The organism is Streptomyces sp. RB17 (assembly GCF_009604455.1).
Lineage (GTDB): Bacteria > Actinomycetota > Actinomycetes > Streptomycetales > Streptomycetaceae > Streptomyces.
The window spans coordinates 1-57416 of sequence record NZ_WEGL01000002.1 but is presented as its reverse complement, the minus strand read 5'-3'; the positions used below and the strand labels follow the sequence as shown (position 1 = coordinate 57416).

The following is a 57416-nucleotide window of genomic DNA, read 5'->3' as shown; positions in this document are numbered from 1 at the left end:
CAGGGTGCGCGGGCGGCCCCGCTCGGTGGCCCGCCAGGTGGCCTCGGCGGCCAGCAGCAGGAGCAGCACGAACGGGGCGTCCTCGGTGACCGAACGGCCGAGGCCCACCGTCACCGGGGTCAGCGTCAGGAACACGGCGGCCAGCAGCCCGGCGGGCACCCCGGCCCAGCGGCGCACCAGCAGATGCAGCAGCAGGACGCAGCCCACCATCTCCAGGGCCTGGGGCAGCACCAGCGCCCATGGGTGGAAGCCGAACACCAGCGCGGCGAGCGCCTGCGGCCACAGGAAGCCGGGCAGCTTGTCCAGCGTGATGGAGCCGGCCGGGTCGAAGGAGCCGTAGAGGAAACCGGCCGGACTGTCCGTCATGCTGCGCACCGCGCTCGCGTAGAAGGCGTGGTAGGTGCTGTGCTCCAGGCCCCACAGGCACAGCACGGCGGCGAGCGCGGCGATGACGGCGAGCACCGGCCGCTCGTAGCGGTCGGCGCGGGCCGCCGCGAGCGGGGTGCCCGGGGGCGGGACGGCCGGGGGCGGGACGGCCGGGGGCGGGACGGCCGGGGGCGGGACGGCCGGGGGCGGAGCGGTTGCGGTCGGCGGCTGGCCGGGGCGCAGCAGCGGCCGGCCGGCGGGGATCGGCATGGGACTTCCAGGCACCCGTTCGGGACTCTCGGGTCCGGGACACCGGGTCTGTCGCGGACCGTGCGAGTATCGGCCGCCCGAACGGGTGGCGGCGGATGCCGGGGCCGTGTCTCACCGAGGTCTCACCGCGGGCTCACCAGCTCCTTCACCTCCTCTTTCGCCCGCTGCTCTCAGCGGCGTCCCGCGTGCTGGGCCGCGAGCCGCACCGGCGCGTTCGCGGCGCCGTACCCCTGGTAGGCGGGGTCGCGCTGGACGAGTTCGAAGAAGACCCGGCCGACGGTTTCGGTGTAGCAGTGCCGGAAGGAGCCGCCCGCGTCCCGGTCGTAGAGGATGCCGAGGTCCCGGTAGGTCTCCAGCTCGTCGTCGGCGAGCTCGTACCGGGCGGCGAGGTCGTCGTAATAGTTGGCCGGCACCCGCAGCAGCCGGCCGCCCGCGGCGTGGAAGGCGCGGGCCGCGGCCACCACGTCGTCGGTGGCCAGCGCGATGTGCGCCGCGTGCACGGTGTCGTCGGTGGGTGCCGCGCCGACGCCGAGGGCGATGCGGACGCTGCCGTCGGCGTTGGCGACGGCGCGGCTGCGCATCAGGCCGTAGGGGTCGGCGAGGTCGACGCTCTCCTGGGCGGTGAGGCCGAGGACGCTGCGGTGGAAGAGCGTGGCCTCGTCGAAGTGGTGCCAGGGCTGGGTGAGGGCGAGGTGGTCGATGCGGGTGGCGGAGGGCGCCGGGGTGATGTCCGGCAGGCCGGCGAAGTCGGCCCGCCAGTCGGGGAGTTCGGGATCGCCGGTGGCGCAGAAGAACAGTTCGGTGCCGTCGGGGGCGGCGACGGCGTCCAGCGGGGCGTCCCCGGGGGTACGGCGGCGGGGCAGCACGGGGGCGAGCAGCGTTTCGGCGCGGCGGGCGGCAGCGGCGGGGTCCGGGGACTCCAGGCCGATCGCGGCCAGCCGGGTGCCGCCGCGGCGGGCGGTGGCGGCGGAGTTGACCAGGACGCGGGCCTCACCCCGCTGCCACAGGTCGACGGGCTTGCCACGGTGCCGGGCGGCGCGGGTGAAGCCGAGCGCGCTCAGGAGCGCGGTGACGGGTTCGGCGTCCGGGGTGAGAAGTTCGGCGAAGGCCACCCCGGTGGGCACGACGGGCGGCGGCAGTTCGGCCACGCCCGCGACCTCCTGCAGGAGCAGCAGGGACCGGTGGGCGTCGACGGCGGTGGGGCCGGCGTCGGCCTGCCGGAAGACGTCGTTGAAGACCTCCAGGGACAGCGGCCCGCGGTAGCCGGCGGCGAGGACGCGCCGCAGCAGCCCGGCGACGTCGAAGCCGCCCTGGCCGGGGAAGCAGCGGTAGTGGCGGCTCCACTGCAGGACGTCCATCGCGAGCAGCGGGGCATCGGCCAGTTGCAGGAAGAAGATCTTCTCGCCGGGGATGTCCGCGATCCCTTCGAGATCCTTCGGTTCGGAGCCGCGGGAGAGGATGTGGAAACTGTCCAGACACACGCCGAGCGCCGGGTGCCCGGCGGCCTCGACGATCCGCCACGCGTGGTCATAGGTGTTCACATGCCGCCCCCAGGCGAGCGCCTCGTACGCCACTCGGATCCCGAACTCCTCGGCGAGCCCGGCCAGTCGAGCGAGCTGACCGGCCGCTCGCGCGTCGTCGTCCACGGCGTCCGGCGACACGCTTGAGCACACGAGGACGGTGTCGGCGCCGAGCCGGTTCATCAGCTCGAACTTGTGCCGGGCGCGCCGCAGATTGCGCTCGAAGACCTCGTCGGGCACGCCCTCGATGTCCCGCATCGGCTGGTACAGATCGATGCTCAGCCCGAGGTCGGCACAGCGGGCCCGGATCTCCTCGGGAGCGAGCGGGCAGGCGAGGAGATCGTTCTCGAAGATCTCCACCCCGCCGAACCCGGCACGCGCGACGGCGGCGAGCTTCTCGGTGAGGGTGCCGCTCAGGGAGACGGTGGCGATGGAGGTGTGCATACCTGTGCTCCTTGAGACTGCCGTGCTGCGGCGCCCCGTCAGGGGCGCGGGGCTGTTTCCGATATGCGGCCGCCGCCGCGTGGGCGCGACCGGCCACACACCACCCGCACCCGTCATCCGACAGGACTCCCCGAGCTCTCGACGCCCACCAACTCCTCGAAGTCAGCCAGCATCCGCCTGCTGTCCGGCTCTCTCCCCGTGAACAACCGAAACGCATCCGCAGCCTGGAACACGGCCATTCCGCCTCCAGCGAGAACGGCGCACCCACGCGCGTGAGCCACCCGCAGCAGCTCCGTCCGAAGCGGCCGATAGACGACCTCCGCCACCCACAGCCCGGGATGCAGCAGCTCCGCAGGCAACGGCAGCCCCGGATGCGCGGCCATACCGGTGGGCGTGGCATGGACAAGACCCCCCGCGCCGTCGGCCTCGGCAAGCAGTTCCGGCAACTGATCGGCCGTCGCCGCCACAGCCCGGCCGGGGCCGAAGTGCCGTACCAGCGAGTCGGCCAGCGCAGCGCCCCGCTGGGGCAGCGCATCGACGACGGTGACCCGTCCGGCACCGAGGGTGAGCACCGCGTGGGCGACGGCCGCGCCCGCGCCGCCCGCGCCGAGCTGGACGACCCGCTCGAGCGGGGCGTCCGGCAGGCCGCGCGCGAAGGAGGCGGCGAAACCGGTCACGTCGGTGTTGTGGCCCACGGCCCGGCCGTCGTCGAAGACCACGGTGTTGACCGCGCCGAGCGCCTCGGCCCGCGGATCGAGCGCGTCGAGGTGGTCGATGACCAGCTGTTTGCAGGGGTGGGTGATGTTCAGCCCGTCGTAGCCGAGATCGCGGGCGGCGCGGACCAGGTCGCCGACCGCCTCCGGCGCCCGCCCGAGGACGTCGATGTCGAGGAGCCGGTACAGGTGGCGCAGGCCCTGCCGGTCCGCCTCCCGCTGGTGCAGGGCGGGGCTGAGCGAGGGGCCGATCCCGGCCCCGATCAGCCCGACGAGATACGAGTCCTTGGCCACGTGGCCCTCCCGAGACGGCGCTAATGTACGAACCAGTACGTTAGCTATATCAGCCGCCCCGACTGTGCGGAAGACCCCGGCCCCAGCCGGCGCCCCTGCTTCTACAATCACCGGCACGCACAGCGAGCGTGCCGCCCAGGCGTCCACCGGCCCGAAGGAATGCGATGACCAGCGTCGAAGAACCGGTACGACCCGGGGGACGGGTGCGCGACGCGGCCCGCACCAAGGCCGAGATCCTCGACGTGGCCACGCAGGAGTTCGCCCGGGCCGGCTACGACGGGGCCCGGGTGGACGACATCGCGGCCCGCACCCGCACCACCAAGCGGATGATCTACTACTACTTCGGCGGCAAGGAACAGCTGTTCACAGCCGTGCTGGAGCGGGCGTACGGGGTGATCCGCGAGGCCGAGCAGCAGCTGGACGTCGATCACCTGGACCCGGTCGCCGCGATCCGCCGCCTGGCCGAGCTGACCTTCGACCACCATGAGCGGCACCCGGACTTCATCCGCCTGGTCAGCATCGAGAACATCCACGGCGCCGAGCACATCGCGGCCTCCGAGAAGCTGGGGAGGATCGGCTCCCCGGCGCTGGACGTGATCCGCCGGATCCTCACCGCGGGACAGGAGTCGGGGCTGTTCACGGCCGACGTCGACGCGGTCGACCTGCACGCGATGATCAGCGCGTTCTGCTTCTTCCGGGTCGCCAACCGGCACACCTTCGGCGCCCTGTTCGGCCGGGACCTGGTGGACCCCGCCCAGCGGGAGCACTACCGGACCATGCTCGGCGACATGGTGATCGCCTACCTGACGGCGGAGCGCGCGGCCGGCTGACCCGAGCCGGGCCCGCGCCCGGCGGATCGCCGCACGGACTCTTGACAGCGGGGAAACACCGGCGCAACATCCCACCCACCACGACTAACTATCCAGTGGGTTAATTAGCAGCCGAGATCCGGCCCTCGCCCGCTCCCTCCCCTCGTCGCTCACTCCGCCCTTCCGTAGGGTGGAGACCCCCGAAGGAGCTCGCCGTGTCCGTCCCCACCCCTGCCCCCGCGCCCGCCGCCGACGCCCCTCCCGGCCAGCCCTGGAAGGCGGCGACGGCCGCCTGGATCGGCAGTGCCCTGGAGTACTACGACTTCTTCGTCTACGGCAGCGCCGCCGCACTGATCTTCCCGAAGGTCTTCTTCGACTCCTCCGACCCGGCGACGGCGACCCTGCTGTCGCTCGCCACCTTCGGCGTCGCCTACGCCGCGCGGCCGCTCGGCGCCCTGGTCCTCGGGCACGTCGGCGACCGGCTCGGCCGCAAGAAGATCATGGTCTTCACGCTGGTCCTCATGGGCCTTTCGACGTTCCTGATCGGCTGTCTGCCCACCCGCGCCCAGGCGGGCACGCTCGCCCCCGTACTGCTCGTGCTCTGCCGCGTGCTGCAGGGCATATCCGCGGCCGGCGAACAAGCGAGCGCGAGTTCGATGAGCCTGGAGCACGCCCCGCCCGACCGGCGCGGGTTCTTCACCAGCTTCACGCTCAGTGGCACTCAGGGCGGCCAGCTCATCGCCACGCTGGTCTTCATCCCCGTCTCCCAGCTTCCCGAGGACCAGCTGCTGTCGTGGGGCTGGCGGGTGCCGTTCTGGCTGAGCGTGGTGGTCGCCGTGACCGGTTACGTCATCCGGCGCCGGGTGCGCGAGACCCCGGCCTTCGCCCGGCAGGTGGCGACCGAGGGCGTGGTCCGGCTGCCGCTCGCGGTGCTGCTGCGCGAGCACTGGGCGGACGTGCTCCGGGTGATCGCGGGCGCGCTCATCGCGTCCGTCAGCACGATCTTCACGGTGTGGGCGCTGTCCTACGCCACCAGCGACGCCGTCGGCATGTCCCGTACGTTCATGCTGTGGGTGGGCGCGCTGGCGAACCTCGCCGCGCTGGCCGCGATCCCGCTGTGGGCCACGCTCTCGGACCGGATCGGGCGCCGGCCGGTGTTCCTGATCGGGGCGGTGGGCAGCGCGGCCGCGATGGCCGGCTTTCTGTGGGCGGTCTCCACGGGCTCGCGCCCGCTGACCCTGGTCCTCGGGATCGTGGCCTTCGGTCTCGTCTACAGCGCCGCGAACGGTGTGTGGCCCGCCTTCTACGGCGAGATGTTCGCGACCCGGGTGCGGCTGTCCGGCATGGCCATCGGCACGCAGATCGGCTTCGCGGTCGCCGGGTTCGCGGTCACCTTCGCCGCCGAGATCGCCGGCCCGGGCGGCGACGACTGGTCGGCGGTGGCCCTGTTCACGGCCGCCCTGTGCGTCCCGCCGACCCTGGCCGCCCTCACCGCCCGCGAGACGCACAAGGTCCCGACGGAACTGCTCGGCGAACGGTCGGGCGGCCCGGCGGAGCCGGTGGAACGGGTCACGGCGGCCTAGGCCCTGTCGTCAAACTCCCTCCTGCCCTGCGACGCCATGCACGCACTCTCGCCGCAGGGCCCGCCCTTCGGGCGGACGGCTGGAGTTTGACGACAGGGCCCAGGAGCGCCGAGATCCGGAGCCGGTACCGAAGACACCACGGCCGCGCGGGTGAAGACGCCCGCGCGGTCCGCCCGTCCGCACGACACCGGCTACCGCATTCCGCCTACGGCTTCGGGTGACGCGGCTCGTACAGGGCGAGTTCGCCGCCGCCCGGCAGGCGCAGGGCGGTCACCCGCCCCCAGCGGGCCTCCTCCACCGGACGAGTGAACTCCACTCCCCGCTCGGCGAGTTGGCGTTGCGTCGCGTCGAGGTCGTCGCACATCAACATCAGCTCGTGCGCGGGCTCGTCCTCGGTGGGGTGGCAGGCCACCTCGGTGGGCGGCGCCTGGAAGATCAGCCATCCGTGGCCCGCGTCGACGTGCGTCCACCCGAGGGTGTCGCGCAGGAAGGCTCGGTCGGCCTCCACGTCCCGGCTGTAGAGCACCACATGTGCACCATTGATCACGCGCGGAGGCTAGTGCGGCGCGCGGACCGGGACAAGCACCGGCCGCTCGACCCGCCGCGTCCACCGCAACGCCGTACCCACCACCGACGCCACCTCCACCGCACCCACCACCCGACCGCACCGACCGCGCGCGGCACGCCACGGCGGTGCCGCCCTCCGCCTGCGCCCGCCCCGGTCGTGCTCAGCCGCCCGCGGCCACCGCCGAGTCGAGGAAGGGCCCCAGTTCCCGTACCGCCGTGGTCAGGGGTCCTGCGTCCTGTTCGGCGCGGGCCATCAGGATCGCGCCCTCCAGGGTGCTGATCATCAGCGTGGCCAGGGATGCGGCGCGCCTCGCCGGGACTCCCATGCCGGTCAGGGCCTCGGCGAGCGGAGTCCGCCACGTCGTGAACGCGGCGGCCACGGCCTCACGGGTCGAGCCGCCGGCCGCGGCGCACTCGACGGTGGCGGCGGCGACCGGGCAGCCCGACGCGAAGCCGTGCGCCGCGTACTCGTCGGTCCACTGCGCGACCATCGCCGCGAACAGACCGCTCGGCGTCGGCTCCTCCAGCCCCGCGAGAAAGCGCGCGATCCGCCCGCCCGCATAGCGTCCGGCCCAGCCGACCGCCTCGCTGACCAACTGCTCTTTCCCGCCCGGGAAGTAGTGCTGGAGCGAGCCGCGCGGTGCGCCGGCGTGCGCGGCGACCTCCCGCATGCCGGTCGCGGCCACACCGTCACGCCGGATGAGCTGGGCCGCGCTGAAGACCATCCGCTCCCGCGGCCCGTGTCGCCCCTCGCTCATCGCCGACCTCCCGATCCTCGCCACCCAACTCTATGACCGGTGTCATAACGGCCGCTACTATGACAGCGGTCATAGTCCGCTGCCGGAGCGAAGGACGGTCCCCGTGAACGTCGGTTTCATCGGTCTCGGAGTGATGGGCCGGCCCATGGCACAGCGCCTGGTGTCCGCCGGCACTCCCCTGGTGGTCTGGAACCGGACCCCGGAACGCGCCGCACCTCTGCGCGCGGCCGGGGCCACGGTCGCCGCGGACGCCGACGAGGTGTTCGCACGGGCGGACGTCGTGCTGCTGATGCTCGCCGACGAGGCCGCCGTCGACACCGTCCTCGGCCGGGGCACACCCGCTCTGGCGGCGCGGGTCGCCGGCCGCATCGTCGTCCACATGGGCACCACCTCCCCCGAGTACTCCCACGCCCTGGAGACCGACGTCCGCGCCGCCGGCGGCCGGTACGTCGAGGCGCCCGTGTCGGGATCACGGGTGCCGGCGGAGGAGGGGCAGCTGGTGGCGATGCTCGCCGGGGAGGCGGACGCGGTGGACACCGTACGGCCGCTGCTCGCGCCGATGTGCCGGGAGACGTTCGTGTGCGGTCCGGCGCCCGGCGCGCTGCTGATGAAGCTGTCCGTGAACCTCTTCCTGATCACCCAGGTGACCGGGCTGACCGAGGCGTTCCACTTCGCCGAGCGGCAGGGCCTGGACCGGCGGCTGTTCCTGGACGTCCTCGACGCGGGCCCCATGGCCAGCGGCGTCTCCCGGGTGAAGGCGCCGAAGCTGTTCGACCGGGACTTCGCGGTGCAGGCGGCCGCGCTGGACGTCCTGAAGAACAACCGGCTCATCGCCGAGGCGGCCCGCAAGGCACACCTGGCCTCACCGCTCCTCGACGTGTGCCACACCCTGTTCGAGGAGACGGTGGCCCAGGGGCACGGCGACGAGGACATGGTCGCCGTACTGCGAGCGATCGAGACACGGACCGCCGGGGCGGCGTAGCCCGGAGCCGGTGACGGTCAGCGCCGCAGCCGGGAACCCGGGGCAGATCAGCGCTTCGGGATGCCGTAGACCCGGTCGACGTGCAGGCGCACCACCAGGCGGCGGTCGCGGACCATCGCCGCCCGGTAGTCGTCCCAGTCCGGATGCTCGCCCTGGACGTCCCGGTACAGGCGGATCAGCTCCTCGACGGCGTCGTCGTGCGGGTCCTGCGCGACCGGGGAGAGTTCGGCCGTGCCCTCGGCGACGGTGTACGCCCAGCGGTCGGCGCTGGTGACGTGGTAGGAGGCGCGGTGGTCACGGCGCAGGTTCCGGGTCTTGGCGCGGTCGTCGGTGACGGAGATCCGGATGACGCGCTCGCCGGGGTAGTAGGCGTGGTTGACGTTGGACAGCTGGGGGCGGCCGTCGCTCTTGAGGGTGACCAAGACGCCGGCGTTGCCTTCGGAGAGCAGGTCGAGCAGTGCGTCCTGCGTGGGGGCCGAGGTGGAGTCTTCGCTCATGACACGGTCAACTCACCGGAGCGGGCCCTCATTCCCGCACCGGGCTTGTTTGGTAGACAGTGTCTACGCTCGCCTGGTAGACACTGTCCATGACTGAGTCCGACATCGGGTTGCGGGACCGTCTGGTCGACACCGGCGTGGAATTGCTGGCCGCCGAGGGGCTGCAGGCGCTGACCCTGCGGGAGATCGCCCGGCGCGCCGGCGTCTCACACGGGGCGCCGCGCCGCTACTTCCCCACCCACGTGGAGCTGCTGTCGGCCATCGCGCGCCGGGGCTTCGCCGACCTGGCCGAGCGGGTGCGGGCGACACTCGCGCCCGGCTCAGCCGGCCCGCGCGCGCAGGTGGCGGCGCTGGCGCGGACGTACCTGGAGTTCGCGAGCGCCAACCCCGGCATGTACGAGCTGATGTTCCGTCATGATCTGCTGGAGAGCGGTCATCTCGGATTGCGGGAGACGAGTCTCCCGTTGTTCCGTGTGCTCGCGGGGCTCGTCGGCGAGGTCCGGCCCGGGGCCGACGCCCGGCGGGTCGCGGGCGCTTTGTGGGCCAATCTGCACGGGATCGCGCAGCTGTGGCGCTGGTGCAGCCTTCAACTCGCCGTCGGCGACGACGACTTCGGGCCCCTGCTCGATGCGGTGCTGCTGGCCCATCTGGGCCCGGAGGGCGCCCGGTGAACCGGCGGTGGACGCTCGCGAGCAGTGTGGCGGGCGCGGTGGTCGTCGCGCTGGACGGTACGGTCCTCACGGTCGCGCAGCCCCGTCTGCAAGCGGAGTTGGGGGCGTCGTTCGCCGAGGTGCAGTGGACCAGTACCGCGTACCTCGTCGCCGTGGCCAGTCTGCTGGTGTTCGCGGGGCGGCTCGGTGACCGGTACGGACAGCAGCGGGTGTTCGCGCTCGGCATGCTGGGGTTCGGGGCGGCGTCGGCGGCGATCGGTTGCGCGCCAGGCGTGGGGTGGGTGATCGGGCTGCGGGCGGTGCAGGGGGTGTGCGGAGCGCTGTTGCAGCCGGCCACCCTGGGCATGCTGCGGGCCGCGTACCCGCCGGACCGGCTCGCGCAGCCCCTCGCCGCAAGGACCGCCGCGATCGGGCTGGCGGCGGCAGCGGGGCCGCTGACGGGCGGGGTGCTGGTGACCGGTCTGGGCTGGCGGGCGGTGTTCTTCGTCAATGTGCTGCCCGCGCTCGTGTTCGGCCTCCCGGCGCTGCTGCGGCCGCAGCGGCCCGCCGCGGGCTGCCGGACTGCGCTGGACGTGCCGGGTGCCGTGCTGCTCGCGGCGGCGCTCTCCTGCCTGGTGCACTCGCTGACCGCGCGGCCCGCCTCCGTGACGGGACTCGCCGTCGCCGCGGTCGCCGCCGCCGTCCTCGTACGGCACGAGCGGCGTACGGCGAGCCCGCTGCTGCCGCCCGCGGTCATCGGCTCGCGCGCGGTCGGGGCGGCGCTCGGCGTGCTGGTGATCGTGTCCGCGGCCCTGTTCGGCAGCCTCTTCGTGGCCACCTACGTGCTGCAACGCCGCCTGGGCCTCGACCCGTTGGCCAGCGCCCTGCGCAGTCTGCCGCTCGCGGTGCTGATGGTGACGTCCGCCGCGCTGTGCCCGGCACTGCTGCGCCGGTTCGGGACGCGCGGTACGACGGCGGGGGCCGCTGCGCTTCTCGCGCTCGGTGTCCTCACGCTGTCCGGGGCCGGCTCCACGCCCTCGCTCGGCTGTGCGTTCGCCCTGCTGGGCGCGGGCTTCGGGACGGTGATGGTGGCCGCCACCCAGGCGGTCGTACGGCGGGCGGAGGTGGCGGTGGCCGGAGTGGCGGGCGGGCTGCAGCAGACGGCCCTGAACGTCGGCCCGGCCGTGGGGGTGGCGACGGCGACCGCGCTCATGGGCGCCGGGACCGCGACCGCCCTGCTCACCCTGGCGGCCCTCGCGGCGCTCGGCGTGCCCCTGGCCCGTGCGCTGCCGAGGGCCGACAGCGGCGGCAACGGCGCACGGCCCGGGCCCGGGACCGGAGGCGAGGGCATGCCGGCCGGCACCGGTGGCGATCACGCACCGGCGGGGAGGGAAGGCGATCACACACCGGCCGGATCCAGGGGCCGTCACGCACCGGCCGGACCCGGAGGCCATCACTCACCGGCCGGGCCCGGAGGCGCTCGTGGACTGTCCGGGGCCGACGGCAGTCGTCGGTTGCCCGCGGCCGACGGCGGTCGTCGGTTGCCCGCGGCCGACGGCAGTCGTCGGTTGCCCGGGGCCGACGGCGTCGCGTCGATCACAAACAGCGCTGATGAACGGGTCCATGGTGGTGTTCCTGGGCGACGATGAACACCGGGTGCGTCCGGCGGGCAGCCGGGGGCATCGCGTACAGGGCGACCGGAGGAGAGCGATGGCACGGCTGCGGCAGGAAGTCGACCCGGGCGAGGCGGGGCTGGACGTCAAGGCGCTGGACCGCCTGGACCGGCATGTCGCGCACCACGTCGACGAGGGGCGGCTGCCCGGCTTTCTGGTGGCACTGTCTCGCGGCGGCCGGGTCGCCCACCTCACCGCGTACGGCCGGCGCGATGTCGCGGCCGGACTGCCGGTCGAGACGGACACGCTGTGGCGGATCTACTCCATGACCAAGCCGGTCACCGCGGTCGCCGTACTGCTGCTGGTGGAGGAGGGCAGGCTGTCCCTGGACGACCCGCTCGAACGCCATCTGCCGGTATTCGCCAACCCCCGTGTGTACGACGGCGGTACGGGTCAGGATCTGCGCACCCGCCCGGCCGCCGGCCCGATCCTGATCCGGCATCTGCTCACCCACACCGCCGGCCTGACCTTCGGTTTCTACCACAAGCACCCCGTCGACGCCCTCTACCGGGCGTCCGGCCTGGAGTACTCGGTGCCGCCGGGCGCCGATCTGGCGGAGACCGTCGAGGTGTACGCGCGTATGCCGTTGCAGTTCGACCCGGGCACCCAGTGGAACTACTCGGTGGCTTCGAACGTGCTGGGCCGGGTCGTCGAGGTGGTGTCCGGCCGGCCGCTGGACACGTTCGTCGCCGAACGCATCCTGCGTCCGCTCGGCATGACCGACACCGGCTTCCACATCCAGCCCGAACAGGCGGACCGACTGGCCGAGTTGTACGGGGAGACGGACGAGGGCGGGATCGCGCCGGTGGCGGGGCTGCCGGTGCGCGGCCGGCCGAGGTTCCTGTCCGGCAGCGGCGGCCTGGTCTCCTCGGCGTACGACTTCCACCGGTTCATGGAGATGCTGCGCCGGGGCGGCGAACTGGACGGCGTACGGCTGCTGTCCGCGGACACCGTCGGCCTGATGACCCACAACCAGCTGCCCGGCGACGCGACACTGCGCTCCTTCGGCGCCCCCGTCCACCAGGAGCCCGGCAACGACGGGCTCGGCTTCGGCTTCAACGTGTCGGTGGTGACCGACCCGTCCCGCACCCTGGCCCCCTCCAGCCTCGGCACGTACGGCTGGACCGGCGTGGCCACGACCGCGTTCTGGGTCGATCCGGCCTATGAGCTGACGGTCCAGTTCATGACGCAGGTCCGCCCCAAGACGCTGAAGATCTTTCCGGAGCTGCGGCGGCTGGTGCACGAGGCGCTGACGGGCTGACCATCTCGGCGCCCGCCGCCCGTGGGGGAGGCGGCGGACGCCGGGACGGCCGGCTTCAGGAGCCGTGGGCGACGGCGTCCAGATGCGGCAGGATGTGGTCCATCCGCTCCCGCTTGGTGCGCAGATACGTGATGTTGCTCTCGCACGGCTCGATCAGCAGCGGCACCTGCTCGGCGACCTGGATGCCGTGCCGCACCAGCGCCTCCCGCTTGCGCGGGTTGTTGGACATCAGGCGCACCGAGCGCACCCCGAGGTCGTGCAGGATCTCCGCCGCGACGCGGTAGTCGCGGGCGTCGACCGGCAACCCGAGCGCGAGGTTCGCCTCCACCGTGTCCAGGCCCTCCGCCTGCAGGGCCATCGCACGCAGCTTGGCGAGCAGTCCGATGCCGCGGCCCTCGTGGCCCCTCAAGTAGACGACGATCCCGCTGCCTTCGGCCACAACGGCACGCAGCGCGGACGCCAGTTGGTCGCCGCACTCGCAGTGCCGGGAGCCGAACGCGTCCCCGGTCAGGCATTCGGAGTGCAGCCGGGTCAGCACGTTCTCGGTACCGATCTCGCCGTACACCAGGGCCACTTGTTCGTCACCGCGGTCGTGGTCCTGGTAGCCGATCGCCTGGAATTTCCCGTACACGGTGGGCAGCGGTGCATTCACGACGCGTTCCGCGCCCGAACGCCGCGGGGACTTCTTGCCGAGTACGCCCATGTTGACGCCGGTGTTTTCTGTCATGATCTGATTCCTAAACAGAGACGAAAGGCCGTGAAACGATGAGTGGTTCGGGCGCGCGTGCGGCGGCAGGTGGAGAGACGAACAGCGTGGCGTACGGCGTGCTGCCGGCGGACACCACCGAAGCGGTACGGACGCGGGGGGCGGACGTTTCAGCACAGGTCGCCGTCCTTCCCGTAGGCAGTTTCGAACAGCACGGTCCGTTCCTTCCGCTGGCGACCGACACGCTCGTCGCGTGTGCCGTGGCCCGGGAGATCGCCGCCGCGTACCCGGTGCACCTCCTTCCTCCGGTGACGGTCTCCTGCTCGCACGAGCACGCGGACTGGCCGGGGACCGTCAGCATCTCCGCCGTGACCCTTCATGCGGTGGTCTCGGACATCGCGGCGTCGCTGCGCCGCTCGGGCGTCGCCGCGCTCGTCGTGGTGAACGGGCACGGCGGCAACTACGTTCTGGGCAACGTCGTCCAGGAGGCCTCCGCGCGCGGCGAGCGGATGGCGCTGTTCCCGGCCGCCGAGGACTGGGAGACGGCGCGGGAGCGGGCGGGGGTGGACACCTCGCTGCTCACCGACATGCACGCGGGAGAAATCGAGACCTCGATTCTGCTGCACGCTCATCCCGAATTCGTCCGCCCTGGTTACGAGTCCGCCGATTTCACCGCTGACGACCGTCGTCATCTGCTCACCGTGGGAATGTCCGCCTATACCGAATCGGGCGTCATCGGCCGTCCTTCCCTGGGCTCGGCGGAAAAGGGAAAGGAACTGCTGGCGAGCCTGACGGAATCCTTCGAGCCGTATTTCGCGCTGCTCATGTCCGAGGCGGGGCGGGAGTAGTCCCCCGCGGGCGCGGTGTGCTGTGCGGGCGCGGGGGCGTGCGCGGGCTGGGTGCCCTTCTTGCCGTGCTCGGGTGCGGGGTTCGGCCCAGGTGCGGTGTTCGGCCCGGGTGCGGAGTTCGGCCTGTGTGCGGGGTCGTGGGCGGGCGCGGGCTCCTGGGCGGGCGCGGGGTCGCGCCCGGGCCGCGGACCGTCCGTCACGGAGGCCGGGGCCCGGTCCGTCGTGGTAGGCGCGGGCCGGTCCTTCGTGGCGGCGGCGGGAGCGGGATCCGTCGTGGCAAGGGCCGGGGCGGAGTCCGTCGTGGCGGGACCCGGGGCCGGGTCCGTCGTGGCCTCGGCGGCGCGCAGGCCGCCGTACCAGCGCACGGCGAGGACGAGGGCGCCGGGCAGGCTCGCCACGAAGCTCAGCACGCCGTACACGACGGCGACGGCCACTCCGGTGCCGGCGCCGAGCCCCGCGGCGCCGAACGCCCAGGCGGTGACGCCCTCGCGAGGCCCGAAGCCGCCGACGTTCAGCGGCAGCCCCATGGCGACCAGGGCGAGAACCGCGAGCGGGACCAGTTCCGCGACGGAGGCGGCGGAGCCGGCGATCCGGGCCGCCACGACGAACATCGCCACGTGGCCGGCGAGGACGACGGCCGAGGACAGCGCGATGCCCGGCCCGCCCCGACGGGAGAACAGGCCCTGGCGCGCCTCGCCGAGGGCGGTGCGCAGACCTCCGGTCCGGCGGGAGGGCGCACGGTTCATGCGCACGGCGAGACCGACGGCGAGCACGCCGGCCACCGCAAGGGCGACCAGCGGGGCGAAGTCGCGGGCCTCGGCGCGGACCGGGGACGGCAGCGTCGGCAGCACCGCCGCGGCGAACACGGCCAGCGCGATCTGCCCGGCGACGCGTTCCAGTACGACGGCCTTCACCCCGCGCCGCAGGTCACCCGCGCTCTGTCCGTGCCGGACCGCCCGGTGCACATCGCCCAGGATCCCGCCGGGCAGCGCGGCGTTCAGGAACAGCGCCCGGTAGTAGTCGGCGACGGCGCGGCCCAGCGGCAGCCGGATGCGCAGGCCTCGGGCCACCAACTGCCAGCGCCAGGCACTGAGCACGGTGGTGACCACGCCGATGCCGAGCGCGGCCAGCACGGTCGCGGTGTCGATCCGCCGCAACCCGTCGACGAGCACGCCCGTACCCAGCCGCCACAGCAACGCGCCGAGGATGACCGCACCGGCGACGGTCCCGAAGTGCGTACGCAGGGCGCGGAAGCGGGGGCGCCGGGGGGCGGAGGGCCGCGCGGGCCCGGGCGCGGCCCGGGTGGGCGCAGGCGCGCGGAAGGAGTGTTCCAGAATCTGGGTGCCGGTCTCGCGGGTGCTCGCCTCGGCCGTGCCCACACCCCGCACGCGCGCGTGAATCGTGCCGGCGCCGTACACGCACAGGTCAGCCGGGCCGGACTCCGTCGCGACCGGCCGCGGGCTCATGACGCGCCGCCCGTCGGCCTGGGCAGGGCCAGCAGGTCGCTGTGGTGGACCACGACCCGCAACTCACCTGCCGCGCAGGCGTCGAGCCGGTCCCGCAGATACCGCTCGGCGCGGTCGCGCAGTTCGGGCCGCTGTTCGACGGCCGCGCCGACCCAGCCGCGCAGCCACTGCTCGGTCAGCGCCGACTCCTCGGGACCGAGCCGCCAGGGGCTCGGATGCACGCGTACGGCGGCCCCACGCGCGGCGAACGCCTCGCAGGCCACGGTGACCGCGTCCGGGCCGAGCAGCCCGCCGCGCCGCTGATGGGCGTTGAACGCCTCGGCGATCTCCGCGTCCAGCGGGTCGGCCGGGGTGAGGTCGACGCGCCCGGCGACCGACAGGGTGAGCAGCGCGGGGCAGCCGGCGCCGGCGCAGGCGTCGACGAGGGTGCCGACCTCGTCGCGGGTGAGGACATCGAGTAGCGCGGAGGCGGTGACCAGCGAGGCCCCGGCCAGCGCGTCCGGTGTCAGCCGGGCGACGTCGCCGCGCCGGGTCTCGACGGTGACGGTGCTGCCGTCGGCGGCGGAGCGCGGGGAACCCACGGCGGCGAAGTGCAGCAGATAGGGGTCGCGGTCGTGCAGGACCCAGTGCTGGGGGCCGTCCAGGCGGGGCGCGAGCCAGCGGCCCATCGAGCCGGTGCCGCAGCCCAGGTCGTGCACGGCGAACGCGCCGGAGTGGCCGGGCAGGTTCGCCAGCCGGATCCGCAAGGGGTGCAGCAGTCCCTGCGCGCGGGCGGCCGCGTCGGCCGGTTCCCGCAACCTGAGCCATTCGGGCGCGTACCGGGGCGGTTCCTCGGCCGCCTCGCCGTCCCGCAGCCGTACGGTGGCCCGCTCACCGGGACGGCCGACGGGCCCGGCCCCGGCGACGACCGATTCGCCCGCGCCACACAGCCCGTCCCCGGCACCGCCGGCCCCCTCGACACCGCCCGCCCGCGTCCCCGGGGCCGACGTGCTCCCCCCGGCCCCGTCCTCCGCGCCTCGACCGAGAGCCTCCGTCGTCCCCTCGGACGCGCAGTCCTTCACGGCCCCGGCCGCTGCGCCTCGCCCCACGGCCCCCGCACCGCCCGCCACCGTCCCACCGGCCGACGGAGTCCCCCCGGCCTCGACCTCCGCGCCTCGGCCGAGAGCCTCCGCACCGCCCCCCGCCCGCGCGGCACCGGCGCTGTCCTGCCCCGCACCGCACGCCTCCGGGCTCACCGCGCCGCCCGGGGCACCGGTCTTCGCACGGCCGGGCTCGCGTGCCGGCTCCCGCTCGCCGTCGGACTTTCGCACCGGTCCCGCTCCCCTCGGTCCGGTCTGGGCCGGGATCGATGTGATGCCGTTCGTCGTGGTGTCCGGCGCGGTCATGCCGCCCTCCTCGGGGCTTGGGGGAGCCGGGAGAGGACTCCGGCCAGGCTGCGGGCGGTGGCGGCCCAGCCGGCGAGCGCGGCGCGGCGGCCGCGGGCGGCGGCCTTGAGCCGGCGCCGTACGTCGGGTTCGCCGAACCAGCCGCGCAGTTCGGCGGCGAGTGCGGCGGGGTCCTCCGGCGGGACGAGGATGCCGGGCACGCCGCCGTCGGGGGCGCGGCCGACCGCCTCCGGCACTCCGCCGACGTCGGTGGCGAGGACCGGGATGCCGCGGGCCAGGGCCTCGGTGACCGCCATGCCGTAGGTCTCGGCGTAGGAGGTGAGGACCATCAGGTCGGCGGCGGCGTAGGTGGCGTCGAGGTCCGCGCCGGAGCGTGGGCCGGTGAGGTGCAGCCGGTCGGCGAGGCCGTACCGGGCGATCAGCTCCCGCAAGTGGGCCACGTACGCGGGGTCGTGGCCGAGTCCGCCGACCAGCTCGCAGGTCCACGGCAGGTCCCGTACCGTCGCGAGTGCCTCCACCAGCCGGTGCTGGCCCTTGCGCGGGGTGACGGCGGCCACGCACAGCAGGCGGGAGACGCCGTCGGTGCCGGGCGCGAGGGGCGCGATGTCGGCGCCGGGCGCGGCCACATGCACCCGTTCGGGCGCGAGTCCGTGATGGGAGACGAGCCGGCGCACCGCCCAGTCGCTGGTCGCGACGACGGCGGGCGCGGCACGCAGCACGGCACGTTCGCGGGCATCGAGGTCGGCGGCGACGGCCGGGGCGAGGCCCGTCTCGTCGGCGAGCGGAAGATGGACGAGGACGGCCAGGCGCAGGCGGTCGGCGTGCGGGGTGACGAGGTCCGGGACGCCGCAGGCGACGAGCCCGTCCAGCAGGACCACCGCGTCGTCCGGGAAGTCCCTCAGGGTGCGGGCCAGGTGGTCGCGGGCGGCCCGGTCGGGGCGCGGCCACGTGCCGGGCGCGGCGTGCCGGGTGACCTGCCAGCCGAAGCCGGGCAGGTCCAGGCAGACCCGGCGGTCGTAGGCGTTGCCGCCGCTGGGCGCGGCCGGGTCGTCTACGCCGCCCGGCACGACGAAGTTCACCGTGCGAAGGGACATGGGGATGATTCCGGCCTTCTCGGCGGTGGTGGGCTGTGCCGGGACGTACGCCAGCCGGGCCCGCTCCGTGGTCGCCCCGGTCACAGGCCACGCTCGTAACTCGCCCAGGCGATGTGCGACTCGTGGAGGGTGACGGAGATGCCGGCGAGACCCTTGGCGCCCTCTCCGAGGGCGCCCTTGTGGACGCGTTCGGCGAGCCGGTCGGCGATCACCTTGGCGAGGAACTCGGTGGAGGTGTTGACGCCGGCGAACTCGGGTTCGTCGTCGAGGTTGCGGTAGTTCAGCTCGGCGGTGATGAGGCGCAGTTCCTGTGTGGCCAGGCCGATGTCGACCACGATGTTGTCCGCGTCCAGCTGTTCGCGGCGGAAGGTGGCGTCCACCAGGAACGTTGCGCCGTGCAGTCGCTGCGCGGGCCCGAACACCTCGCCGCGGAAGCTGTGGGCGATCATGATGTGATCGCGGACGGTGATGCTGAACAACGGACGACCCTCCAGGTACGACGCGTCTGGTCCCCCTGTCCTTACCCGTCGGGGGATGCCGTCTAGTACGGCTCTTCGGTTCCCCGCGTTCAGCCCTCTCTCACTCTTTTCTCAGGTCAGGCCCGTCTCGGCGTACCGGATCCGGTGGCACAGGGCGGGGATCTCGCCCGAGGCGATCCTCGGCATGACGTCCGGCAGTTGCTCGAAAGCGCTCTCCCCGGTGATGAGCGCGTCCAGGGCCGGGTCCGCGAGCAGGTCGAGGGCGAGCGCCATCCGATCGGCGTACGTACGCCCGGCGCGGGCGGCCGGGGAGACGGTGCCGACCTGGCTGCTGCGCACGGTGAGCCGCCGGGAGTGGAAGGCCTCGCCGAGCGGCAGGGTGATGCGCCGGTCGCCGTACCAGCTCAGTTCCACCACCGTACCCTCGGCGGCGAGGAGTTGCAGCGCGCGGGTGAGGCCGGCCTCGGTGGCGCTGGCGTGCACGACGAGGTCGCAGTCGCCGAGGGCGCCGTCGGGCGTGGCGAAGTCCACGCCGAGCGCCTCGGCGGTCTTGGCGCGGGCCGGGTCGGCGTCCACGAGCTGCAGCCGGACACCCGGGAAGCGGGCCAGCAGGGCGGCCACCGAGCAGCCGACCATGCCGCCGCCGACCACGGCGACCCGGTCGCCGATCAGCGGCGCCGCGTCCCACAGGGCGTTCACGGCGGTCTCCACGGTCCCGGCGAGCACGGCCCGCGCGGGGGGCACCTCCTCCGGTACGACGGTGACGGCGTTCACTGGAACGACGTAACGGCTCTGGTGCGGATACAGGCAGAAGACCGTACGCCCGATCAGTGCATCCGGCCCCTCCTCCACCTGGCCGACGCTGAGGTAGCCGTACTTCACCGGGCCCGGGAAGTCGCCCTCCTGGAACGGCGCCCGCATCACGGCGTGTTGGCTCTCCGGCACCCCCCCACGGAACACGAGCGTCTCCGTGCCACGGCTCACCCCGGAGTACAGGGCGCGCACCAGGACCTCGTCCGCGGCGGGCTCCGCGAGGGTGGTGTCGCGCAACTCGCCGTGGCCCGGTGAGCGCAGCCAGAACGCGCGGGCCGAGCGGTTCATCGGCATCCTCCTGAACAGTAGGGAAGTTGTTCACGTACCGAGAAGTGCACAGGCCGCGCACAGTACGCGGCGTTGATCGACTCTGTCACTCGGCCGGAGGGTGTGCGGTGGCCCTGAACAACACGTATGACGGCAGGCCTCAGCAGGAGACCGCTGTGGGAGCGGGTATACAGCTCCTGCTGCTGGCCCTGCTCGGAACGGCGATAGGCATGGGGCCGGCCGGCTGGCTGACGGGGCTGGCGTTCGCGTTCGCCACCTGGGCGGTCCTGGCCCGGGCCCTGCACCGCGCCAGCCTGCGCACCTTCGGCCCCGCCAACCGGGTGACCCTCGGCCGGGCGACCCTGGTGGGCGGAGTGACCGCCCTGGTCGCGGACTCCTTCGAGAGCGCGCCGCCGGTGACCCTGCTCGTCGCCCTGACGGCCGTGGCCCTGCTCCTGGACGGAGTGGACGGCAAGGTGGCCCGCCGCACCGGTACGTCGACCGCGCTCGGCGCGCGCTTCGACATGGAGGTAGACGCGTTCCTGATCCTGGTCCTGAGCGTGTACGTGTCCACCCAGCTGGGCCCGTGGGTGCTGCTGATCGGCGGCATGCGCTACGCCTTCGTCGCCGCGGCCCGCATCGCCCCCTGGCTGAACGCCCCCCTGCCGCCGTCGTTCGCCCGCAAGACCGTCGCCGCGATCCAGGGCATAGCCCTGCTCCTGGCCGGCGCCGAGCTCCTCCCCCACCTGGCGAACCTCACGGTCGTCCTCGTCGCCCTGGGCTCCCTGCTGTGGTCCTTCGGCCGGGACGTACGGTGGCTGTGGCGCACCTCCCGGATCTCGGTGGAGGCGGCGGCCGGGGCGGAGCTGCTGGAGCTGGCGACGCGCTGAGCGGACACCCAGGGCAGCGGGAAGGGCCCGGACCGGCTTGCCGGTGCGGGCCCTTCCCCATGGCTGCGGCTGGTGACGACCGTGTGGCTACCGCTGGTTACGACCGTGCGGCCCGGCTCCGTACGATCGCGAACGCGGCGGCGGCGAGGCCGAGGACACCGACGACCAGCCCGGCGATGCCGAGCCCACGGGCCGTGGAGTCGCTCGCGTCGGCCGCCCTGGCTGCCGTGGCGGTGGCGGTCTTGGCGGGCGCGGACGCGGCGGACGCGTCTCCGGCCGTCAGCTTCAGCACCGGGGCCGGGTTCTCCGGCTCGTCGCCGCCGGTCGGCTCCTCGATCCAGCGCGCGACCTTGCCGTCGGAGTAGCTCTGCAGGGTCTTGAACACCAACTGCCCGGTGTCATCCGGCAGTTGCCCGAAGGCCACGTTGAAGTCCTCGTACTGCCCGGCACCGATCTTCCCGCCCGTGAAGGTGATCTCGGAGGCGGCCTCGGTGATGGTGCCGTCGTCGGTCTTGACCGGCGTCTTGAGTTTGGTGGTGGTGACCTTGGCGGTCCACCCGTCCTGCGGGTGCACGAGCACGCCGAGGACGGGGTGGTCGGTGGGCAGGAACACCTGCACCTTCGTGGTGGAGGCCGTGTCCTCCTCGTTGGGCACGCGGAAGGTCAGCACACCGTCGGTGGCGCCCTTGGCGTAGCTCTCGGGATGGACGGTGACGTGCGCGGAGGCGGCACCGGCGGCGAGCAGGACGGTGGCGGCGGCGAGAGCGGTGACGGCGCCGGCGCGGCGTGCGGTGAGACGTGATGCAGACATGACGGACATGGGTGAGTCGATCTCCGTACGGTGACGAGTCGTTCAGGGTCAGAGCGAGTACGGGATCGGGGCCGGGGGTCCGCGTCTGCTGACCGCGTGCCGCAGCAGGGTCAGGCGGGGTGGCGCGGGGTCGGGAGGGACGCACGGGGCGGCCCCGGCGGGGACGGGCAGGGGCGTGTCGCGCCACCAGGCGATGAGGCCGGGGACGAGTGCGGCGGCCCGGCGCAGCAACGACCAGAGCGCGGCCTCGCCCCGCCGCAGCCACCAGGAGGCGGCCAGGGCGGCGAGGAGGTGGGCGGCGGCGGCGTGAGCGGTGAGGTGGGGGTGAGCGGCGGCGTGCGATGCCGTGTGGGGGTGCGTCGCGGCCATGGCGTGACCTGGCATGGACGCCATGCGCGGGGCGTCGGCGCGCCCGGCGGTCCCGTGACCGGCGTCGAAACCGAGGTGCAGTCCGGCCTGGGCGAGCAGCATGGCCGCGCCGATGCCGGGCAGCGACCGCTCCCGGCCGCCGAGGACCCAGCCGAGCCCGAACACGACGAGAAAACCCCCCGCGTCGGCCCACAGCGGTGGCATGTCCCCCATGGCCAGCCCGTGCCCGGCGGCTGCGAGCAGCACGCACACCGCGGCGAACACCGCGGCACGCAGACCTCTCACCGCGGGGGACGCGCACATGGAGAGCGATCCTGCCACGTCCGGGTGATACGTGCGGCACCGATCTCCGGTTCACCGGTACCGCGGGCAGCATGCCCGGCTCCTTCGATTCCGGTGTCCGGGCAGAGTTCCCATCACGCCGTGAAACGGACCGGGTGAGTGTCGAGGCGCCGGTGGGCACGGGCTCCCCTTCCGTGCCCACCGGCCGGCCGGGCCCGGCTCAGGCGGCCCGGCGTGCCTGGCCTCGGTGGACGCGGACGATGTCCGCGTACCGGTGTCCGCTGCCCTTGATCGTGCGCACCTGGGTGCGGTAGTCGACGTGGACCAGGCCGAAGCGCTTGTCGTAGCCGTAGGCCCACTCGAAGTTGTCCAGCAGGGACCAGGCGAAGTAGCCGGCGAGCGGGGCACCCTTGCGGGCGGCGGAGGCGCAGGCGGCCAGGTGCTGCTCCAGGTACGCCTGGCGCTCGGGATCGTCCACGCTGCCGTCGGGGCGGACCACGTCCGGGAAGGCGGAACCGTTCTCGGTGACGTAGATCTTCCGGGCGCCGTACTCCTCGGTGAGTCGCAGCAGCAGCGTCTGGATGCCGCTCGCGTCGATCTCCCAGTCCATGCCGGTGCGCGGTACGGCCTCGCGGCGCACAGCGCGGACGTACGGTGCCGGGGCGTCGGGGGCGTCGGCGACGTACGCCGGGAAGTAGTAGTTCAGGCCCAGCCAGTCCAGCGGGGTGGCGATCGCCGACAAGTCGCCTGCCTGGAGCGGGAGTTCGACGCCGTAGGTCTCGATCATGTCGGCCGGGAAGCCGCGGCCGTGCACCGGGTCGAGCCACCAGCGGTTGACATGGCCGTCGTGGCGGTGGGCGGCCGCGGCGTCCTCGGGGCGGTCGGTGGCCGCGTGCACGGTGGAGAGGTTGTTGACGATGCCGACCTGGGCGCCTGGCGCGGCGGCGCGGATCGCCTGGGTGGCGAGGCCGTGGCCCAGCAGCAGATGGACGGATGCGCGTACGGCGGCGGTCAGGTCCGTCCAGCCCGGGGCCATCGTGCCCTCCAGGTGGCCGATCCAGGCCGAGCAGCTGGGCTCGTTCAGGGTGGCCCAGAGCTTGACGCGGTCGCCGAGTCGGGCGGCGACCGCAGACGCGTACTCGGCGAGGGCGAACGCGGTGTCCCGTTCGGGCCAGCCGCCGCGGTCCTGGAGCACCTGCGGCAGGTCCCAGTGGTAGAGGGTGACGGACGGGGTGATGCCGGCCTCCAGCAGGGCGTCCACCAACTCGTCGTAGAACGCCAGCCCCTTGGGGTTCGACGGGCCCGTGCCGCCGGGCAGGACGCGTGGCCAGGCGACCGACAACCGATAGGCGTTGACGCCGAGTTGCTGCATCAGGGCGATGTCCTCGCGCCAGCGGTGGTAGTGGTCGCAGGCGACGTCGCCGGTGTCGCCGTTCGCGACCTTCCCCGGGGTGTGCGAGAAGGTGTCCCAGATCGAGGGCGTACGGCCGTCCTCGGCGACGGCTCCCTCGATCTGGTACGCCGCGGTGGCCGTGCCCCACAGGAAGTCGTGCGGGAGTGCGGCGAGGTCGATGCGTTCGGACACGGAAGTCCCTTCGGGATCAGGGGTGTTGGTCACTCGGGTCACTTGACGGCGCCTGCCGTCAGACCGGCGACGAGGTAGCGCTGCAGGAGGAGGAAGCCGGCCACCACGGGCACGCTGACGACCAGCGAGGCGGCCATGATCTGGTTCCAGTAGACGTCGTTGAGGGTGGAGTAGCCCTGGAGGCCGACGGCGAGGGTGCGGGTGGTGTCGTTGGTCATGACGGACGCGAAGAGCACCTCGCCCCAGGCGGTCATGAAGGCGTAGACGGCGACCGCGACGATGCCGGGGATCGCGGCCGGTACGACGATCCTGAGCAGCGCGCCGAGCGGGCCGCAGCCGTCGACCAGCGCCGCCTCGTCCAGGTCGCGCGGCACCGAGTCGAAGTAGCCGATCAGCATCCAGATGGAGAAGGGCAGGGAGAAGGTCAGGTACGTGAGGATCAGGCCGCCGCGGGAGCCGAAGAGGGCGATGCCGGTGGCGTTGCCGATGTTGACGTAGATCAGGAAGAGCGGGAGGAGGAAGAGGATGCCCGGGAACATCTGGGTCGACAGGACCGTCACGGTGAAGACGCGCTTGCCGCGGAAGTCGTAGCGGCTGACGGCGTAGGCCGCGAACACGGCGATGACGACCGAGCAGACGGTCGCCGCGCCCGCCACGATCAGCGAGTTCATGAAGTACTTCGCGAGCGGGACCGTCGACCAGATGTCGATGTACGGGCGGATGGTCAGCCCGCTCGGCAGCCAGCGGAACTTGCCCGTGACGTCCGCGAGCGGCTTCAGCGAGCTGGAGACCATCACGTACACCGGGATCAGCACGAAACCGGTGAGCAGGGTGAGGAAGATCCGCCGGGACCAGAGGAACGAACGCGGGGGCGCCATGGGCGAGTTGCTCGCCGGTGGGGCGAGGGGCGGGCTAGACATCGGCGGCCCTCCGTCCGCGTGAGGTGAACAGCAGGTACCCGCCCGTCACGACGAGCAGGAAGAGCAGCAGCAGGACGGACATGGCGGAACCGGTGCCGAAGTTCCAGGTGACGAAGGACGCCTGGTAGATGTGGACCGAGATGAGGTCGGCGGCCTGGGGGGCGGACTTGCCGAACAGCACGTAGGGCGTGTTGAAGTCGTTGAACGTCCAGAGGAAGAGGACCAGGACGAGTACCTGGTTGACCGGGCGCAGCGAGGGCAGGGTGATGCGGCGGATCTGCTGCCACATGCCGGCGCCGTCCAGCGCGGCGGCCTCGTACAGCTCGCGGGGGATGTTCTGCAGGCCGGCCATCACGATGAGGAAGGCGAACGGCCAGCCCTTCCACACCGACACGGTGAGCAGGGCGTAGAAGCTGTTGTCGCCGATGAGCCAGAAGGAGGGCTTGGCCGTGAGGTGCAGCTGGTCGTGCAGGACGTGGTTCACCAGGCCGTTGTCGTGCTGGAACATGAACACCCAGGTGATGACGGCCGCGTAGACGGGCAGCGCGTACGGCACCAGGAACAGGGCGCGCAGCAGGCCGCGGCCGCGGAAGGTGTCCTGCATGAAGACGGCGGCGGCGGTACCGATCAGCCAGCACAGGGCGACCGACAGCAGGGTGAAGCCGACGGTGACGAAGAAGGAGTGCAGCAGGGCGTCGCCGACAGGGGCGTCGAAGTTCACCGACACCTTGTAGTTGCCGAGGCCGGACCAGGGGGCGCTGCCCCAGTCGCGGATGTAGAACTGGGTGAGTTCCTTGAAGCTCATCACGATGCCGATGACCATCGGCACCAGATGGACGAGGAGTTCGAGCAGCAGGGCGGGCAGGAGCAGCAGATACGGCAGGGAGAGGCGGCGCAGCCGCCCGGCGCGGCGGCGGGGTTCGCGCGCCGCCGCACCGGGGGATGTCTGCCGCACCGGCTCCTTGAAGGCGGTGGTCGTCATCGTCTCGCTCACGCCGCCGGCATCTGCTGCTGGGCCTTCTGCAGCGCGGCCTTGACCGAGTCGGTGGTCACCGCGCGGCCGGCGGCGGCGTCGGCGAACAGGTCCTTGACGGCCGTACCGACCGTCGTCTCGAACTGCGACTCGGACGCGACCTGCGGCAGAGCGGCCGCGCTGGTGGCGAGGGTGTTCTTCAGCACGGCGGTGGCGGGGCTGCTGAACGCGGCGTCGCCCTGTGCGGACTTCACCGGCGGGATGGAGCTGTAGGCCTTGTTGAGGATCTTCTGCTCCCCGTCGGAGGTCATGAACTTCACGAACTGCGTGGCGCCGTCGAGGTTGTGGGTGTTCTTGAAGACGGCGAGGTTGATGCCGGCGACCATGGAGTTGACCTGGGTGCCGGTGCCGGGGGTGCCGGAGATCACCGGGACGGGCGCGATGCCATAGGCGTCCTCGCTCATGCCCTGGGACTTGAGGTTGGCGGCGGCGGACTGCCACAGCAGCATCGCCTGCTTGCCCTTGGCGAAGTCGCTGACGGACTGGTTCTGCGCGTACTCGGCGTCGCCGGTGGGTATGACCTTGTCCTTGGCCATCAGGTCGACGTAACTCTTCACCGCGTCCACCACCTTGGGGTTGGTGAAGTCCGGCTTGCCGTCGGCGGTGAAGAAGTCGGCGCCGTGCTGCTTGGCGAAGACGAAGACGTGGTGGATGTTCTCCGACAGGTTCGAGCCCTCGGCGCCGAGCGCGGACTTGCCCTTGGCCTGGATCTTCTTGCCGTCGGCTACCAACTCGTCCCAGGTGGCGGGTGGTTGCTGGATCCCGGCGTCGGCGAAGATCTGCTTGTTGTAGTAGAGGGCGTACGCCATCGAGTACAGCGGCACCGCGGCCGGGTCCTTGCCCGCCGCGCCGGTGGAGCCGAGCGCGGAGTCGACGAACCGGTCCTTGCCGCCGATCTTGGCGAAGTTCTTGGTGTCCCAGGGCACCAGCGCGCCGGTCGCCTGCAGCGAGGCGCTCCAGGTGTTGCCGATGTTCAGCACGTCGGGGCCCTGGCCCGAGGTGGTCGCGGTGAGGATCCGGTTGAGCAGGTCGGACCAGGGCACGACCTCCAGCTTCACCTTGATCCCGGTCTGCTTCTGGAACTTGTCGAGTTCGGGCTGGAGGACCTGCTTGTCGACGGCGATGCTGGCGCCCTGGTTGGAGGCCCAGTACGTCAGCGTCTTCGGCGAGTCGCCGGACCCGCCGCCGCTGGACGATCCGCCTCCGCAGGCCGTGGCCGCGAGGACGAGAGACAGGGTGACGGCGCCTGTGGCCGCGGCTCGGATGCTGCGCATGGCTCCTGGTGTCCCTTTCCGGGAGTCGAGAACCCGAGGCTGCTCACGGAAGCCGACGCCCGTGCCGACCCGCGCGGACCCGTTCGGCTCCCGAAGCCCCTCATGGCTTAATTTAGGACGTGAGTTAAACCTCAAGAGAAACGCTCGTCAAGGGATCCGGCAACGGCAAACTGCCGAACAGGCCGGAAAAGCGCGCAGAAACGCCGGGAAACAGGGAGGCCAGGTGGCAGCGGTGGGCGGCCGTACGGTGCGTGACCTGCGGCGGGAGAGCCGGAGCGCCGTTCTGCAACGGTTGTATGTCGACGGGCCGATGAGCCGGCACGCGCTCGGCCCGGCGACCGGCCTGAGTTCGGGCTCCGTCAGCAACGTGGTGACCGGACTGCTCGCCGACGGTCTGGTGGAGGAGGCGGGCACGGTCGGCGCGGACGCGGGCCGGCCGAGCCGGCTGCTGCGGATACGGCCGGACAGCGGACGGCTGATCGGAGTGGACGTCGGCGAGACCCGGGTCCGGGTGGAGCTGCTCGACCTCGGTCTCGCGGAACTCGCGTGCGTGGAGCGTCCGTTGGGGCCGCGCGGGTACGACATCGGGGCCGTGGTCGGCCATGTCGCCGACGGAGTCGCGGAGGTCGTCCGGGCGGCCGGGCTCCCTGTTCCGAAGCTGCTCGGCGTCGGCGTCGGCGTGCCCGGCATCGTCGAGGACGCCGGGCGAAAGGGCGCGGTCGTGCACGGCCAGACGGTCGGCTGGGACGCCGTACCGCTGGAACGGCTGCTGCGCGCCTCCGTCCAACTCCCGCCGCACCTCCCGTACTTCATCGAGAACGGAGCGAAGGCGCTGGGGCAGGCGGAGATGTGGTTCGGGGGCGGGCGCGGGGCCCGAAACGCCGTGGTGGTGCTGCTCGGTTCGGGCGTCGGCGCCTGCGTGGTCACCGAGGAGGCGGCGAGGGGGCGGGCGGTGGAGTGGGGGCATCTGACGGTACGGGTCGCGGGGCGCCGCTGCCGGTGCGGGGCGTTCGGCTGCCTGGAGGCGTACGCGGGGGCGGCGGCGCTGGTCGCGCGCTGGCGGGAGGCGGGCGGGCGGCCGTCGGACGGGGCCGGTGAGGAGCGCGCGCTGACCGAGCTGCTGGCCGCAGCTCGCCCCGGCGGCGGCCGGGAACCCGACCCGGTGGCCGCGGCCGTGCTCGCCGAGACCGCCGAGTACCTCGGCGCCGGCCTGTCCGACCTGATCAACCTCTTCCAGCCCGAGCGGGTGCTGATCGGCGGCTGGGCCGGCCTCCAACTCGGCGACGCCTTCCTGGACCAGGTCCGCACCCACGCCCTGACCCGGGCCCTGCGCCACCCCGCGGCCCGGGTCCGCATCGAACTGGGCCGGCTGGGCCCCGACGCGGTCACCATCGGCGCGGCGGTCCTCCCCCTCGCCGCCTTCTTCGCCACCGGCGGCCACCGCCCCCGCCCGGCGCCGGAGGGGGCGAAGGCACCGACGTGGCGGGCGGGGGTGGAGGGGCGGTTGGTGTGAGGAGCGGGGCTGGGGGTGGCGGGGGCCGACTTGCGGTTCGCCGTGCGCGGGGCGTGGGGCCCACGTGCTCTCCCCTTGCGCGGGGCATGGGGGCCACGTACTCATCCCCTTGCGCGGGGAATGGGGCACACGTACTCATCCCCTTGCGCGGGACATGGGGCCGACTTGCCATCCGCCCGCACGGTAGGCAGAGCCCACTTGCCCACGCCCGCACGACGCGCGGAGCCCACCGGCCAACTGCCCGCACGGCACGGACCCCTTTGCCAACCGCCCACACCGCACGCAGGGCCCACTCGCCAACCGTCCCCACGGGACGTGTTTCCCAAGTGGCCCGCACCGCCCACCGCCGAGGCTGGTGGTGCCGGCCGCGACCAGCTGTCGGACCCGGGATCGGTGGGGGTACCGGGGTACGGCCGACGCCGGCACCCCCTCCCGCTTCCGAGCGCTGTGGGAGCCGGCATGGGGCCCGCACCCCCCGCCCGCTCGGCCGGGTGGTGCGGGCCCCGCCCCGCCCCGTTACCGGACCGGTGCCGGTCGGGGTGCGGGGGCGTAGCCGGCGGGCCGGGTCGTGAAGGTGCCGCGGCCCTGGGTGCGGCTGCGCAACCGGGTGGCGTAGCCGAACAGTTCGGCCAGTGGCACGGTCGCGGTCAGCACGGCCGCGCCGCCCCGGGTCTCGGAGCCGCCGACCCGGCCACGCCGGGCCGCCAGGTCACCGAGGACAGAGCCGACGGCGTCCTCCGGCACGGTCACCGTGACCTCGGCGACCGGTTCCAGCAGGGCCGTCGCGCAGGCGCGCAGGGCCTGACGGAGTCCGAGCCGGCCGGCGGTGCGGAAGGCCGTGTCGGAGGAGTCCTTCACATGGGTGGAGCCGTCGGTGAGCGTGACCCGGAGCCCGGTCACCGGGTGCCCCTCCAGCGGGCCCTCGGCGAGCGCGTCCCGGCATCCGGCCTCCACCGCGCGCACGTACTCCTGCGGCACCGCTCCGCCGGCCACCGTGGAACGGAACTCGAAGCCGGTGGCTCCGGCTTCGGGGCCGAGCGGTTCCACGTCGAGGACGACATGGGCGAACTGCCCGGCGCCGCCGTCCTGTTTGACGTGCCGGAACACGAACCCGGTCACTCCCTCGACGACGGTCTCGCGGTAGGCGACCCGGGGCCGGCCCACGCTCACCTCCGGCCCCCCGTCGCGGCGGATCTTCTCCACGGCGACCTCCAGGTGGAGTTCGCCCATGCCGGACAGCACGGTCTGCCCGGTCTCGGCATCCGTGCGCACCACCAGCGAGGGGTCCTCCTCGGCCAGCCGCGCGAGGGCCGTCGAGAGCCGGCCGGTGTCCGTGCTCCGGCGCGCCTCCACGGCCACCGACACCACGGGCTCCGGGGCCACCGGAGGTTCCAGGAGCAGCGGCGCGCCGGGGTCGCACAGCGTGGCGCCGGCCCGCGCCGACTTCACCCCGGCGAGCGCGACGATGTCACCGGCCACCGCCCGGTCGAGCCGGTCGTGCCGGTCCGCCATGACCCGCAGGATGCGCGCCACGCGCTCGGTGCGACCGGTGCCCGGGTCCCACACGGTGTCTCCCTTCTCGATCGTGCCCGCGTACACGCGCACGTAGGCCAGCCGCCCGGTGGCGCTCGCGTGCACCTTGAACACCAGCCCCGCGAACGGGGCTTCGGGGTCGGCGGCCCGTTCCTGCTCGGTGCCCTCGTGGACACCACGCACGGCGCGGACGTCCAGCGGCGAGGGCAGATAGGCCACGACCGCGTCCAGCAGCGGTTCGATGCCGCGGTTGCGGTAGGCGGAGCCGCACAGGACGACCACGCCGTCCCCGGTGCGGGTCAGCTCGCGCAGGGTGGCGGCGAGGGTGCCGGCGGAGACCGTCCCGCGGTCGCAGAACTCCTCCAGGGCGGCCGGATGCAGCTCCGCCACGGTCTCCTCCAGCGCCCGGCGCCGCCGTACCGCCTCCTCGCCCAGCGCCTCGGGCACGGGCCCCTCCACGGCCGTACCCGCGCCGTCGGCCCAGACCAGCGAGCGCATCCGTACGAGGTCCACCACACCCGTGAACCCGTCCTCCGCGCCGACGGGAAGCTGGACCACCAGCGGAACGGGGTGCAGCCGCTGCCGGACGGACTCGACGGCCCGGTCCAGGTCGGCGCCCGCCCGGTCCATCTTGTTGACGAACGCGATTCTGGGCACACCGTGCCGGTCCGCCTGCCGCCACACCGACTCGCTCTGCGGCTCGACCCCGGCGACGGCGTCGAACACGGCGACCGCCCCGTCCAGGACGCGCAGCGATCGCTCGACCTCGTCGGCGAAGTCGACGTGGCCGGGGGTGTCGATGAGGTTGATGCGGTGCCCGTCCCAGTCGCAGCTGACCGCGGCGGCGAAGATGGTGATGCCGCGGTCGCGCTCCCGCGGGTCGAAGTCGGTGACGGTGGTGCCGTCGTGCACCTCGCCCCGCTTGTGGGTGGTGCCCGTCGCGTACAGGATCCGCTCGGTGACGGTGGTCTTGCCCGCGTCGACGTGGGCGAGGATGCCGAGGTTGCGGATCGCGGCGAGGGTGGTGGTGTTCGTGCGCACGGCCCAGGGCCTTTCTGGGGATCGGACCTGGCTTTGAGGTCCGGATCGGGGAAGAGGGCAGCGCGATTTCCCGTGCGTCCGAGGTCAGCGGGGCGTCACGGGCATCCGGTGCCGGCCGCGCAGCGGGCACCGGCACCACCGGGACACGAGGATCACCTCGTACCGGGAACGGGGAGCGACGACAGCGGTGCGTGCGCGCACGGCCGGGCTCCCCTCTGTGTCGGACGACAGGCGGCGCCGTACGGTCGTGTGCGGCGCTCGGTACGGGACGACGGTACGAGAGGGAGGCGGCCGGGGCACGTCATTTTCCGGTACGCCGTCGGGCGGGGGGTCTTTCGTCGAGCACGGCCAGCGCCCCGGCGAGTCGGCGCAGCCAGTCGTCCACCCCTCCTTGAACGGCCGGGTACCGCTCCCGGAACGCGGCCCAGTCCACGTCCCACCGGCGTACCGCGGCCGGGTCGAGGGCGGCGTGCGGGTGTTCCGGGGTGGCCGCCCGGTCGAAGACCCTCCGCAGCAGGCGCGCCGGGAGCCGGGCGTCCTCGGCCTCGGCGAGGAGGACCGCGTCGTACAGGTCCTTGCCCTGCGCGCGGCGTCCGTCCCGGCTGTCGGTGTGCAGCCACAGCAGTTTCCAGGCCAGGGACAGCTCCCGGCTCGCCGTGCGCACCGGGACGGGGCTGGCGCCGTCGGCGCGCGGTACCAGGGTCCACACCGGGGGTTCGGGCAGCCGTTCGTCGCGGGCGAAGTCCAGGCGTACCTCGCCGGGCGGCAGGCCGTCCGCACGCCACGGGATGAGCAGGCGCACGCCCGGTGTGTCGTACGCGGCGTAGGTCCAGGTGCCGTCGACGCGGGCGTTCTCCGCGTCGAGGAAGAGCCCCGGGGCGGCCTCCGGGTGCCGAGCCAGGCGCTCGAGCAGGTCGGCGTACGGCGGGCTGGTGTCCGCGTCCTCCTCGCGCAGCCAGTGCAGCCCTTCGGGCGGGAGCACCGGCCGCTGCCCGTCGGTGTCGAACTCCTCGTACGTCCACATCTCGTACCGCGCCGCGCCGTCGGCGGCCTCGGGCCACTGCTGCACGACGTCGATCCGGTCGACGTACGGATACGGGTCCAGCGCGTCGACCCCGGCTTGGTCCTCCAGCACCACCCAGTCCAGATCGGCGGGTTGGCGCGCCGCGTCCCCCACCCAGGCGGGCATGACCATGCTGCCGCGCAGGACCAGCGTTCCGCTCCAGGGGGCGTCCGCGATGAGGCCGAGCACGTGATCGAGCGCCGCGCGTACTCCGTTCACGGGCCAGACCGTAGCGCCCACCACTGACAACGGCAGGGCGAGCGGCCAAGAACCCATGGCCGGCGCAGCCATGGGTTCTTCGATGGCGGCCGGGGGGCCGTCCGGATCAGCCGAGCTTGGCGGACATGTCGTACTGCTTGTAGATCAGCCCTACGCCACGGGCTGCCAGCCGGCGGATGACGGAGAACAGCCGCTCCACCTCCGCCTCGGCGAGCGCGGACGTCGGCTCGTCCAGCACCAGGATCCGCAGGGTGCCGTTCAGCACCTTGGCCACCTCGACGAGCTGCTGCTCTGCGATGCGGCAGTCGCGGACCAGCCGGCCCGGGGACAGGGTGAGGCCGAGGTCGGCCAGCAGCTCGGCGGTGCGGGCATGCATCGCCGCTCGGTCCAACGTGCCGCGTGCGGTGCGCAGTTCACGGCCGAGGAAGACGTTGTCGGACACGGACAGCTCGGGCGCCAGGTTGAGCTCCTGGTGGATCATCGCGACGCCATTGCGGACCTCCATGGTGCACAGGTGACGTAGTAGGAATCGGTTGCGGGCATCCCTGGCCGCGGGCCGGGGGACGCCTGCGTGTGAGCAGGACCGGGGCGGCCGACGAGTCCGTCAGCGGTCCGCGGGCCGGCGGGGCGTCGGCTGGTACGCCGCCTCGCGGATCGCCGGCTCGTCGAGGGACAGCGGGCCGATGCGTGCCATGGGTGGCCTCCGGTGATGCAGGGAGATCAACGAGGGAAATCGATTTCAGATGACCTCAGGGGCACACTCCTCCGACAACAGTATGGCCGTTCAGGAAGGGCTGCTGTGCAGCGACGGATAGCCCGGCGAGTCCTTGAAATCCTTTTCACAGGGAACGTAGGGTTTGGCCTCCGAGGGTGTCGAGAGTCCTACGGGTCGGGCAAGAGGTCGGAGGACCTATGACGACGATCAACGACGTGGCCCAGGCTGCCGGGGTGTCCCCCGCCACGGTCTCCCGGGTCCTGAACGGGGGCCGCGTCACGGCCGAGCGCGCCGAACGGGTCCGGCGCGCGGCGGCCGAACTGGGCTTCGCCCCCAACCGGGTCGCCCGTTCGCTGCGGATGCAGCGCAGCAGCCTCATCGGACTGATCATCCCGGACATCGAGAACCCGTTCTTCACGGCGCTGGCCCGAGGCGTCGAGGACGCCGCGCAGCAGACCAGCTTCTCGGTGGTGCTGTGCAACACCGACGGGAACGTCGACAAGGAACGGCGCTACCTGGACATCGCGATCGCCGAGCGGATGGCGGGCGTCATCGTGGCCGCCGCGTCCCGTGACCGTACCGACGTGTCGGCCCTGCAGAGCCGCGGCATACCGGTGGTCGCGGTGGACCGCCGCCCCCGCGGGGCCGGAGTGGACGCCGTACTGATGGACAACGAGGAGGGCAGCGCGGCCGCCACCGCACATCTGCTGGCCCGCGGCTACCGGCGGATCGCCTGCATCACCGGCCCGCAGGGCGCCTCCACCGCCGAGGAACGGCTTGCCGGCTACCGCAGGGCGCTCCAGAGGTTCCTCGGCGACGACCGGGGTGGTCCACGTCCGTCCGCTTCGGCGAAGGACCTGGATCTGGACCTGGATCTGGACCTGGATCTGGACCTGGACCTGGACCTGGACCTGGACCTGGACCTGGACCTGCTGCACGACTACACCCGGCACGCCGACTTCAAGGTCGAGGGCGGGTACGCCGCCATGGCCGATCTGCTCGCCTCGCCCCAGCGACCGGACGCCGTCTTCGCGACCAACAACCTGATGGCCGTCGGGGCGCTGCAGGCGATACGCGAGGCGGGTCTGGAGCCACCGGAGATCGGTGTGCTGTCGTTCGGCGAGGTGCCGTGGGCACCACAGGCGCGGGCCGGCCTGACCACGGTCCAGGTGCCCTCGTACGACCTGGGGTGGACGGCGGCCGGCCTGCTGCTGGACCGGATCGCCGGCAAGGAGCAGCCGCTGCGCACCGTGGTGCTGCGCTGTTCCCTCCAGATCGGGCAGACCACGGCGGGGCCGGTCGGCGTCCGCGGCTGAGGACGCTGATGTCAGGCGCTGCTGTCCGGCGCCGGCGGCCCGGTCGGACGCACCGAGGTCCGTGCCTCGGAAGGCGGCGGTCAGGCGAACGTCACGATCACCGAACGGGTCCGGGGACCCCGCCGCCCCCTCCCGGTGATCCACCGCGGTCCGCCGATCTGTGCTAGGGTTCCCGAGTTGCAGTTGTGGTACCCATGAACGTATGTGCGCCTGACAGGAATCCTGCAGGCGCATTGTTTGTTTCCGGCATCTCCGGATGGGGCCTCTGCCTACAGATCGGAGAAGGTCATGGCACAGGGAACCGTGAAGTGGTTCAACGCCGAAAAGGGTTTCGGCTTCATCGCGCAGGACGGCGGCGGCCCCGACGTCTTCGCCCACTACTCGAACATTCAGTCCCAGGGCTTCCGTGAGCTCCAGGAGGGCCAGCGGGTCTCCTTCGACGTCACGCAGGGCCAGAAGGGCCCGCAGGCGGAGAACATCGTCCCCGCCTGATCGCCGGACGCTTATCCGCTCACCGGGGTCCGCACCATCGCGGTGCGGACCCCGGTTTGTGCTGTTTCCAGGAAGGCAGACAACCGCATGGCCCGCAGGCCCCAGAAGCCCAACCGGCGCACCTCGTCACCCGCACCGTCCGCGTCGTCGCCGAGGGAATTCCGGCTACCGCAAAGCACGACACCCGCACTTCCCGCCGTCGAGGACTTCGCCGATCTGGACATGCCCGCGGAGCTGCTGAAGACCCTCACAGCGCAGGGCGTCACCGACCCCTTCCCCATCCAGGCCGCGACGCTGCCCAACTCGCTCGCCGGCCGTGATCTGCTGGGACGGGGACGCACCGGCTCGGGCAAGACTCTCGCGTTCGGGCTGGCGCTCCTGGCCCGCACGGCCGGACTGCGTGCGGAGCCGAAGGCACCCCTCGCCCTCGTGCTGGTGCCCACCCGCGAACTCGCCCAGCAGGTGACCGACGCGCTGACCCCCTACGCGACGGCGGTCGGCCTCCGGCTGGCCACCGTGGTCGGCGGGCTGTCGATCACCCAGCAGGCCGGCGCGCTCCGGCGCGGTGCCGAGGTGGTCGTGGCGACCCCGGGCAGGCTCAACGACCTTGTGGAGCGCGGCGACTGCGTGCTCGGCCAGGTACGCATCACCGTGCTGGACGAAGCCGACCAGATGACCGACATGGGTTTCCTGCCGCAGATCACGAAGGTGATCCAGCAGGTACGGCCCGACGGACAGCGCATGCTCTTCTCGGCCACCCTGGACCGCAACATCGACCGCCTGGTGCAGCGGTTCCTCACCGACCCCGTGGTGCACTCGGTGGACCCGTCCGCGGGGGCGGTGGCCACCATGGAGCACCACGTGCTCCACATCCTGGACGAGACCGACAAGAAGGCCGTCATCACGCGTATCGCGGCCCGTGACGGCCGGGTCATCCTCTTCCTCGACACCAAGAGGTCCGCCGACCGGCTCGCCAAGCGGCTCCTGGCCGTCGGTGTCCGCGCGGCGGCACTGCACGGAGGCCGCTCCCAGCCCCAGCGCAACCGCACCCTCGAACAGTTCAAGAACGGCCAGGTCACCGCCCTGGTGGCGACGAACGTCGCGGCCCGGGGCATACACGTCGACGACCTCGACCTCGTCGTGAACGTCGATCCCCCCACCGATCACAAGGACTACCTCCACCGGGGCGGCCGCACGGCCCGTGCCGGCGGGTCCGGCAGCGTGGTCACGCTGGTCCTGCCCGACCAGAAACGGGACGTCACCCGGCTCCTGTCGGACGCGGGCATCCGCCCCCGGACGGCCCGCATCAAGTCGAGCGACACGGAACTGGCCACCATCACCGGTGCCCGCGAGCCTTCCGGCGTGCCCGTCACCATCGAGGTCCCCCAGCCGGCGGCCCCGGCGGCGTCCCGCCCGGACCGGAAAGCCGGCGCCAAGCCCGGCAGGCGGGCCGGCCGCCGACGACGGAACGGCGGCGGGTCCGAAGCGGCGACAGGCACCGCCGCCAAGACGGGGAGCCGGGGCTCGGACCGCCGGTCCGCCACCGGGACCGCAGCGTCCGGTGACACCTCCGCAACCGGCGGGCGCGGCTCTGCCCGCCGTGCGGGAGGCACCGGGGCCAAGGGTGGCGCCGGCGCCACGGGCGGCCGCGGTTCCGACCGCCGCGCCGCGGCCGGCGCGGCGACCGGCACCTCGTCCGGCGACGATGCCCGCAGGTCCCGCGGACGAACGGCAGCCGGCGGAGCCACGGGCGGCACTGGCGGGACCGGCGGCCGGGGCTCCGACCGCAGGGGCGGCGACCGCAGGGGCGGCCGCCGTACCTCGGCTGCCTGATACCCCGACCGGATCCATTCGCCCTGCCGATCACCCCGCGCAGGCGAGCGTGGGCGGCGTGGTCCGCTTGAGGCCTCCACCTCGGCGGGCCACGCGCCCGATGCGGCAACCGAGTTGCGCCGCCGTCGCTCCATGAGCCCCCGGCTTGGGGAGCTTGAGGGGCTCAGCGCGGACAGAACGGCGGAGGCGAGATCCGCTCGTCGCGGTTTCGGCACACCTGCGGCAGCGGTACGAGCGCACGGGCCCCATATCGGTGACCCTTCGCAATGCGGCCGGTTCGATCCGGCCGTAGGCCGCGCCTGGCGGGCCTGGCCGCTGTCGCCGGCCACGCCTCGTGCGGAGTGGCCGGTGCGAGTGACACGGACCTGCGGACCGGACTCGTCGATCGACTCGACGCGGGTCGAGGTGAGGACGTCGAAAGGTCGCGCACTCCCTCTGCCGCGAGGACCTCGTCGTCGATGAACAGGTTGCCGGTGCACTCGTCGGCGGCGCGGGTGAGGATGGCGTGCGCGGCGTCGGCGACGATCTGCGGGGTGCGGGCGCGCTCGGCCCCGCCGATCACGTTGCGGACCGCCGCGGTGTCGATCAGAGTGCGCGGCCACAGCGACTTGGCGGGCTTCTTCGTTGGGGACGAAGAGATCGCGGGGAAAATCACCCAGCCAGGGGAGTACCAGGTCACGGGCCTGATTCAGTCAGCGGATCAGGCCCCTGACGGGCTTCTGGAGATCGTTTGGGGAAATCCAGCAGAAGATCTTGGTCGGGGTCTCCCAGCGGGCAACAACCGCACCCACCATGATCACCGCGTCACCGCATCCCTCTCATGTGCGCGCTCGTGAACGGGGTGCCACGCGCCCCCACGCGCCCCAGACCGTAGCGCCGGTCCGTCTCGGAAAACGGACTGAACACCAGAAGGCAGCCTTAGAGCTGAGATTGTTGCCCTTGGCATTGTTGGCAATGCAGCGCACCGGCGTTCAGATGGTACACACTGCACGCATACGCGCCTCCGTGCGCCCTTACGTGCACCCTCCATGCACCCCGCGCTCCCCTCCTACGGTCATGGAACAGCGAGGGCCGGAATGAAGTCCGACCCCGACGGGAGCAAGGTGCGGCAGATAGCCGCGCCGACCTGACGTCGGCCGGATCTGCCCGCCTTGGGGGATGGGGCGGTATGCGTGCCCGACGCAGGATCCATGACAGCTTCGAACAGGCAGTCCAAACCGCTGTGTCCGCGTTCGGAGCGGAGGTCACGCCGAAGCTGAGAGGCAGCGGGTGGCAGGAGGACCAGTTGCGGGGGCCGCTGGAGAACATGATCCGGTCCGTGTGCCGTGGCCTCGGTCTAGACGTCACCCTCATCGGCGAGGTTCCGCTCGTCGACATGGGGGCTCGCCCTGACTATGCGGTTCAGGTCGGCGGCGCTCTCGTCGGTTACATCGAGCTCAAGAAGCCGGGCACCCAGGCCGACCCGTCCGTCTATACAGGCCGCAACGCAGAACAGTGGGCGAAACTGCGGCTGCTCAACAACGTACTGCTCTGCGACGGGAACGAGTTCTCTGTCCACCAGCAGGGCCAGCAGGTCGGCGAAGTGGCCCACATGCGCGGCTCGGTCCTCACCTCCGGCGCCCGGCTTACTCCCGCCGACGGGGCGCTTGCGCGGGTGCTGTACGACTTCCTGACCTGGAAGCCGCAGACCCCCCGCACCACGAGCCAGCTCATCCGCGCAGTCGCCGGACTCTGCCAACTTCTGTCGGAAGAGGTCGGTGAGGCCATCGCTCAAGAAAAGAGCCGACGCCGTCTGCCAAGCTTTACAAAACTGGCCAAGGACTGGCGGCACTTGCTGTTCCCGGAGGCGACCGACGCCGAATTCGTCGAACAGTACGGTCAAGCCGTCGTGTTCGCCCTTCTGCTCGCTCGGGTGGAGGAGATCACCTTCGAGGGCGAGACCATGCACAGTATCGCCACGAAGCTGGGCAAGAAGCACTCGCTGATGGGCCAGGCCCTTGACGCCCTAGCCGGAGACTCGGTCGCTGGACTGTCCACCACGCTCAACACACTGCTCCGTGTCATCGGCGCGGTCAGATGGGACGTGCTGGACGACGGCACGGGCGACGCCTATTTCCTGCTCTATGAGCACTTCCTTCATATCTACGACCCTGAGCTGCGGATACGCACCGGCTCGTACTACACACCGCGTGGTGTCGTCTCGGCTATGGCCAGGCTGGTTGAGGACGTCCTGAGACGGGAGGGATTCCGTATTCCGTCCGGCTTCGCTTCTCCCGATGTGGTCCTTGTCGATCCGGCCATGGGCACCGGCACTTTCCTGCTGTCGGCACTGGAGCTCGCTGCCGAGACGATCGCCGAAGAAGAGGGCCCGGGCGCGGTGGGCCCGCGTCTGCGAGAGATGGTGGGGCGTCGGCTGGTCGGCTTCGAGATGCAGGTCGGTCCGTTCGCAGTCGCAGAACTGCGCATGCACGCCATGCTCAAGCAGTACGGGTCCGCGGCCCCCTCCCAGGGCCTCAGGCTGCTGGTGGCTGATGCCCTGGACAGCCCGACAGCCGAGTTCAACTGGATCCCCCACACCTACCGGGCGCTCGCCGAATCCCGCCGCCAGGCCAACCAGGTCAAGCGGGACGAGCGTGTCATGGTCGTCATGGGCAACCCGCCTCACGACGCCGTGAGTCGGGGCGCCGGCAAGTGGGTGGAACGAGGCGAGCCCGAGGCGGACATCCCCGCCCCGCTGGGGGCCTTCCGGCAACCTGGTAACGGCAGGTATGAGTCGAAGATCGCCAACCTCTACGTCTACTTCTGGCGCTGGGCCACCTGGAAGGTCTTCGACGCACACGACGACGCTCCATTCGGTGTCGTCGCCCTGATCACACCGAAGGCATGGCTCAAGGGGCGGGCGTTCGCCGGAATGCGGCGCTACCTGCGGGAAACCGCCGACGAGGGCTGGATCATCGACCTGTCGCCGGAGGGCCACCGCGCGGATGTCGCGACACGCATCTTCCCTGAGGTCGCTCAGGAGCTGTGCATCGCGATCTTTGTACGATGGCGGGACAGCACCAGGCGGCGGACAGACCGGCGGACCGCAAAGGTAAGACACCTCAAGGTCGGCGGGCGCCGCGACGAGAAGATCGAACGCCTGACGACCCTCAGGCTCGACGACCCCGAATGGCGCGAGTGCGCCACGGGCGGGACGGATGCCTTCCTGCCACCCGGCAGCGATCTGTGGGAATCCTGCCCGCAGTTGAGAGACCTGATGCCGTGGTCGTCCCGTGGCGTCACCCCGGGACGCATGTGGGTCTATGCACCGGACGAGGACACGCTCCACAAACGGTGGCGGCGCTTTGTCGCTGCGGACACCGAGCGGCGTGCCGAGATGCTCGGAAACTCGGGAGAGCGAACGCCTGATGACGATGTCCCGCCCCTGCCGGGGGTCGAATCTCATGGACGGACAACACTCGCCACCGAGCACAGGGTAAACGCTCAAACGGTGCGCATCGGATTCCGGTCGTTCGACCGGCAATATGTTCTGCCGGACAGCCGATTGATGGAACGCGGCAGAGCAGACCTCTGGCGAGTCCGTAGCGACCGCCAGATCTATACCATCGAGCAGAACGCCCACCCGGTGGTCAACGGGCCAGCACTGGTCTTCAGCGCCCTCATTCCCGACATGCACTACTTCAACAACCGCAGCGGTTGCGCCCGTCCGCTCTACCGCAACGCCGCCGGTACGCTGCCCAACGTCACGCCCGGTCTGCTCCCCCTGATCTCCGGGCAGCTCGGCGTACCGGTCGTCGCCGAAGACCTGCTGGCCTACATCGCCGCCATCGCGTCCCACCCGGAGTACACAGCTCGCTTCCAGGAAGACCTCGAAGTCCCGGGAGCCCGGATACCCCTCACCGCTGACCGTTACCTGTGGGAGCGGGCGGTTGCCATCGGCCAGCGAGTCCTGTGGCTGCACACCTACGGCGAGCGGTACGCCGATGAGACGGCCTGTAGGCCGTACGGCAGGGTGTTGCTACCACGCGACCGCCCCCGATGCGTCGCGGAGATTCCGGACCATGCGGAAGCCATGCCGGAGAAGCTGGCGTACGACCCTGTGACACAGGACTTGTGGGTCGGCAGTGGACGGATCAGTCCGGTGCCTCGCGCGGTCCGGGAGTACGAAGTGTCCGGGATGAACGTTCTCGACAAGTGGTTTGGCTACCGCCGAAAGAATCCCGCCGGCAAGCGGCGCCTCGAACTGGACCATGAGTTCGCTCGGCGCTGGCTTCCCTCATGGACCACGGAATTGCTGGAGCTGCTGAATGTCCTCGGCCTGCTCGTGCGCGAGGAGCCGGCACAGGCCGACCTCTTCAATGAGGTGTGCGCGGGCCCACTGATCACGGTGACGGACCTGACCACAGTGGGCATCCTTCCCGTGCCCACAGAGGCGACCAAGGCGTTGAGGGCGACATCGGATGCGGGCGACGCACTGTTCGACCTGTGAGTGAAGCAGCGGCTCGTCTTCGGTGTCAGGCCCGTGGCTCCGGCAGAACCTGCCTGTGTAAGGGGCGGGCAGCGGGACAACTCACTGCGCTGCCCCCTCAGGTTCATCAGCCGCGGACGGGTGGACGTACCTGCCCTCGTTGAACGGCGTGAACCACGCCTTGAACGCCATCGGTGCGACGCCGAGAGCCGCTCCGACGGCGCTCTCGTCGACGCCGTCCATGGAGTCGTCGTAGAGCCACTCGTGGTCCATGTCCTCGTAGACGTTGTTCGTGAACGCGTCGAGAGCAGCCGAGACGCCGTCGTTGAGCAGTCCGAAGGTCTCCAGGGTCCCGTTCGTCGCATTCAGCAGCAGCCTCAAGGCGAGTTCCTCGGCGACGCAGCTCAGCTGCTGGAAGCTGCCGTCCGTGAAGCGGGTGGTCCCTGCTCGGCCCGACGGGCACCGATCTGCGGGACGCGGCGCCGCTGCTGGAGACCGAGCACACCGTGTGGCAGGCCCTGCCGGGCCCCGCCGGGCACCGGCCCTCGGGGCTGGACCTCGACGCGTACCTGGTGCCGTGGACCGACGACGTGCGAGCCTGCGGCCTGCGGGTACGGGCCGTCCTGGGACTGGGTCCCGGCGGTCTGTTCGCGGGCGTGATCGCCGCGGCCGTCGCCCGGCTGCAGGGACGGTCCCCCGCGGTGCTACTGCCCGAGGCCACCCTCGGCGAACCGGTCGCCGAGCAGTTCCGCCGTCTGGTCGCGGGCGTCTCCCGGCAGCGCCGGCGCCACGATCCCGGCGTCCTCGACTCGGCCGCCGGCCTCACCCTGGCGGTCCTCGACCTGACCGCCGTCAGCCTCTCCGCCCTCGCCGCGGCCCGCCCCCGGGACCGTCCGCCGGCCCGGCGCATCAGCCCCCTCGCCCAGCCGGTACCCACCGAGCACCGGTGACCACCGGGCGCACGCCGGACGCGACAGGTCGCGGTCAGCGCGCACGTGACCAGGGACGGCGGCGCCCCCGGTGCCGGGGCGGGTTGTGGCCCCGGCACCGCGCCCGCCATATCACCCCTCGTCGCGCAGCCGGGTCGCCAGGGAGGTCAGCGGCTCGCTCTCCTCGGTGTGGCCCAGGGCGGTGAGGCGGGAGACCGCCGCGTCGAGGCGGGTGAGGGCGGGGGTGGTGCGTTCCAGGTACACGCCCTCCACGACACCCGCGAGCCGGACGCACTCGGCCCACTCGCCGGCGTGGTCCTCGTCGGGTCCCGGTTCGCCGAGCAGGGTGAGGGCCTTGTCCAGGGCTGCCAGGGCGGTCTCGTACTCACCGGCGTAGGCGCCCACCCGTCCGTGTTCGTAGGCCAGGGCACTGTCCAGGGAGCGGCCGCGGGCCTCGTACCCCGCGGCGCGGGCCTCGTCGGCGATCCTGCCCGCGTCGGCGAGGAAGGCGAGGGCGTCGGACAGGCCCTCGGCACCCTGTTGCTGGGCCTGAAGGCGGGCGAGTTCGCGCAGGCAGTTGCTGAGCTGCTCGTAGCGCGGGGCCCGGACGTGGGCGGCGAGGGCCTGGTCCGCCGCCTCACGGGCCCGGCCGAACTCGCCGGACTCGGCGAGGAGTACGGCGGTCTCCGCGGCGATCATGGCGTGGCTCCCGGGGTCGTCGTCCCAGCCGGCCGACTCGGCCGCGAGGGCGGCGAACTCCGCCGTGGCGGCCTTGAGGTCCTCGCCCGCGTGCAGCGCGCGGGCGCGGGTCAGCCGCAGTTGGGCGACGAGCCGGTCGTCCTGCTCTCCGGCGGCGACGTCCGGTTCGGCCAGGAGGGAGTCGAGCAGGGCGATGCAGTCCTCGACGCGGCCCAGGTCGAGACTGAGCCGGGCCGCGTTGCTGTAGGTGCAGAACGCGTCCGTCCGGCTGCCGTGGCGCAGTTCCAGCTCCGCGGAGCGCGTCAGGTTCCGCAGTGCCTCGTCGGGACGGCCCAGGTACATGCAGGCCTGGGCCAGATCACCGTGGAGGCGGGCGGTGTCGATCGTGTCGGCCGGCCAGTCGGCGGCCAGTCGCAGGCTCTCGGTGAGGTCCGCGTGCGCCGCCTGCGCGTCCTTCAGGCCGAGCTGGATCCGGCCGCGCAGGCCGAGCGTGCGGGGCAGGTGCCAGGCGGGGCCGTTCGCCTTCAGCCGGTCGAGGAGGGCGTCGATCTCCGTGGCCGCGGCGGGCAGATCGCCGGAGAGGGCGTACGTGCTGGCCCGCAGCAGCAGGGCGCCGGAGACCTGTCCGGCGATGTCGTGCCGGGTGGCGAAGTCGAGCAGCAGGTCCACCTCGGCGAAGACCGGCGCGATGTGCTCCTCGTTCCTCGACGTCTGCAGCCGCAGGCCGAGCGCGGTCGCCCGCAGCCGCAGCAGCCGGGCCTCCTGGTACGGGGCGAGGCCGGGGGTCTGCTCGTGCAGCCGGACGAGGGCCGCGTGGGCGGCCGTCAGCGCGGCGGCCTTCGCCTCGGCCTCGCCGGCACTCTCCCCGGGGATCTCGGCCGCGGGGAGCAGCGCGCAGGCGCGGGCGAGCACCGCGTCACCCGGCGCTCCGGCCTCGTCGTACAGGCGCGCGGCCTCCTCGTACAGGGCGGCGGCCTTCTCGAACTCGTCCTTCTCGCCCGCCCGGCGCGCCTCGTCGGCCAGCAGGTCCGCACGCAGCCGTACGAGCGGTCCCACGGCCGGGTCGTCGGGGTGGGCGTAGTCGGGGACGGCGACGAGCGTGCGCAGCCGTGCCCAGCAGGCCGTCGCGTCCGGATGCCCCTGCTCCTCCGACGCCCGTGCCCGGACGACGAGTTCGGGCAGCGACTCGGGGACGGCGGCGGCGGTGCGGGGGGCGGGCGCGGCAGCCGGGGCGGCCGGGGCCACGTCGTCGAGGCCGCGGGTGCGCAGGGTCAGTTCCAGTGCGTCCAGGAGGGGGGCGCGGTCGAGGCGGGCCCTGCGCCGGTCGGTGTGGGCCGTGGTCGCGTTGCGGGCGTCGAAGCGGGCGGCGAGGTCGTCGGCGCGGCCACGGACCTCGGCGCGCAGGCCGGCCACCGTCCAGGTGCGGCCCGCGTATCCGGCGGCGGGCAGTTCGCCGTGGCCGAGGGATTCGACGCGCTGGAGGAGGACCTCCACGCCGGTGAGGAAGCCGAGCTGGTCCAGCGGCGAGTCGACTTCGTCGAACAGGCTCCGGTTCTCTGCAAGGAGTTCCAGGCCGCGTGCCTCGTTGCCGGTCAGCGCGCAGAACTCCAGGTGCCGGCCGACCTCGCCGGACATCGAGGGGTCGCGGCGGCAGGCCCGGTAGCCGGCGAGGTGCAGTTCGCGGGCCCGGTCGGCGTGGCCGGTGCGCAGCAGGGGCAGCAGTGCGTAGGAGACGGAGCGGGCGGGCTCCTCCCGGCAGGACTCCTTCCCGGCCAGGACGGGCTGCCAGGTGGCGAGGGCCCGCTCGTCGTCGCCCGCCGCGAGGTGGTACAGGGCGCGTTCGCAGGTCTCGCAGGCCTCGCAGTCGCTGAGTCTGGTGCGGGTGCGGCCCGCCCACAGCTCGTAGGCGAGGTCGGTGTCCTCGCCGACGTGGGCGGCGAGCTGGTACGCCTGCCCGTAGTACGGCTGCAGGCCGAGGCCGGCCCTCTCGTACCGGTCGCGCATCTCCGCCGACCACTGGCGCAGGCTGGCCAGCGGTATCTCGGGCAGCTGGCGCAGGGCGTTGGCCACCCACTTGAACCGCCAGAACAGCGAGTGGCGCAGGCGCTCGTCGAAGACGTCCGGCTGCTCGTCGAAGAGGGTGAGCAGACGGGCGAAGACGACGGGCGACTTCCTGGGTTCGGAGCCGTAGGTGTACGCCTCCTGGAGTTCGAGGAGCGCGTGGACGAGCGGGAGGGGCTCCGCGAACTGCTCGGCGGCGTCGGCCAGTTCCTCGGCGGTGACGGTGCGGGTACGACCGTAGGGGCGCCGGTCGTTCTCCTGGAGTGCCTGGTACAGCTCGTCGGTGGTCTGGGGTGCGGTCGGCATCGTCAGCTGTCCTTGCGGAGGGCGTGGGCGAGAAGGTCGAGGAAGGAGCGGTTGATGAGGCTCGATTCGGCGGGCCTGAGCGGACGCCGCGACAGCATCGCGGCCTGCCCGTAGAGGGCTTCGGCGCTGGTGCGGGCCAGTTCGGGTTCGTCGATGGTGACGGCCGTACGGACCAGCGGATTGAGCTGGTTGAGGATCAGCTGGGCCCGCGGGGCCTCCTGACGCAGGTGGCCGAGGATGTCGCCCCACAGGCCTCCCTGCTGCTCACGGGCGAGCCGGGAACGGGTGCGCTCGTGCCGGGCCTCGCGGCTGTCGAGGAGGAGGGCGGGGGCGGAGGCGGGCTGGAAGGTGCGCAGCGCGACGTCGCAGTCGAAGACGGCGAGGGCGTCGCGGGCCTGGGCGAGGTAGGCCGTGGCGGCCAGTTCCGTCTCCCGGTCGACGGGGTCGAGGTGGGCGGTGAGCGTGGCCGGGTCGAGGTCGGCGACGCTGGCCTCCGGCCTGATCTCCGGCAGCCGGTGGACCAGTTCACGGTCGTAGGTGTAGCCGCCGTTGACGACGCCGAGCCCGGCGGCCGAGGCGATCGCCGCGACCTGCCGGAACTCCTCCACGCTGGAGGTCACGAGCACGGTGCGGTGGGTGCGCGCGAACTCGTCGAGGGTGCAGTGTCCGTCGGTGGTCTCGAACGGCAGCCACGGCAGCAGCATCCGCAGGATCTCGTCGTCGTGCACCGCGAGCGACTTCACGGCCAGGTGGTGGGCCTGGAGGAAGCGGCCGAGGAGGTCGGGGTCGCCGGCGGCGGTCCGGGCGATCCACGCGCGCAGCCGTTCGGCGAGGGCGTCACGGACCGCGGCGAGGGTGTCGTCCTCGTACAGGGACTCGCGGGACGCCGTCGGGCGCAGGCTCTCGGCGTCGACCACGCAGCGGACGAAGAAGGCCCACTCGGGCAGGATCTCCTCGGCCTGCTCGGACAGCAGCATGCCCTTGACGTGCACGCGGTGGCCGTGCCGGCGCCCGGCCGGCACCGTCTCGGGCAGCACGCACGCGATGCCCTTCAGGCCCACGGCCGGCAGGTCCAGTTCGATGGTGTCCAGCGGCGTGAACCCGAAGACCTCCTCGCCGTACGCGGCGAGCGCGCGGGAGCGGGTGCCCGGCGTGGGGTACGTACGCGCCCACGGTGCGGGCTCGGGATTGACGGATGCGCCCGGGCCACCCGTGCCGTCGCCGAAGGTCACCGGGTGGCGCAGCAGGGAGCCGAAGTGCCGGGCCAGCGCGTGCACCTCGGCCGGCCGGGTCCACTCGCCCGCGTCGGCGCGCGGCGTCAGTGTGACGGTGGTACCGGGTCGGGGACGGGCGGAGGCGGGCAGGGCACGGACGGTGTAGCTGCCGTCACCGCGTCCCCGCCACTCCACGACGGGGGCGTCGGGGGTGCGGGCGGATCGGCTCAGGACATGGATCTCGTCCGCGACCAGGAAGCAGGAGAGCAGGCCGATGCCGAACTGGCCGATGAAGTCGCCGCGTTGCTCGGCGATCCGCTCTGCACGCTTGCTGCTGCGGCCGATCGTGGCGAGGAAGCTGTGCACATCGGCCTCGGTGAGACCGACGCCGTCGTCCTCGACCCGGACCACCGAGCCGTCGGCGTACAGGCGGATACCGAAGGCGTCGGCGGGGGCGGCCGGTTCGAGGCCGTGCCGTGCGGTCAGCGCGTCCACCGCGTTCTGCAGGAGTTCGCGCAGATAGACGCGGGGGCTGGAGTAGAGGTGGTGGGAGAGGAGGTCGACGAGGCCGCGCAGGTCCACCTGGAAGGTGCGGTCGGCGCCGGCCGGGCTCGAAGGGGTGTCGGAAAGAGTCATCGGGCAGTCCGGGGTGGGGTGATCGAGGAGTGGCAGGCGGGGTGGCGGGCTCAGGCTGTACGCCGGAAACGGGCGTACATCTTCTCCGGCTGTGCCATGTACTTCCATGGCCACGAGGTGTAGGCGCCGTCCAGCTCGTGGAAGACGCGCGGGGCCACGATGCTCTCGGAAGACAGCGCCAGGGCCATGGCGAACATGTTGAAGTCCTCCTGCCAGCCCGGGCGTCGCTCGTAGGCGGGGTGGAGGATGCTGTGTCTGGCCGCGGCCCTCAACTCCTCCTGGACGCCAGGTGTGTCGAGGCAGTCCTTGCGGTCCGACTCCACCCACTCCTCGATATGGGCCATGGCGATCACACAGCCGAGACGATGGCCCTCGGGCGCCCCGGCGAACGCCTCACGGGCGAACGCCAGGGCCTCGCCGGGCTCGCCGCCCCAACGGGGCTGCAACTGCGACACCCACTCGATGTGGGTCTCCAGGTCCAGCGGGTCGCGGCGCAGGGCGGCGTCGCGCCGGGTCTCGTTGACGGCGAGGCCCAGGGACATGCCGCGGCCGGAGGTGAGGAGGCGGCGCCATGGTGTGACCCATTCCGGCCGCAGCTCGGTGGCCTCGAACAGGTGCTCCTCGGCGATGTGGAGCCGGTCGTGGAAGACCCGCCACTGCTCCTGCGTGACGTCCACGGCACGCGCGCTGGTGCGCGCCTCCCAGCCCCAGATGATGTGGCGCGCCCCGGATATCAGCAGGGCCGTCGCCCGGTGCTCCGCATCCTCCGCGACGGCCCGGCCGATCCAGTCCTGCACACCGTCCAGGTCGGCCAGCTCACCGAGGACCTGATGGTCGCGGCCTAGATCGAAGGGGGCCAGCGTCGCCTTGACCGCCCCCCAGTCACCCGCCTCGGCCGCCTCCACCAGGGCGAGCACCCGCGCGTCCCCGAGCGCGTGCAGCGTGTACATCCCGTTCTTCTGCTTGTTCGGGACGGGAAGGGCGTGCGGATCCGCCGCCGGTCTCTCCGCACCCCTGCCGAACAGCTTGCCCCACATGCCGCGCCCTCCCCAGGTTCCGCGTGATCGTCCAGTGATCGTCCGGTGCAGCATAAGCGGCCCCACCGACACCGCTTCCACAGGGTTTCCGGCGGTGCTTCACGGCTTGGTCCCATCTCGCGCCCGTGCCGCTTCCCGGCCGACAACGCGACAGGGAAGCGGCACAGGGGGACGTGTACCGGCATGGACGCCCCGAGGAGGCGACTGCGGTCGGGAGGTTAGCCCGCGGGAATGATTCACCGGCGCCGCAGGGTGAACCGTGCACGGCGGCTCCGCGTCGACGGCGGGCCTCGGCGCTGGGCCGTTAGCGTCGGCTCCTGTGCCGCTGAGCTATGCATTCGTGAACCTCAAACCCGGTGTGGGGAAGACGACCAGCGCCGTCTGGTTGGCCCACGCGCTGCACGCGTCGGGCCTGTCGCCGTTGCTCGTGGACAGCGACCCCGCCTCTTCCGCGCTGCGCTGGAGCGAACTGGCGGGCGGCTTTCCGTTCCCCGTGCTCTCCCTTCCCGTGGGCGACGTACACCGGCGGGTGAACGACTTTCTCGACAACCGACGGGCCGTGGTGTTCGACGCCCCGCAGCTGGAGGACCACGCCCACATCGCCCGGGGCGTCATGCGCTACGCGAGCGAGTGGATCGTGCCCGTGACCCCGGCCCCGATCGAACTGGACCGCATGGCGCCCATCGACCGCGAAATGGACGACATGCAGTCCCTGCGCTCCCACCCGGCCCGTACCGCCGTCCTGCTGAACCGCACGAACCGCCCCGACGCCACGCGTACGGGTCCCGATGCCGACGCCCGCGAAGCCCTCACGGAGCGGGGTTTCGACGTGTTGTCCACGCATGTCCCACGTCTCGACCTGTACTCCCAGTCCTTCGGCAGACCCGTCGAGGTGAAGGGCACGGCGTACATGGATCTCGCAGCGGAGCTCATCGACCGTCAGGACAGGGCATGAACCAGCGCAAGGACACCTATCGAGCCGCACTGCAGCGTCGGCCGGACACGACAGGCCACGCTTCCGCTCCCACCAAAGTGACTCGGCTGGACACCCGCTACCTCAAGGTGACCATCGAAGTGGACCTCTCCTTCGCGCGTGACCTCACCGGCTGGGCCGGACAACCGCTGTCCGCGCTCGTGCGCGCCGGCGAGGCGGTCCTGCGACCGCTGCGACAGGACCAGTAGGCCGGCCGGGCATCGCTCACGCACCTACACAAGGAAGGAGTCCGGAGATTGAAGCTTCGGCGCAATAGCGGGGCGTTCACCCTGGCGGTCGGCTCGGCGCTGGCTTCCGGTGTCCTCGTCCTGGCGGCCTGCGGCTCGGGCGGCGGCTCCCGGACCTCGGGGAGAGCGTCCGCGGCTGCCTCCCCCGCCGCCACGGCTGCCATCGGCGTGGCGTGCGGCCAGTCGGCCACCGTACCGGCCTCCGGCTCGACCGCGCAGGAGTTCGCGATGCGGTTCTGGATCAAGAACTACATGCGAGCCTGCCCCGGTACCCGGATCACCTACGACGGCAACGGCTCCGGAGCCGGCCAGAACGACTTCCTCAAGGGTGCAACCGCCTTCGCCGGTTCCGACTCCGCACTGAGCGCCGCCCAGATCACCCGGTCCAAGAGTGTCTGCTCCCACGGCGGTCACGCCGTCCACCTGCCCGCGGTCGGCGCACCGATCGCCATCGCCTACAACCTGCCGGGGGTCAGCAAGCTGGTCCTGGACGCCCCCACCCTCGCCAGGATCTTCGACTCGCAGATCACGAAGTGGAACGATCCGGCGATCGCGAAGCTCAACCCCGGCACCAGGCTGCCGGCGACACCGATCCAGGCCTCGCACCGCTCGGATTCCTCCGGCACCACGGACAACTTCACCTCCTACCTCAGCGCGGCCGACCCGAGCGCCTGGCCGTACGGGCACAACAAGGAGTGGGCGGCCAAGGGCGGCCAGTCCGCCAAGGGTTCCACGGGCCTCGCCGAACAGGTGAAGAAGACCGTGGGCGCCATCGGCTACGTCGAGCTGACGCATGCGATCGCCCGGAACATTCCCACGGTGTCGATCGCGACCGGCGCCTCGGCTCCGGTCGCGTCCAGTGTCCTCACGGCGTCCAAGGCGATCGCCGATGCCAAGATCGCCGGCACCGGTGACGACGACCTCGTGCTCCAACTCGACTACACGACCAAGGCACCGGGCGCCTACCCCATCGACATGGTCACGTACGAGATCGTCTGCGACAAGGGCAACGAGCCCGCCACCTGGTCCGCCACCAAGGCGTTCCTGACGTACATCACCGACGCGCAGGGCCAGCAGGACCTGAGCTTCCAGGGCTACGCGACGCTCCCGGCCACCATCGTGAACAAGGTACGCAGCAAGATCAGCAACCTGTCCTGAGCCCACGGGATGACGCCCTACACCCGGCGGAGTAGTCACGATGGCTCCCCACGCAGGACGACCACGGGTGTGCCATGGGCGATGCTGTGAGGCGTGACAGCTGATCTTCGCCGAGCCGGAGCCGGAACGGGAGACGGGGATGGAGATGGAAACGGAGACGGAGACGGAGCGGGAGCGGGAGCCGGGGGCGCCGCTCCGGCATCCGCTCCGCCGTCGCTCCCTGCCGAGCACCCGCACCCGCCACGCCGCTCCCGGCTGCGCCGGTGGCTCAGGCGCGCCGCGCTGGGCTGTGCCCTCCTGCTGACGGTCGTCACAGCGGCCTCGTTCGTCTACAACGCCGTCACGGCCGGACGCGCCGCGCCGCCACGGGGACTCAGGTACGTGCAGGCCGCCGACATCCGCACGCGCTACCAGACCTGGGGTACGGCGGGCCCGCCGGTCGTCCTGGTGCACGGCGCCTTCGAATCCGTGGACACCTGGTCGCGCCTTGCGCCGCTGCTCGCCCGCGACCACCGGGTGTATGCCCTCGACCTCACGGGCGACGGATACAGCGAGCGCCACGGCCCGTACACCGTCAACCATTTCACCCGGCAGCTCCTGGGCTTCCTGGACGCCATGCACCTCGGCGGTCCGGGCCAGCGCCCGCTGCTGGTGGGGCACTCCAGCGGAGCCGCCGTGGTCACCGAGGCGGCGTTGCGCGCCCCCGGCCGGCTGGGGGGTGTGATGCTCCTCGACGGCGACGCCCTCGACACGGGTGCCGGGCCGCCGCCGGCCTTCAAGTACGTGCTGATCGACCCGTATCGCACCAGCCTGCTGCGGCTCGGGCTCGGCATCGACGCGCTGGTCCGCAGCCTGTACGACGCACAGTGCGGGCCTTCCTGTCCGCGGCTGGACGCCGCGGGCCTGGACCAGTGGCGGCGCCCGCTCCGGGTGCCGGGTGCGGAGAGCGCGCTCTGGAGCATGCTGGCCGCCGGGGTGCCGGGTCTGCCGGCGGACCAGGTGGCCCGGCTCGCCGGGGTGCGCCTGCCCAAGTCGGTGGTGTTCGGTGCGCAGGACGACGTGTTCACCCGGCAGACGCCGCAGGAGACCGCCCGGCGCATCGGCGCCCCGCCCGCGACGCTCATCCCGGGCGCCCGGCACCTGACGATGATCTCCAGCCCCGAGGCGGTCGCGACGGCCGTGGACAGACTCACGGCGGCATCGGTCGCGGCATCCCGGTGACTCCGTCGCCACCCCGGTTCCCCGGTCGGTCACGACGTCGGCGCACGGCGACAGTCCCGGCCCGCCCGATCGGTCGGTGAACCCGGCCAACCACGCCTGACAGCAAGGCGGAAAGAGTGAGTGCGGGCCGGAACGCCGTATCCCCGGCCCGCACCGACCAGTACCCTGTTCGCCACTGTGCGTGAGGATCTGCCGACGCTACGCGGGGGAACAGGACGGATGAGTGTCCGGGAAGTGAGGCCTCGGGGCCGGCAGCCGGTGCGGGCCGAGGACGAGGACGAGCAGCGGCGGCTGTCGGTGTTCCACCTCGTCGGCCTGGCGGCCGGCGGCATGATCGGTTCCGGCTGGCTGCTGGGCGCGGACGACGCGTTCCGCCGTGCCGGTTCGGACGCCTACCTGGCCTGGGTGTTCGGCGGCCTGCTCATGCTGCTGATCGCCGCGGTCATGGTCGAGTTGGGCACCGTCGCCCCCAAGACCGGCGGGTTGATATTCCTGCCGCTGCAGAGCAGCGGCGCGCTGGTGGCGACGGTGGTCGCGGCCGGCCTGTGGATGTTCTACGCGATCAACCTCGCCAGTGAGGCCGTCGCGATGACGAGGGGCCTGTCCTGGAAGGTCCACGGGCTCCTGGACTCCTCCCAGGCGCTCACCCTCAAGGGCTGGGGCTACGCGCTGGTGTTCATGGCGGCGATCTCCGCGGTGAACCTGGTGGCGCCGCGGATCTTCTTCAGGATCAACTCCTGGCTGACGGTGGTGAAGGTCGTCATCCCTGTCCTGACCGTCGCGCTGCTGATCACGGCCGGCTTCGGCCACCACAGTCCCCACCCGAGTGGCAGCGGCCCCGGAAAAGGCGCCGGCGCCGCCCTGGCCGCGGTCGTCGGCAGCGGCGTGATCTTCGCCTACGTCGGCTTCCAGGGACCGCTGGACTTCGCCGGGAACATCAAGCGGTGGGGGCGGGGAATCGGCGAGGCGGCCCGGCTGCGCAGGGCGGTCTTCGGAACGATCAGCGGGGCGATGGTCCTGTACATATCGCTCCAGGTCGTGTTCACGAAGTACCAGGCGTCCTACTGGAGTCCGGCCGGCAACGAGCCCTCTCCCTACGCCCAGTTCGCCTTCGCCCTCTCCCTGTGGTGGCTCGGCTGGCTGCTCAGGATCGGCGCCGTGCTCTCCCCCATGGGTGCCGGACTCGTCTTCGCCCATGCGCTCACCCGCGAGGTGGCGGCGCTCAGCCGGGCCCATCTCACCCACCGCGGGCTGCAGACCGCCCGCAAGGCGTCGCTGAAGCGGCGGTACGACGTGTACTGGCTGGTCCTGGTCGTCGACTTCTTCGTCGCGAGCGTCGCGCTACTGGCGGTCGGCGGCAGCTGGAGCTCCCTCGTCGCGATCACCGGAGTCCTGACCCTGGTCGTCTACGCCGTCCCGGGCGTCGTCCTCGTGTCGCTCCGCGACCACCTGACCGGCTGGTCCCGCCTGCGGCGCGGCGTCCGCGAGGTCCTGGCGCGGGCCGGTTTCGCCCTGATCGCACTGATCCTCTACGGGGCGGGCTGGGCCCCCCTGTGGCGGGGCATGGCGACCCTCACGATGGGCTGTGCCCTGCTGCTGTGCCTGCCGATCGTCGCCCGCCGGCTGCCCGCCTTCGGCCGGATGTACGACGCCAAGGTGCACGTGACACAGTTACGGCACTGGCGCACCAGCCCCGTCGCCCAGGCCGCGCTCTGGCTGCTCGGTCATCTCGCGGTGCTGACGCTGCTGACCCTGCTGGGCGATTCCTCGGTCGGTGTCCTCCCCAAGCTCCTCGGGGGCTTCCTGGCCGTCGCCGCGGCGCTGGCGGCGTTCGAGGGCCTGGTCGCCGCGTCCAGACGCCACATGGCCGACGTGGCGCCCATGCTCCCGGTTCCGGGCACCGGCGGGCCCGCCGCGGCCGCTAGCGCAGTGAACGAATGACCTCCGTGGCCTCCGCCTCGAACCCCCTGCCACGCAGTTCCTCGACCGCCTCCTCCCGACGGTTCGCGTCGGACCAGCGACCCACCGTGGCACGGAGCAGGAAATGCCTGTCCGCTTCCTCCATCGCGCCGGTGCGCAGCCGGTCGACGACCAGCGCCACGTCCTGCGGGGTGACGCGCTGCTCGTTCTCCAGGCATCGTTCGAGCAGGTCCCAGCCGTCGCGGGGCAGCGCCGCGCCGTACAGGCAGGCGGCGATCTCGGCGATGACCGCGCCCGAGCCCCGGAGCACCCCGACGGGGTCGGAGGGGTCCGCCAGTTCCTTGCAGGCCAGGTCGACGGCCTCGGCGCGGCCGCGGCCCCGCAGCCCTCTGACGTACTCGACGAACAGCCCGGCGTCGGCGCCCTGTTCGAGGACGCGCACGGCCAGTCGCTGGGCGATCGTCTGCGCCACGCGGTTGCGGTCCCTCGGCCGCTCGATCCTGACCAGCAGACCGGCCAGATCGGTTCCTGAGCGGCCGTCGGTGTGCGCCGCGGCGGCGATGCGCAGCAGCCTCCTGCATTCCGGCTGGGCGTTGAAGTTGCCCAGGACCGTGTCCAGGTAGTCGAGTTCCACCGGCGAACGCGGCCCGTCCGCTCGCGCCGTCCCCCTTGCCACGATGTCGGCGAGCAGGTCCTTGGTCGTCCTGGTGAGAGCCTCCGAGCGGTGCCAGGCGATGACGATCTCCGCCAGGTGCTCCACGTTGTCGCGCGACGCGGCGTGCTCGCGGATCAGCACGCACTTCTCGAAGGCCCCCTGCCGGGCCAACTGGCCGCAGATCTCCGCGATGTCATGCTGGGACAGCCGTCGGCCGACATGCTCCACGAGGGTGTCGGGGCCGTCGGTCCGGGTGGCGATCAGATGGGCCACGATCCGTCGCGTCTCGGGTACGTGATCCGGGATCCGCAACTGTGCGTCGACCCACTCCTCCAGGATCCGCTCGGAGGGACTGAGCTGGTGGAGGGCGCCGGCGAGATCCTGGAACTCCCGGGGAACGGTGTACGAGGCCTGCGACGGCACGTGCACGTTCTCGGTGATCGCGACGAGGGTCTGGCGGAGAAGCTCGGCGGCCTCCTCCCCGCACTTCTCGTCACGCAGCGCGATGTAGAGGAGGGCCTTGTCGAGATTGGTCCGCCCCGAACTCGGTGTGGTGAACACGCGCAGCGTCTTGTCCACCAGTTCGCTCTTTCCGGCGCCCCGGCACTCCCGGACGAAGACGGCGACGTCGAGCACCGTCCGCTGGCAGGCGATGTCATGGATGACGCCGTCCGTCAGCCGCGGGTGCGCACCCTCGCTCGCACGCTCGGCATCCCACTGCCGGATGGCGAGTTCCGCGGCGTGAATGATGTTCCGGCTCAGCGCCGCCGTGGCCACCATGTTGACGGCGTCCCGGTAGTCGAAACTCACCGCGCATTCGATGAGCCGGTCGATGGTGCTGAGCATGGCGAACGCGTGCAGGGCCCTGATCGCGTTGGCGGGCCGGGGCCGCTCGCTGCTCTCGGTGACGGGCCGCTCGCCCTCCCGCATGGCCTGCATGCGCTCCTTGAAGGCGGCGACCGAGCACTTGGTCACCCATTCGTAGCCGAAGCTCCACGGCTCCGCCGCACCGTCTCCCGCCGGACGTTCCGCCCCGCCGGAGCCCGCGGCCTGCTGGCCCCCCGTCATACGCGCAGTGCCTTCTCCACCTGGTTCCAGTAGCGGGCGAAGGCGTGGGGCGAGCTGAACGTCTGGTTGGCCCTGACGTCGATGTGCCGCGCGAGATGCCGGCCGGCCTCATCCGGCCTGGCGCTGAGCAGGGCGACCACGTCGCCGGTCTTCCGCTCGTCCTTCAGCAGTTCGTCGAGGCCGGAGTCCCGGTCCATCATCAACGTCTTGACCCAGTCCGCGGGCTCGACCGGGAGTTGCGGGACCGGGTCGCGCTTCTTGAGCTCCATCTGGTTGGTGAAGAGCGGGGTGCCGTCACGGGCGTCGTTGAGCGACATCCTCGGTACCTGGTGCTGGGCGCCAGTGCAGTTCTCCATCTCCTTCTTCACCGCCTCCCGCAGGAGGCCGATGGTGAGCTGGTGATTGTGGTCCCTCGTGCCATCCTGCAGTATGTGCAGCAGATGCCCGCTGAACGGTGTGCACTTCGAGAGGTTCCCCGGCAGGGCTGAACAGCCGTCAGCAGGTGCGAAACTGGCGTTCTTGACGGCCGTGAAGACACAGGTGCCCTCGTCCAGCGCGCCGAGAACTCCGGGCAGGACGGGCTCCTCCCCCAGCTGAGGCAGCAGGTTCGAGTAACAGCAGTCGGCGATCAGGACCTTCAGCCTGGCCCTGGCCTTGCGCATGACACGGTAGACATACCAACTGGAGAGCCACGTCCACGGCTTGTCCCGGTGGGACGAGCCCAGGGAGAAATGGACCTGCGCGCCGGGAACGTCACTCCAGTACTGACCGTGACCGACATACACCACCAGGAAGATGTCGTCGGGCCCGGTCTCGTCCGCAGCCTCCTGCAGCGCCCTCATCACGCCGTCAGCCGTGCGGACCTCGTCCTCGGTCAGGACGCGGCAGCAGTCGGCACCCCACATGTCGTCGCCGGCGAGAACCTCGCCGTACATACGCGCGCTCTCACCGATCGGCGGATGGCTGTCCATCCCCGAGCCGACGGCGTACCTCGCCGGTCCTATCACCACCGCACGGGACGCCATCTCAGCCGTCCAGCCCTTGCGCCGTCGGCTCCGCCGCGGAGTCGGGTACGGACTCGGTGCCGACCGAGGTCTCGGGCGGATCCAGCCGCTCACCGCGCCAGCGCTCGACAACCCCCTTCACGGCGTCCACCGCGGCCGACACGGCCATCTCGGTCGCCTTGCCGACCACGGTCACGAGGACGATCTCGACGATGCCGCCGGTCAGCACCTTGCCCTTGTCGACCGCCTGCGCACCCCAGGACAGACCGGTCTGCGCCTCCAGCTCCTCGAGCATCCGGCCCGGATCGTCCAGACCGGTCAGCCCCTTGACGGTCACCGAGATCCTCGTCGCCATGCCAACGCCCCCGCCTCGAGCTCAAGTCCACCACCAGGACACCGAAACCGGTTCCGCGGTTCCCCGCGTCAACGCCCATACCAGCGTACTCACCGAGGCAAGCGCCCCTGGCCCGATCGGCGTGCCTCGGCCACGGCCCGCGTACCGGCCTCGGCGCTGCGCCGCCACGCGCCGAGGCCCCCCAGAGGCTGCCTGGCCCGAGGAGTCGTGAAGCCGTGAAGGCCTGAGGGGGTGGCGGATCAAGCGGTCCTGCCACCCCACCGGGTGTCGACGCGCTCCCAGTCCAGCGCCCACTGCCTCATACGACGCCGGTCCAGCAGGGCACGTGCGGCCCACGCGGAACCCCAGGCCACACCTCCGGTGACGGCGGCGGCACCCACGCCGGCGAAGGAAGACCTCACAGCCGCATCGGACTCCGCCGCAGGCTGGGAGACCAGGTCACCTCGCGCATTCACCCATACCGGCACCCGCGTCCCCGCACGGGTGTGAGCGGCCACCGTGGTCCGGCCGGTGCGCGTGCCGCCATCGGGCGTCGTCCAGCGGACCGTCGCACTGGCCCTGCTCACGTCCGCGTGACCGGGCACCGCGTCCCTGGCGTGCTCCAGGAGGACCGCCACGACCTCCCGGCGACCCGAACGCTCCTCCTCGAAGCCCTGGTCCGCCACCATCGCGGCCAACACGCCCGCGGTCGCGCCGCCCAGCACCCCCACGACCCACGCGAGGAGCAGCAGCCACGCCTCGACGAGGTCGCTGGTCCGTCGAAGCGGACTGCGCCTGAACCGCCACAGCCTCGCACGGAGCGATCTCCCTCGAACCGGTCTCGTCACCACGAGCCCACACCCCCTTACGAGCACGAGCGCCTGTTTCCAGTGTCCTCCGGAACGTTGAAGTTCTCCCCTCCTTTCGCAAGCTCAGGAAGGGGATTCCCGTCTACCTTGCGGTGACAGGCTTGACGGTTCTGGCCGCCCTGCGACCGCGCCTTCCGGCGGCCGGGACCTCCACACTGATGTGGCCGATCCGTACAGGTGCAAGATGTTCCGGGCTGCGTTCCAGTCGGCGTTGCCCTGGAAGTCGCAGTCGGGGTTCTTGCATATGAACGTGGCCTGGTCTTCTCTGCTGCCGGGGAGGGT

At 72.1% G+C, this 57416-nt stretch carries 47 protein-coding genes and 2 pseudogenes (1 of these 49 running past the window's edge); 19 read left to right on the top strand and 30 right to left on the bottom strand.

The window, feature by feature from the left end; all coding sequences use genetic code 11:
* The 3 genes from SRB17_RS07260 to SRB17_RS07250 all read right to left on the bottom strand — a co-directional run.
* Positions 1-636, bottom strand: partial view of an ArnT family glycosyltransferase gene (locus SRB17_RS07260; RefSeq protein WP_153536030.1) — the beginning only. The gene continues 1473 nt to the left of window position 1, outside the view; the window shows 636 of its 2109 coding nt (coding positions 1-636); its start codon is at positions 634-636; its stop codon lies beyond the left edge, outside the window.
* Positions 637-806: 170 nt separating this feature from the next.
* Complete coding sequence (locus tag SRB17_RS07255) at positions 807-2600, bottom strand: bifunctional sugar phosphate isomerase/epimerase/4-hydroxyphenylpyruvate dioxygenase family protein (RefSeq protein ID WP_153536028.1); 1794 nt, start codon at positions 2598-2600, stop codon at positions 807-809.
* A 113-nt stretch (positions 2601-2713) separates the two neighbouring features.
* Positions 2714-3607, bottom strand: coding sequence for a shikimate dehydrogenase (locus SRB17_RS07250; protein WP_323375131.1), 894 nt, complete (start codon positions 3605-3607; stop codon positions 2714-2716).
* Between the two features lie 164 nt (positions 3608-3771).
* Between SRB17_RS07250 and SRB17_RS07245 the strand changes: the two genes are divergently transcribed.
* The gene (locus SRB17_RS07245) at positions 3772-4437 is read left to right on the top strand and encodes a TetR/AcrR family transcriptional regulator (RefSeq protein ID WP_153536026.1); all 666 of its coding nucleotides are present in this window, start codon (positions 3772-3774) and stop codon (positions 4435-4437) included.
* A gap of 194 nt (positions 4438-4631) precedes the next feature.
* Positions 4632-5999 carry an MFS transporter gene (locus SRB17_RS07240; RefSeq protein WP_323375130.1) on the top strand — a complete coding sequence of 456 codons (1368 nt, stop codon included), beginning with the start codon at positions 4632-4634 and terminating at the stop codon, positions 5997-5999.
* Between the two features lie 205 nt (positions 6000-6204).
* On the opposite strand, the gene SRB17_RS07235 is transcribed toward SRB17_RS07240, so the two are convergent.
* Complete coding sequence (locus SRB17_RS07235; protein ID WP_323375129.1) at positions 6205-6546, bottom strand: VOC family protein; 342 nt, start codon at positions 6544-6546, stop codon at positions 6205-6207.
* Between the two features lie 181 nt (positions 6547-6727).
* Positions 6728-7324 carry a TetR/AcrR family transcriptional regulator gene (locus tag SRB17_RS07230; protein WP_153536024.1) on the bottom strand — a complete coding sequence of 199 codons (597 nt, stop codon included), beginning with the start codon at positions 7322-7324 and terminating at the stop codon, positions 6728-6730.
* On the opposite strand from SRB17_RS07230, the gene SRB17_RS07225 reads away from it, so the two are divergent.
* Positions 7236-8306, top strand: a complete 1071-nt coding sequence (locus SRB17_RS07225) for an NAD(P)-dependent oxidoreductase (protein ID WP_323375128.1) — start codon at positions 7236-7238, stop codon at positions 8304-8306. The two genes, SRB17_RS07230 and SRB17_RS07225, sit on opposite strands and share 89 nt — an antisense overlap.
* 47 nt (positions 8307-8353) lie before the next feature.
* Here SRB17_RS07225 and SRB17_RS07220 read toward each other — a convergent pair whose 3' ends face one another.
* Complete coding sequence (locus SRB17_RS07220) at positions 8354-8803, bottom strand: PPOX class F420-dependent oxidoreductase (RefSeq protein ID WP_153536020.1); 450 nt, start codon at positions 8801-8803, stop codon at positions 8354-8356.
* Positions 8804-8892: 89 nt separating this feature from the next.
* Here SRB17_RS07220 and SRB17_RS07215 point away from each other — a divergent pair, with 89 nt between their 5' ends.
* The 3 genes and pseudogenes from SRB17_RS07215 to SRB17_RS07205 all read left to right on the top strand — a co-directional run bounded on the left by SRB17_RS07215 (position 8893) and on the right by SRB17_RS07205 (position 12387).
* Positions 8893-9474 carry a TetR/AcrR family transcriptional regulator gene (locus tag SRB17_RS07215; RefSeq protein ID WP_153536018.1) on the top strand — a complete coding sequence of 194 codons (582 nt, stop codon included), beginning with the start codon at positions 8893-8895 and terminating at the stop codon, positions 9472-9474.
* Positions 9471-10751 (top strand): annotated as a pseudogene (locus tag SRB17_RS07210) (MFS transporter); the annotation flags it as partial. The gene SRB17_RS07215 and the pseudogene SRB17_RS07210, both read left to right, overlap by 4 nt.
* Before the next feature lie 412 nt (positions 10752-11163).
* Positions 11164-12387 carry a serine hydrolase domain-containing protein gene (locus SRB17_RS07205; RefSeq protein WP_153536016.1) on the top strand — a complete coding sequence of 408 codons (1224 nt, stop codon included), beginning with the start codon at positions 11164-11166 and terminating at the stop codon, positions 12385-12387.
* Positions 12388-12442: 55 nt separating this feature from the next.
* On the opposite strand, the gene ribA is transcribed toward SRB17_RS07205, so the two are convergent.
* Positions 12443-13114, bottom strand: a complete 672-nt coding sequence (gene ribA / locus SRB17_RS07200) for a GTP cyclohydrolase II (RefSeq protein WP_153536014.1) — start codon at positions 13112-13114, stop codon at positions 12443-12445.
* 38 nt (positions 13115-13152) lie between these two features.
* On the opposite strand from ribA, the gene SRB17_RS07195 reads away from it, so the two are divergent.
* Positions 13153-13941: a creatininase family protein gene (locus SRB17_RS07195; protein WP_153536012.1), complete on the top strand. Its 789-nt coding sequence runs from the start codon at positions 13153-13155 to the stop codon at positions 13939-13941.
* A 440-nt stretch (positions 13942-14381) separates the two neighbouring features.
* Here the strand turns inward: SRB17_RS07195 and SRB17_RS47960 are convergent.
* The 5 genes and pseudogenes from SRB17_RS47960 to SRB17_RS07170 all read right to left on the bottom strand — a co-directional run.
* A pseudogene (locus tag SRB17_RS47960) lies at positions 14382-15407 on the bottom strand (lysylphosphatidylglycerol synthase transmembrane domain-containing protein); the annotation flags it as partial.
* The gene (locus tag SRB17_RS07185; RefSeq protein WP_153537974.1) at positions 15404-16336 is read right to left on the bottom strand and encodes a class I SAM-dependent methyltransferase; all 933 of its coding nucleotides are present in this window, start codon (positions 16334-16336) and stop codon (positions 15404-15406) included. The gene SRB17_RS07185 and the pseudogene SRB17_RS47960, both read right to left, overlap by 4 nt.
* Before the next feature lie 452 nt (positions 16337-16788).
* Positions 16789-17970 (bottom strand): glycosyltransferase family 4 protein, encoded by a 1182-nt coding sequence (locus SRB17_RS07180; protein ID WP_323375127.1) that lies wholly within the window; start codon positions 17968-17970, stop codon positions 16789-16791.
* Positions 17967-18365 carry a 6-pyruvoyl trahydropterin synthase family protein gene (locus SRB17_RS07175; protein ID WP_153536008.1) on the bottom strand — a complete coding sequence of 133 codons (399 nt, stop codon included), beginning with the start codon at positions 18363-18365 and terminating at the stop codon, positions 17967-17969. The genes SRB17_RS07180 and SRB17_RS07175 overlap by 4 nt, the downstream gene beginning before the upstream one ends.
* A 111-nt stretch (positions 18366-18476) precedes the next feature.
* Positions 18477-19466: a zinc-dependent alcohol dehydrogenase gene (locus SRB17_RS07170; RefSeq protein WP_153536006.1), complete on the bottom strand. Its 990-nt coding sequence runs from the start codon at positions 19464-19466 to the stop codon at positions 18477-18479.
* Between the two features lie 107 nt (positions 19467-19573).
* On the opposite strand from SRB17_RS07170, the gene SRB17_RS07165 reads away from it, so the two are divergent.
* Positions 19574-20335, top strand: a complete 762-nt coding sequence (locus tag SRB17_RS07165; protein WP_323375126.1) for a CDP-alcohol phosphatidyltransferase family protein — start codon at positions 19574-19576, stop codon at positions 20333-20335.
* Positions 20336-20432: 97 nt separating this feature from the next.
* On the opposite strand, the gene SRB17_RS07160 is transcribed toward SRB17_RS07165, so the two are convergent.
* The 6 genes from SRB17_RS07160 to SRB17_RS07135 form a co-directional block, all read right to left on the bottom strand.
* Positions 20433-21146 carry a YcnI family protein gene (locus SRB17_RS07160; RefSeq protein ID WP_153536004.1) on the bottom strand — a complete coding sequence of 238 codons (714 nt, stop codon included), beginning with the start codon at positions 21144-21146 and terminating at the stop codon, positions 20433-20435.
* A 48-nt stretch (positions 21147-21194) separates the two neighbouring features.
* The gene (locus tag SRB17_RS07155) at positions 21195-21818 is read right to left on the bottom strand and encodes a hypothetical protein (protein WP_153536002.1); all 624 of its coding nucleotides are present in this window, start codon (positions 21816-21818) and stop codon (positions 21195-21197) included.
* A 199-nt stretch (positions 21819-22017) separates the two neighbouring features.
* Positions 22018-23382, bottom strand: coding sequence for a GH1 family beta-glucosidase (locus SRB17_RS07150; protein ID WP_323375125.1), 1365 nt, complete (start codon positions 23380-23382; stop codon positions 22018-22020).
* A gap of 38 nt (positions 23383-23420) precedes the next feature.
* Positions 23421-24260: a carbohydrate ABC transporter permease gene (locus SRB17_RS07145; protein ID WP_153537968.1), complete on the bottom strand. Its 840-nt coding sequence runs from the start codon at positions 24258-24260 to the stop codon at positions 23421-23423.
* Positions 24261-24294: 34 nt separating this feature from the next.
* Entirely contained in the window at positions 24295-25284 is a 990-nt protein-coding gene (locus tag SRB17_RS07140; RefSeq protein ID WP_153537966.1) for a carbohydrate ABC transporter permease, read from the bottom strand.
* An 8-nt stretch (positions 25285-25292) separates the two neighbouring features.
* A complete protein-coding gene (locus tag SRB17_RS07135) occupies positions 25293-26609 on the bottom strand; it encodes an ABC transporter substrate-binding protein (protein ID WP_153536000.1) in 1317 nt (438 codons plus the stop codon).
* A 223-nt stretch (positions 26610-26832) separates the two neighbouring features.
* Here SRB17_RS07135 and SRB17_RS07130 point away from each other — a divergent pair, with 223 nt between their 5' ends.
* Positions 26833-28122 (top strand): ROK family transcriptional regulator, encoded by a 1290-nt coding sequence (locus SRB17_RS07130; protein ID WP_323375124.1) that lies wholly within the window; start codon positions 26833-26835, stop codon positions 28120-28122.
* A 516-nt stretch (positions 28123-28638) separates the two neighbouring features.
* Here the strand turns inward: SRB17_RS07130 and fusA are convergent.
* The 3 genes from fusA to SRB17_RS07110 form a co-directional block, all read right to left on the bottom strand.
* Entirely contained in the window at positions 28639-30696 is a 2058-nt protein-coding gene (gene fusA / locus SRB17_RS07125) for an elongation factor G (protein ID WP_323375123.1), read from the bottom strand.
* A 301-nt stretch (positions 30697-30997) separates the two neighbouring features.
* A complete protein-coding gene (locus SRB17_RS07115; RefSeq protein ID WP_323375122.1) occupies positions 30998-31978 on the bottom strand; it encodes a nucleotidyl transferase AbiEii/AbiGii toxin family protein in 981 nt (326 codons plus the stop codon).
* 106 nt (positions 31979-32084) lie between these two features.
* Entirely contained in the window at positions 32085-32483 is a 399-nt protein-coding gene (locus tag SRB17_RS07110) for an ATP-binding cassette domain-containing protein (protein WP_153535995.1), read from the bottom strand.
* A 407-nt stretch (positions 32484-32890) separates the two neighbouring features.
* Between SRB17_RS07110 and SRB17_RS07105 the strand changes: the two genes are divergently transcribed.
* The 3 genes from SRB17_RS07105 (at position 32891) to SRB17_RS07095 (ending at position 36334) form a co-directional block, all read left to right on the top strand.
* Positions 32891-34009: a LacI family DNA-binding transcriptional regulator gene (locus SRB17_RS07105; RefSeq protein ID WP_153535993.1), complete on the top strand. Its 1119-nt coding sequence runs from the start codon at positions 32891-32893 to the stop codon at positions 34007-34009.
* Between the two features lie 288 nt (positions 34010-34297).
* A complete protein-coding gene (locus SRB17_RS07100) occupies positions 34298-34501 on the top strand; it encodes a cold-shock protein (protein WP_153535991.1) in 204 nt (67 codons plus the stop codon).
* An 87-nt stretch (positions 34502-34588) separates the two neighbouring features.
* Positions 34589-36334, top strand: a complete 1746-nt coding sequence (locus SRB17_RS07095) for a DEAD/DEAH box helicase (protein WP_153535989.1) — start codon at positions 34589-34591, stop codon at positions 36332-36334.
* 163 nt (positions 36335-36497) lie between these two features.
* On the opposite strand, the gene SRB17_RS46015 is transcribed toward SRB17_RS07095, so the two are convergent.
* Entirely contained in the window at positions 36498-36989 is a 492-nt protein-coding gene (locus SRB17_RS46015; protein ID WP_228395919.1) for a hypothetical protein, read from the bottom strand.
* A gap of 513 nt (positions 36990-37502) precedes the next feature.
* Between SRB17_RS46015 and SRB17_RS07085 the strand changes: the two genes are divergently transcribed.
* Positions 37503-40823, top strand: coding sequence for a type ISP restriction/modification enzyme (locus SRB17_RS07085; protein ID WP_153535987.1), 3321 nt, complete (start codon positions 37503-37505; stop codon positions 40821-40823).
* Positions 40824-40904: 81 nt separating this feature from the next.
* Here the strand turns inward: SRB17_RS07085 and SRB17_RS07080 are convergent, their stop codons facing one another.
* Entirely contained in the window at positions 40905-41183 is a 279-nt protein-coding gene (locus SRB17_RS07080; protein ID WP_228395918.1) for a hypothetical protein, read from the bottom strand.
* Positions 41184-41308: 125 nt separating this feature from the next.
* Between SRB17_RS07080 and SRB17_RS07075 the strand changes: the two genes are divergently transcribed.
* Positions 41309-41752 carry a hypothetical protein gene (locus SRB17_RS07075; RefSeq protein WP_153535985.1) on the top strand — a complete coding sequence of 148 codons (444 nt, stop codon included), beginning with the start codon at positions 41309-41311 and terminating at the stop codon, positions 41750-41752.
* Positions 41753-41863: 111 nt separating this feature from the next.
* On the opposite strand, the gene SRB17_RS07070 is transcribed toward SRB17_RS07075, so the two are convergent.
* Genes SRB17_RS07070 through SRB17_RS07060 form a run of 3 tightly spaced genes read right to left on the bottom strand, consistent with a single transcriptional unit; the run spans position 41864 to position 47684 of the window.
* Positions 41864-44797, bottom strand: a complete 2934-nt coding sequence (locus SRB17_RS07070) for a hypothetical protein (protein WP_153535983.1) — start codon at positions 44795-44797, stop codon at positions 41864-41866.
* 2 nt (positions 44798-44799) lie between these two features.
* Complete coding sequence (locus SRB17_RS07065; protein ID WP_153535982.1) at positions 44800-46647, bottom strand: HSP90 family protein; 1848 nt, start codon at positions 46645-46647, stop codon at positions 44800-44802.
* A 50-nt stretch (positions 46648-46697) separates the two neighbouring features.
* A complete protein-coding gene (locus SRB17_RS07060; protein WP_153535980.1) occupies positions 46698-47684 on the bottom strand; it encodes a hypothetical protein in 987 nt (328 codons plus the stop codon).
* A gap of 319 nt (positions 47685-48003) precedes the next feature.
* On the opposite strand from SRB17_RS07060, the gene SRB17_RS47495 reads away from it, so the two are divergent.
* From SRB17_RS47495 to SRB17_RS07035, 5 genes are all read left to right on the top strand, one after another.
* Entirely contained in the window at positions 48004-48639 is a 636-nt protein-coding gene (locus tag SRB17_RS47495; protein WP_323375121.1) for a ParA family protein, read from the top strand.
* Positions 48636-48866, top strand: coding sequence for a hypothetical protein (locus SRB17_RS07050; protein ID WP_153535979.1), 231 nt, complete (start codon positions 48636-48638; stop codon positions 48864-48866). Before SRB17_RS47495 ends, SRB17_RS07050 begins: the two co-directional genes overlap by 4 nt.
* A gap of 48 nt (positions 48867-48914) precedes the next feature.
* Entirely contained in the window at positions 48915-50063 is a 1149-nt protein-coding gene (gene pstS / locus SRB17_RS07045) for a phosphate ABC transporter substrate-binding protein PstS (protein WP_153535978.1), read from the top strand.
* Between the two features lie 381 nt (positions 50064-50444).
* The gene (locus SRB17_RS07040) at positions 50445-51284 is read left to right on the top strand and encodes an alpha/beta hydrolase (protein WP_323375120.1); all 840 of its coding nucleotides are present in this window, start codon (positions 50445-50447) and stop codon (positions 51282-51284) included.
* 219 nt (positions 51285-51503) lie between these two features.
* Positions 51504-53225, top strand: a complete 1722-nt coding sequence (locus tag SRB17_RS07035; RefSeq protein WP_153535977.1) for an APC family permease — start codon at positions 51504-51506, stop codon at positions 53223-53225.
* Here SRB17_RS07035 and SRB17_RS07030 read toward each other — a convergent pair.
* From SRB17_RS07030 to SRB17_RS07015, 4 genes are all read right to left on the bottom strand, one after another.
* Positions 53206-54927 (bottom strand): hypothetical protein, encoded by a 1722-nt coding sequence (locus tag SRB17_RS07030; RefSeq protein ID WP_153535976.1) that lies wholly within the window; start codon positions 54925-54927, stop codon positions 53206-53208. The two genes, SRB17_RS07035 and SRB17_RS07030, sit on opposite strands and share 20 nt — an antisense overlap.
* Positions 54924-55952 carry a caspase family protein gene (locus tag SRB17_RS07025; protein WP_153535975.1) on the bottom strand — a complete coding sequence of 343 codons (1029 nt, stop codon included), beginning with the start codon at positions 55950-55952 and terminating at the stop codon, positions 54924-54926. The genes SRB17_RS07030 and SRB17_RS07025 overlap by 4 nt, the downstream gene beginning before the upstream one ends.
* 1 nt (position 55953) lies before the next feature.
* Positions 55954-56286 carry a hypothetical protein gene (locus SRB17_RS07020; RefSeq protein ID WP_153535974.1) on the bottom strand — a complete coding sequence of 111 codons (333 nt, stop codon included), beginning with the start codon at positions 56284-56286 and terminating at the stop codon, positions 55954-55956.
* Between the two features lie 239 nt (positions 56287-56525).
* Positions 56526-57116, bottom strand: a complete 591-nt coding sequence (locus SRB17_RS07015) for a hypothetical protein (protein WP_153535973.1) — start codon at positions 57114-57116, stop codon at positions 56526-56528.
* Between the last annotated feature and the right edge of the window lie 300 nt (positions 57117-57416).

Bases quoted from the DNA above. Each gene is read 5' to 3' on its own strand.
- SRB17_RS07255 (WP_153536028.1), bottom strand. From the start codon at position 2,600: ATGCACACCTCCATCGCCACCGTCTCCCTGAGCGGCACCCTCACCGAG.
- SRB17_RS07245 (WP_153536026.1), top strand. From the start codon at position 3,772: ATGACCAGCGTCGAAGAACCGGTACGACCCGGGGGACGGGTGCGCGAC.
- SRB17_RS07225 (WP_323375128.1), top strand. From the start codon at position 7,236: ATGCCGGTCGCGGCCACACCGTCACGCCGGATGAGCTGGGCCGCGCTG.
- SRB17_RS07230 (WP_153536024.1), bottom strand. From the start codon at position 7,324: ATGAGCGAGGGGCGACACGGGCCGCGGGAGCGGATGGTCTTCAGCGCG.
- SRB17_RS07220 (WP_153536020.1), bottom strand. From the start codon at position 8,803: ATGAGCGAAGACTCCACCTCGGCCCCCACGCAGGACGCACTGCTCGAC.
- SRB17_RS07215 (WP_153536018.1), top strand. From the start codon at position 8,893: ATGACTGAGTCCGACATCGGGTTGCGGGACCGTCTGGTCGACACCGGC.
- SRB17_RS07205 (WP_153536016.1), top strand. From the start codon at position 11,164: ATGGCACGGCTGCGGCAGGAAGTCGACCCGGGCGAGGCGGGGCTGGAC.
- ribA (WP_153536014.1), bottom strand. From the start codon at position 13,114: ATGACAGAAAACACCGGCGTCAACATGGGCGTACTCGGCAAGAAGTCC.
- SRB17_RS07195 (WP_153536012.1), top strand. From the start codon at position 13,153: ATGAGTGGTTCGGGCGCGCGTGCGGCGGCAGGTGGAGAGACGAACAGC.
- SRB17_RS07170 (WP_153536006.1), bottom strand. From the start codon at position 19,466: ATGAACCGCTCGGCCCGCGCGTTCTGGCTGCGCTCACCGGGCCACGGC.
- SRB17_RS07160 (WP_153536004.1), bottom strand. From the start codon at position 21,146: ATGTCTGCATCACGTCTCACCGCACGCCGCGCCGGCGCCGTCACCGCT.
- SRB17_RS07155 (WP_153536002.1), bottom strand. From the start codon at position 21,818: ATGTGCGCGTCCCCCGCGGTGAGAGGTCTGCGTGCCGCGGTGTTCGCC.
- SRB17_RS07145 (WP_153537968.1), bottom strand. From the start codon at position 24,260: ATGGCGCCCCCGCGTTCGTTCCTCTGGTCCCGGCGGATCTTCCTCACC.
- SRB17_RS07140 (WP_153537966.1), bottom strand. From the start codon at position 25,284: ATGACGACCACCGCCTTCAAGGAGCCGGTGCGGCAGACATCCCCCGGT.
- SRB17_RS07135 (WP_153536000.1), bottom strand. From the start codon at position 26,609: ATGCGCAGCATCCGAGCCGCGGCCACAGGCGCCGTCACCCTGTCTCTC.
- SRB17_RS07110 (WP_153535995.1), bottom strand. From the start codon at position 32,483: ATGGAGGTCCGCAATGGCGTCGCGATGATCCACCAGGAGCTCAACCTG.
- SRB17_RS07105 (WP_153535993.1), top strand. From the start codon at position 32,891: ATGACGACGATCAACGACGTGGCCCAGGCTGCCGGGGTGTCCCCCGCC.
- SRB17_RS07100 (WP_153535991.1), top strand. From the start codon at position 34,298: ATGGCACAGGGAACCGTGAAGTGGTTCAACGCCGAAAAGGGTTTCGGC.
- SRB17_RS07095 (WP_153535989.1), top strand. From the start codon at position 34,589: ATGGCCCGCAGGCCCCAGAAGCCCAACCGGCGCACCTCGTCACCCGCA.
- SRB17_RS07085 (WP_153535987.1), top strand. From the start codon at position 37,503: ATGCGTGCCCGACGCAGGATCCATGACAGCTTCGAACAGGCAGTCCAA.
- SRB17_RS07070 (WP_153535983.1), bottom strand. From the start codon at position 44,797: ATGCCGACCGCACCCCAGACCACCGACGAGCTGTACCAGGCACTCCAG.
- SRB17_RS07065 (WP_153535982.1), bottom strand. From the start codon at position 46,647: ATGACTCTTTCCGACACCCCTTCGAGCCCGGCCGGCGCCGACCGCACC.
- SRB17_RS07060 (WP_153535980.1), bottom strand. From the start codon at position 47,684: ATGTGGGGCAAGCTGTTCGGCAGGGGTGCGGAGAGACCGGCGGCGGAT.
- SRB17_RS07050 (WP_153535979.1), top strand. From the start codon at position 48,636: ATGAACCAGCGCAAGGACACCTATCGAGCCGCACTGCAGCGTCGGCCG.
- SRB17_RS07035 (WP_153535977.1), top strand. From the start codon at position 51,504: ATGAGTGTCCGGGAAGTGAGGCCTCGGGGCCGGCAGCCGGTGCGGGCC.
- SRB17_RS07030 (WP_153535976.1), bottom strand. From the start codon at position 54,927: ATGACGGGGGGCCAGCAGGCCGCGGGCTCCGGCGGGGCGGAACGTCCG.
- SRB17_RS07025 (WP_153535975.1), bottom strand. From the start codon at position 55,952: ATGGCGTCCCGTGCGGTGGTGATAGGACCGGCGAGGTACGCCGTCGGC.
- SRB17_RS07020 (WP_153535974.1), bottom strand. From the start codon at position 56,286: ATGGCGACGAGGATCTCGGTGACCGTCAAGGGGCTGACCGGTCTGGAC.